Origin of the sequence: Kitasatospora sp. NPDC056273, from assembly GCF_042268845.1 — a bacterium.
GTDB lineage: Bacteria > Actinomycetota > Actinomycetes > Streptomycetales > Streptomycetaceae > Kitasatospora.
Genome location: NZ_JBHJSJ010000068.1, coordinates 1 through 43,736 on the forward strand (window position 1 = coordinate 1; position 43,736 = coordinate 43,736).

The 43,736-nt window shown below is 73.7% G+C and carries 34 protein-coding genes; 21 read left to right on the forward strand and 13 right to left on the reverse strand.

Translation table 11 applies throughout. The features are described 5' to 3' along the window. Positions 1-271: 271 nt before the first annotated feature. Both ACFCY1_RS36420 and ACFCY1_RS36425 read right to left on the reverse strand, forming a co-directional pair. Positions 272-3,031: a toxin glutamine deamidase domain-containing protein gene (locus tag ACFCY1_RS36420; RefSeq protein ID WP_375877313.1), complete on the reverse strand. Its 2,760-nt coding sequence runs from the start codon at positions 3,029-3,031 to the stop codon at positions 272-274. 38 nt (positions 3,032-3,069) lie between these two features. Further along, positions 3,070-3,552, reverse strand: coding sequence for a hypothetical protein (locus ACFCY1_RS36425; RefSeq protein WP_375877314.1), 483 nt, complete (start codon positions 3,550-3,552; stop codon positions 3,070-3,072). A gap of 242 nt (positions 3,553-3,794) precedes the next feature. On the opposite strand from ACFCY1_RS36425, the gene ACFCY1_RS36430 reads away from it, so the two are divergent. Then, positions 3,795-4,691 carry a hypothetical protein gene (locus ACFCY1_RS36430; protein ID WP_074001694.1) on the forward strand — a complete coding sequence of 299 codons (897 nt, stop codon included), beginning with the start codon at positions 3,795-3,797 and terminating at the stop codon, positions 4,689-4,691. A gap of 51 nt (positions 4,692-4,742) precedes the next feature. Here the strand turns inward: ACFCY1_RS36430 and ACFCY1_RS36435 are convergent, their stop codons facing one another. After that, positions 4,743-5,912, reverse strand: a complete 1,170-nt coding sequence (locus tag ACFCY1_RS36435; protein ID WP_375877315.1) for an NADH-quinone oxidoreductase subunit D — start codon at positions 5,910-5,912, stop codon at positions 4,743-4,745. Then, entirely contained in the window at positions 5,909-6,925 is a 1,017-nt protein-coding gene (locus tag ACFCY1_RS36440; protein ID WP_375877316.1) for an SAM-dependent methyltransferase, read from the reverse strand. The genes ACFCY1_RS36435 and ACFCY1_RS36440 overlap by 4 nt, the downstream gene beginning before the upstream one ends. A 129-nt stretch (positions 6,926-7,054) precedes the next feature. On the opposite strand from ACFCY1_RS36440, the gene ACFCY1_RS36445 reads away from it, so the two are divergent. The 8 genes from ACFCY1_RS36445 to ACFCY1_RS36480 all read left to right on the forward strand — a co-directional run bounded on the left by ACFCY1_RS36445 (position 7,055) and on the right by ACFCY1_RS36480 (position 14,953). Next, positions 7,055-8,287 carry a sensor histidine kinase gene (locus tag ACFCY1_RS36445; protein ID WP_375877317.1) on the forward strand — a complete coding sequence of 411 codons (1,233 nt, stop codon included), beginning with the start codon at positions 7,055-7,057 and terminating at the stop codon, positions 8,285-8,287. Between the two features lie 38 nt (positions 8,288-8,325). Beyond that, positions 8,326-9,015, forward strand: coding sequence for a response regulator transcription factor (locus ACFCY1_RS36450; RefSeq protein WP_049660140.1), 690 nt, complete (start codon positions 8,326-8,328; stop codon positions 9,013-9,015). Between the two features lie 103 nt (positions 9,016-9,118). Beyond that, positions 9,119-10,063 carry a Rossmann-like and DUF2520 domain-containing protein gene (locus ACFCY1_RS36455; RefSeq protein WP_375877318.1) on the forward strand — a complete coding sequence of 315 codons (945 nt, stop codon included), beginning with the start codon at positions 9,119-9,121 and terminating at the stop codon, positions 10,061-10,063. Beyond that, positions 10,050-10,955, forward strand: a complete 906-nt coding sequence (panC, locus tag ACFCY1_RS36460) for a pantoate--beta-alanine ligase (RefSeq protein WP_074001699.1) — start codon at positions 10,050-10,052, stop codon at positions 10,953-10,955. Before ACFCY1_RS36455 ends, panC begins: the two co-directional genes overlap by 14 nt. Before the next feature lie 53 nt (positions 10,956-11,008). After that, the gene (gene panD / locus ACFCY1_RS36465; RefSeq protein WP_074001700.1) at positions 11,009-11,458 is read left to right on the forward strand and encodes an aspartate 1-decarboxylase; all 450 of its coding nucleotides are present in this window, start codon (positions 11,009-11,011) and stop codon (positions 11,456-11,458) included. 15 nt (positions 11,459-11,473) lie between these two features. Continuing rightward, positions 11,474-13,144: an L-aspartate oxidase gene (locus ACFCY1_RS36470; protein ID WP_375877319.1), complete on the forward strand. Its 1,671-nt coding sequence runs from the start codon at positions 11,474-11,476 to the stop codon at positions 13,142-13,144. Between the two features lie 4 nt (positions 13,145-13,148). After that, positions 13,149-14,117 carry a carboxylating nicotinate-nucleotide diphosphorylase gene (nadC, locus tag ACFCY1_RS36475; protein ID WP_049660205.1) on the forward strand — a complete coding sequence of 323 codons (969 nt, stop codon included), beginning with the start codon at positions 13,149-13,151 and terminating at the stop codon, positions 14,115-14,117. A gap of 47 nt (positions 14,118-14,164) precedes the next feature. Then, positions 14,165-14,953, forward strand: coding sequence for a type III pantothenate kinase (locus tag ACFCY1_RS36480; protein WP_074001702.1), 789 nt, complete (start codon positions 14,165-14,167; stop codon positions 14,951-14,953). Positions 14,954-14,960: 7 nt separating this feature from the next. Here ACFCY1_RS36480 and ACFCY1_RS36485 read toward each other — a convergent pair whose 3' ends face one another. Together ACFCY1_RS36485 and ACFCY1_RS36490 are read right to left on the reverse strand one after the other, a co-directional pair. Next, the gene (locus ACFCY1_RS36485) at positions 14,961-15,824 is read right to left on the reverse strand and encodes a hypothetical protein (protein WP_375877320.1); all 864 of its coding nucleotides are present in this window, start codon (positions 15,822-15,824) and stop codon (positions 14,961-14,963) included. Between the two features lie 50 nt (positions 15,825-15,874). Continuing rightward, complete coding sequence (locus tag ACFCY1_RS36490; protein ID WP_049661170.1) at positions 15,875-16,429, reverse strand: SigE family RNA polymerase sigma factor; 555 nt, start codon at positions 16,427-16,429, stop codon at positions 15,875-15,877. A gap of 162 nt (positions 16,430-16,591) precedes the next feature. Between ACFCY1_RS36490 and ACFCY1_RS36495 the strand changes: the two genes are divergently transcribed. From ACFCY1_RS36495 to ACFCY1_RS36525, 7 genes are all read left to right on the forward strand, one after another. Next, on the forward strand, positions 16,592-17,332 hold the full coding sequence (locus ACFCY1_RS36495) for a hypothetical protein (RefSeq protein ID WP_074001704.1): 741 nt from the start codon (positions 16,592-16,594) through the stop codon (positions 17,330-17,332). Positions 17,333-17,427: 95 nt separating this feature from the next. Beyond that, complete coding sequence (lysX, locus tag ACFCY1_RS36500) at positions 17,428-18,984, forward strand: bifunctional lysylphosphatidylglycerol synthetase/lysine--tRNA ligase LysX (protein WP_074001705.1); 1,557 nt, start codon at positions 17,428-17,430, stop codon at positions 18,982-18,984. 243 nt (positions 18,985-19,227) lie between these two features. After that, on the forward strand, positions 19,228-19,665 hold the full coding sequence (locus tag ACFCY1_RS36505) for a BlaI/MecI/CopY family transcriptional regulator (protein WP_074001706.1): 438 nt from the start codon (positions 19,228-19,230) through the stop codon (positions 19,663-19,665). Positions 19,666-19,675: 10 nt separating this feature from the next. Further along, entirely contained in the window at positions 19,676-20,212 is a 537-nt protein-coding gene (locus ACFCY1_RS36510) for an amino-acid N-acetyltransferase (RefSeq protein WP_049652520.1), read from the forward strand. 91 nt (positions 20,213-20,303) lie between these two features. Beyond that, complete coding sequence (locus tag ACFCY1_RS36515) at positions 20,304-20,657, forward strand: Lsr2 family protein (protein WP_049652521.1); 354 nt, start codon at positions 20,304-20,306, stop codon at positions 20,655-20,657. 689 nt (positions 20,658-21,346) lie between these two features. Beyond that, on the forward strand, positions 21,347-23,866 hold the full coding sequence (locus ACFCY1_RS36520) for an ATP-dependent Clp protease ATP-binding subunit (RefSeq protein WP_049652522.1): 2,520 nt from the start codon (positions 21,347-21,349) through the stop codon (positions 23,864-23,866). A 344-nt stretch (positions 23,867-24,210) separates the two neighbouring features. After that, entirely contained in the window at positions 24,211-26,559 is a 2,349-nt protein-coding gene (locus tag ACFCY1_RS36525; RefSeq protein WP_049652524.1) for an immune inhibitor A domain-containing protein, read from the forward strand. Positions 26,560-26,659: 100 nt separating this feature from the next. On the opposite strand, the gene ACFCY1_RS36530 is transcribed toward ACFCY1_RS36525, so the two are convergent. Beyond that, the gene (locus ACFCY1_RS36530; RefSeq protein WP_375877321.1) at positions 26,660-27,886 is read right to left on the reverse strand and encodes a threonine aldolase family protein; all 1,227 of its coding nucleotides are present in this window, start codon (positions 27,884-27,886) and stop codon (positions 26,660-26,662) included. A gap of 354 nt (positions 27,887-28,240) precedes the next feature. Between ACFCY1_RS36530 and ACFCY1_RS36535 the strand changes: the two genes are divergently transcribed. Beyond that, positions 28,241-29,173 carry a M23 family metallopeptidase gene (locus tag ACFCY1_RS36535; RefSeq protein ID WP_375877322.1) on the forward strand — a complete coding sequence of 311 codons (933 nt, stop codon included), beginning with the start codon at positions 28,241-28,243 and terminating at the stop codon, positions 29,171-29,173. A 37-nt stretch (positions 29,174-29,210) separates the two neighbouring features. Here ACFCY1_RS36535 and ACFCY1_RS36540 read toward each other — a convergent pair whose 3' ends face one another. Next, the gene (locus ACFCY1_RS36540) at positions 29,211-29,843 is read right to left on the reverse strand and encodes a TetR/AcrR family transcriptional regulator (RefSeq protein ID WP_053112112.1); all 633 of its coding nucleotides are present in this window, start codon (positions 29,841-29,843) and stop codon (positions 29,211-29,213) included. A gap of 222 nt (positions 29,844-30,065) precedes the next feature. Here ACFCY1_RS36540 and ACFCY1_RS36545 point away from each other — a divergent pair, with 222 nt between their 5' ends. Then, complete coding sequence (locus ACFCY1_RS36545; RefSeq protein ID WP_375877323.1) at positions 30,066-31,661, forward strand: MDR family MFS transporter; 1,596 nt, start codon at positions 30,066-30,068, stop codon at positions 31,659-31,661. Between the two features lie 65 nt (positions 31,662-31,726). Here the strand turns inward: ACFCY1_RS36545 and ACFCY1_RS36550 are convergent, their stop codons facing one another. Further along, positions 31,727-32,653: an A/G-specific adenine glycosylase gene (locus ACFCY1_RS36550; protein ID WP_375877324.1), complete on the reverse strand. Its 927-nt coding sequence runs from the start codon at positions 32,651-32,653 to the stop codon at positions 31,727-31,729. A 193-nt stretch (positions 32,654-32,846) separates the two neighbouring features. Here ACFCY1_RS36550 and ACFCY1_RS36555 point away from each other — a divergent pair, with 193 nt between their 5' ends. Then, positions 32,847-33,710: a hypothetical protein gene (locus tag ACFCY1_RS36555; protein WP_074001711.1), complete on the forward strand. Its 864-nt coding sequence runs from the start codon at positions 32,847-32,849 to the stop codon at positions 33,708-33,710. Positions 33,711-33,929: 219 nt separating this feature from the next. Here the strand turns inward: ACFCY1_RS36555 and disA are convergent, their stop codons facing one another. Both disA and radA read right to left on the reverse strand, forming a co-directional pair. Continuing rightward, positions 33,930-34,988 (reverse strand): DNA integrity scanning diadenylate cyclase DisA, encoded by a 1,059-nt coding sequence (gene disA, locus ACFCY1_RS36560; protein ID WP_049659060.1) that lies wholly within the window; start codon positions 34,986-34,988, stop codon positions 33,930-33,932. A gap of 200 nt (positions 34,989-35,188) precedes the next feature. Then, positions 35,189-36,712 (reverse strand): DNA repair protein RadA, encoded by a 1,524-nt coding sequence (radA, locus tag ACFCY1_RS36565; RefSeq protein WP_375877325.1) that lies wholly within the window; start codon positions 36,710-36,712, stop codon positions 35,189-35,191. A gap of 315 nt (positions 36,713-37,027) precedes the next feature. Between radA and ACFCY1_RS36570 the strand changes: the two genes are divergently transcribed. Continuing rightward, on the forward strand, positions 37,028-38,851 hold the full coding sequence (locus tag ACFCY1_RS36570; RefSeq protein WP_375877326.1) for a sigma-70 family RNA polymerase sigma factor: 1,824 nt from the start codon (positions 37,028-37,030) through the stop codon (positions 38,849-38,851). An 847-nt stretch (positions 38,852-39,698) separates the two neighbouring features. Here ACFCY1_RS36570 and ACFCY1_RS36575 read toward each other — a convergent pair. Continuing rightward, positions 39,699-41,033 carry a DUF1254 domain-containing protein gene (locus ACFCY1_RS36575; RefSeq protein ID WP_049657142.1) on the reverse strand — a complete coding sequence of 445 codons (1,335 nt, stop codon included), beginning with the start codon at positions 41,031-41,033 and terminating at the stop codon, positions 39,699-39,701. A 293-nt stretch (positions 41,034-41,326) separates the two neighbouring features. Between ACFCY1_RS36575 and ACFCY1_RS36580 the strand changes: the two genes are divergently transcribed. Next, the gene (locus ACFCY1_RS36580) at positions 41,327-42,367 is read left to right on the forward strand and encodes an NAD-dependent epimerase/dehydratase family protein (RefSeq protein ID WP_375877327.1); all 1,041 of its coding nucleotides are present in this window, start codon (positions 41,327-41,329) and stop codon (positions 42,365-42,367) included. A 119-nt stretch (positions 42,368-42,486) separates the two neighbouring features. On the opposite strand, the gene ACFCY1_RS36585 is transcribed toward ACFCY1_RS36580, so the two are convergent. Beyond that, the gene (locus ACFCY1_RS36585) at positions 42,487-43,536 is read right to left on the reverse strand and encodes a family 2 encapsulin nanocompartment cargo protein polyprenyl transferase (protein WP_049657139.1); all 1,050 of its coding nucleotides are present in this window, start codon (positions 43,534-43,536) and stop codon (positions 42,487-42,489) included. Positions 43,537-43,736 lie beyond the last annotated feature (200 nt).

Consider the following 43,736-nt stretch of genomic DNA (forward strand, 5'->3'; position numbering starts at 1 on the left):
CGCAACACGACCCACCCCCACAGATAGCCAACCCGCCCCGACCGGCACACACTTACTGTCCCACGCCCAACCCAACCGACTTCGCCAGCAGAGTCGGCGGGCCGACTTCTCGCGCGGACTACCCCCGGTTCCCTTGTGGCGAATATGGCGACCGGTCTACAGGTTTCTCCGCAGAGGGGGTGTCGTGTGCGGCTGCGCAGGAAGTCGGGCGGGCCGACTTCCTGCGCGGGGTGCGGGGTCCGGGTCAGGAAACGAGGGGCAGGGGGGCGGGTCAGGCGGCGGGGGTGAGGGGGAGGGGGCGGCCTTCGGGGGTGAGGGCGATGGCCCAGAGGCCGTGGGTGGCGGGGTGGAGGGGGGTGGGGGCCTGGCGGGCGAGCTGGTGGTCGAGGTAGGTGACGGCGTCCTGGTGGTTGACGGCGTTCCAGGCGTGCGGGCGGCCGTAGGCGTCGAGGGTGAGGAGCACCGCCTGGGAGCCGTGGCCGGCGCGGCGGAGGTCGTCGGCGAGGCGGTCGAAGGCCGGGGCGCCGTCGCCCAGGTCCCGGAAGGGGGCGCCGAGTTCGCGTTCGGCGCGGTCGCGGCCCCCGCGTTCGCCGGCGTCGCCCTCGGTGGGGATGCGCGGGGCCGCGCAGGTGGGGCGGCCGGTGTAGCACTCGACCGCCGAGAGGGCGATCTCCAGGCTGTTGTTGGCCCGGCCCGGTTCGCGGTGGCCGCCGTCGTTGACGGCCTCCGCCCAGCCGCCGGCGGCCGGGTCGGGGTGGCGGACGGGCAGGCCGTCCGCGTCCCGGGGGGCGCGGCGTTCGAGTTCGGCCTGGTGCTCCGGGTCGACCGGTGCGAGCCCGCCCGGCAGGCCGTACGGACGGCTGTCGGCGATGCTGCGCGGCCGGAACGCCGGATCCTCCGGCGGGGCTCCGCGCCGGGCGCGCAGGGCGAGTTGGAGGGCCATCGCGTGGGCGGTCGCGACCGGGACCGCGCCCCAGGCGAGAGTCGGGTCGGCGGGGACCGCCGCGTTCTCCCGCCGTCGGGCCTCCACCGGGTGTGCCTCGGGGCGGCCGATCACCGGGGTGGTCCCGACGACCGGGGGCACGGCCGGGGAAGGCGGCGCGGTGTGGACCGGCGGCGGTCCGACGACCGGGTGCGGCGCCACGCCGACCGGGGTCCGGGCCACCGGCGCGCCGGTCGGCGGCCCTCCAGCGGCCGGACCGCCGACGGCCGGCCCACCGCCCACCACGCCGCCGGGGCCGCCTGGACTGCCGGTCGCCCCCGCCCCGACGCCGCTGCCGAACGGGGCCGCCACGTTCGCGGGTCCGCCGCCGGTGCCCGCCAGCGGCCCCGGCCCGACGGTGGCGACCGGACCGGCCGCCTGGTACGCGCCGTACGCCGGGGTCCCGAACTGCCCGGGCACCCCGACCGGCCGGACCGCCGAGGGGGTCTCCGGCGCCGGGCCGTACGCGGCTCCTCCGGCTGACGGTGCGGTGACGGGCGCGGTGGCAGGTGCGGCCGGAGCGCTCACCGAGTCCGTCCGTACGGCCACCGGCCCGCCCGTACTCCCGCCGCTGTGCGAGGCGGCCGCGGGCGCCTGGAGCGGGTAGTCCCCGTCCGACCAGCCCGCCGACCCGCCGCTCTGCCGGACCGGCGCGGCAACGGCCGGTACCGGCGGTGCCCAGTCACCGCCGCCCCCGCCCCCACCGCCCGTCGCCCGGTGCTGACCCGGCGAGCCCCCGGCCGCCACGGAACCACCCGCCGACGCGCCCACGGGAGCACTCGCCGCGCTCGCCACGTCCGGCCCGCCGACGACCGCCCCCGGGTCCGCCACCGCGACCGAGGCCACCGACACCGCGCCCGGCGCCGTCGGCACCGTCGGCCCGTCGGGCGCCGCACCCGCGAGCGGCTTGTCGCCACCCGGCCCGTCCGCCCCCGGTGTCAGCCCGGCGAGCGGCACCCCGCGGAGCGCCTTGCCGTCCTCGTCGGTGAGCACGGGCTGCCCGTGCTCGTCCAGCCGGACCGCCAGGTCCGCCACCCCGACCACCGGCTTGCCGTCCGGCCCCGGGACGACCAGCAGCCCGGTGGCGTCGGCCACCGGCGTGCCGTCGGCGCGGAGGATGACCGGTTGCCCGTCCGGGCCGAGGACGGGCTTGCCCTGCTCGTCCACCTTGACCGTCAGCCCGGGCACGCCGACCAGCGGCTTGCCGTCCTTTCCCGCGAGCAGCACCAGCCCGGAGCCGTCGGCGCCGAGCACGCCCGGTTCGCCGAGGGCGGCGGGCAGCCCGGCGGCGAGCGGGTCGAACGCGCCGTTGCGGTACGAGGCGGCGGTGACCTCCGTCCCCGGCGTGCTGCCGAGCTTCAGCAGGGCGACCGCGGCCGGCTCCTCGAGCACGCCGGACAGGGCGTCCTTCATGGCGCGGCCGAGTTCGGCGAGCAGTCCGCCGATCTTCAGCGCGGCGGTCTCGACGGCGACGGCCGCCACGCCCGCCGCGACCTGCTCGGTGGCGGCGTTCTCCACCGTGGCCGCGAGGCCGCCGACGGCCTTCCGCAGTCCGCCGACCACCCCGTTCCCGGCCACCTCGCTCCCGGCCACCCCGTTCCCGGCCGGGTCGCCGCCGGCCGCCGCCGCCGCGACCTTGCCGGCCGCCTCCTTGGCCTTGGCCGCCTGCTCCTCGGCCTGCCGGAGTTCGGCGGCGAGCTGCCGCAGGGTCGCGATGATCTCGGCCTTGCAGGTGTCCACGGCCCGCGCGGACGTGTCGAAGGCCCCGGCGACCAGCCCGACCGCGCTGTGCGCGTCGTCCAGGTGGCCCTTGCCGCCGCCGCTGAAGGCCTGCCAGTACGCGCCGAAGGCCTCGACCGCGTGGCCGGAGTTGTCGGCGGTGACCCGCCGGACGGACTCGCCGCAGCGGCGGGTGAGCCGGTCGGCCTCCTTGCCGAACTCGCGCCAGACTCCGGCGGCCTTGCGCAGGCCCTCCTCGTCGGCCTGCGGCCACAGCCGGCCGGTCCGGGCCAGCACCGGGACCAGTTCCTCGGGCAGTTTCCGGGACACGCGCTTCCCCCTTCGAGCCGGGCTTCGGGCCGGGTCCGTCAGACCGACATGTCCTTGGGGACGGCGGGCACCACCCCGGGGGTTGCCCCCGGCACCCCGGGAACTCCCGCGACCCCCGGCACCGCCGTCGCCCCCGAAACGCCCGACACCGCCGTCGCCCCCGAAATCCCCGGCACCGCCGTCGCCCCGAACCCACCCGCCGCCGCGCTGTCCGCGTCCGCCGTCCGCGCGGCCATCGTGTGCAGCCCGGCCCCGACCCCGGCCACCCGCCCGGCCAACCCCCGCAGCCCGCCGACGAGTTCACCGCGCGCCTGCCCGTACACGGTGGCGAACCCGCTGCCCGGCTGATCCGCGCCCCAGGGGGCGCCGAGCGCGGCGAGGCCCTGCTCCAGGGCGGCGACGGCCTTCGTCAGTTCGCCACCGAGCTTCTCGAACTCCCGGCCCTCGCCGTGCAGTGCCCACGGCTTGAGGACGAACTCCCCGCCCGCGCCGCCGGACGCCCCGGTGCTGCCGCCTGCCATCCCCGTACCTCCCCGTCGCGGACCCCGCCGCGGACCGGCCGCCATCCTAGGCGCGCCCCCGGGCCCGCCCGCAGCGCCCGACGGACCTCTTCACCCCGCCTTCACCCCGGCCGACCCCGCCACTACCGACCCCGCCCCGTGCTCCGCCGGGCCCCGCCGCAAAACCCGCCCCGACCCCACCCCCGACCCCGCCACCGGTCCCGCCACCGCGCTCCCGCCCCCGAAAGCTCTACCCTTGCCGGGTGGCACCAGCAGAAACGTCCAAGAAGAAGTCCAAGGCGAAGCCCAAGGCCTCCCCCGCCCCCGTCGACCTCGCGATGCCGAGCCTGCGCCGCGAGATCCCGCGCGACGAGGTCCCGCTGGACTTCGCCCGTGCCTGGGTCGAGTTCGCCGACCCCGCCGACGAGGAGCAGGTCTTCCGCTGCGACCTCACCTGGCTGACCTCCCGCTGGTCCTGCGTCTTCGGCCAGGGCTGCCACGGCATCCGCGAGGGCCGCGGCGAGTCGGACGGCTGCTGCACGCTGGGCGCGCACTACTCGGACGAGGACGACGAGAAGCGCGTCCTGGGGCACGCGACCCGGCTGACCCCCGAGCTGTGGGAGAACTTCGCCGAGGGCACCGACGCCAAGGGCCGGATCGTCTCCGACGGCGGCATCACCATGCTGGACGAGGACGGCGACCGCCAGACCCGCCGGGTCGGCGGCGCGTGCATCTTCGTGAACAGCCCGGACTTCGCGGGCGGCGCCGGCTGCGCCCTGCACGCGCTCGCCCTCAAGGAGGGCCGCGAGCCGCTGGAGACCAAGCCGGACGTCTGCTGGCAGCTGCCGATCCGCCGCACCTACGACTGGATCGACCGCCCCGACGACACCCGCTACCTCCAGGTCACGATCGGCGAGTACGACCGCCGCGGCTGGGGCCCGGGCGGCCACGACCTGCACTGGTGGTGCACCGGCGCCCCGGCGGCCCACCAGGGCGCGGACGCGGTGTACGTCAGCTACCGCCCGGAGCTCACCGAGCTGATGGGCCGGAAGGGGTACGAGGTGCTGGCCCGGCTGTGCGAGGAGCGGATCGCCACCAAGGGCGACCGCAAGGTGGCCCCGCACCCGGCGGACCCGGTCAGGAAGTCCAAGAAGGACTGACCCCCGCACCGGTGCCCGCCCTACGCGGCGGCACCGGCCCCCGGCACCGGCCTACTTGTCGATGTCCCCGACCACGAAGAACATCGACCCCAGGATCGCCACCATGTCCGCGACCAGCGTCCCCGGCAGCAGCTCGGTGAGCGCCTGGATGTTGTTGAAGGACGCCGAGCGCAGCTTGAGCCGCCACGGCGTCTTGTCGCCGCGCGAGACCAGGTAGTAGCCGTTGATCCCGAGCGGGTTCTCGGTCCACGCGTAGGTGCTGCCCTCGGGTGCCTTGAGCACCTTGGGCAGCCGCTGGTTGACCGGGCCGGGCGGCAGCGTGGCGAGCTTGTCGAGGCAGGCGTCGGCGAGGTCGAGCGCGTTGAGGGTCTGTTCCAGCAGGCACTCGAAGCGGGCCAGGCAGTCGCCCTCCTCGCGGGTGACCACGGTGAGCACCTGCCGCAGTTCCTCGGAGCCGTACGCCAGGTACGGCTCGTCGCGGCGCAGGTCGAGGTCGAGGCCGCTGGCCCGGGCGATGGGGCCGCTGACGCCGTACGCCTCGGCCTGCGCCCGGGTGAGGACGCCGACCCCGGCGGTGCGGGCGCGGAAGATCTCGTTGCCGAGGACGAGGTCCTCGAAGACGGGCAGCTGCGCGCGCACGGTGGCGACGGCGGTGCGGACCCGGCCGAGCCAGCCGGCCGGCAGGTCCTCCTTGAGGCCGCCGACCCGGTTGAACATGTAGTGCATCCGGCCGCCGGAGGCCTCCTCCAGCACGTGCTGGAGGTCCTCGCGGCCGTTGAAGGCGTGGAAGACCGGGGTGATCCCGCCGAGCTCCAGGGGGTACGAGCCGAGGAACATCAGGTGGTTGAGCACCCGGTTGAGTTCGGCGAGCAGGGTGCGGATCCAGACCGCCCGCTCCGGGACCTCCATGCCGAGCATCCGCTCGACGGCCATGACGACGCCGAGTTCGTTGGAGAAGGCGGAGAGCCAGTCGTGCCGGTTGGCCAGCATGATGATCTGCCGGTAGTCACGGGCCTCGAACAGCTTCTCCGCGCCCCGGTGCATGTAGCCGATCACCGGCTCGGCGCTGACGATGCGCTCGCCGTCCAGCACCAGCTTCAGGCGCAGCACGCCGTGGGTGGCCGGGTGCTGCGGGCCGATGTTGAGCACCATGTCGGTGGTGCCCGCCGCGCCGGTGAAGTTCTCGGCTCCCGCCCCGATGCCGACCGTGGTCTCCCTCATGCCCCCAGAGTCTGCCATCCCGGCAGGCCCGCCAAGCTCACTGGTTCCGTCATGCGGACGGCCTGCACCAGCCACCCGAAGGCGCCCAGCCCACCCGGGTCGGTCAGCTCGGCCCCCTCCCCCGCCCCGCTGAGCGCCCGCAGGTAGCCGACGGGGTCGCTGGAGGCCAGCGCGAGCGCCGGGCGCCCGCCGCTCACGCCGAGCGCCCGCAGCGCCTCCCGCTGCGTTGTCCACAGGCTGTGGAGACCGGGCACGGCGACGGAGTCCAGCGCGACGTGCGCGGTGACGTCGCAGGAGCCGTCCGGCACCGGCGCCACCTCCCGGCCGTCCCGGAATCCGGCGTACGTGCCGAACGGCGGCCGCCGCCCGGCGGTGTGCCCGTAGTCGACGGCGACGGCCAGGCCGCGCTCCAGCCCGGCCACCGCCCGCGCCCAGGCGGCGTCCCGGGGGCCGCCGAACTCCACCGCGTCGCCGGGCTCCGCGACCGGCCACCAGCGGCCGGCCCAGGCCGAGTCGGCCGCCGAGACCGGCTCGCCGAGGCGGGTCCCGCCGGTCGCGGTGTCCACCTCGACGTAGCGCAGCACCCCGTCCTCGTCGACCTCGCCGGCGTCCAGCGGGACGTTGTCCAGCCACTCGTTGGCGAACAGCAGCCCGGTCACCCCGCGCGGCGGCCGGTCCGTCCACAGGGCTGTGGACGGCAGGCCAGCCGGGCGGTCGGCGACCTCCACGCCGTACGGGCGCAGCCGCGCCAGCACCTCCGCGGGCAGTTCGGCCAGGACGCCGGTGAGCAGTTCGCCCCGCCCGGCCCCCATGTCGACCAGGGCCAGCTCCTCCGGACGACCGAGGGCCTCGTCAACCTCCAGCAGCAGCCGGGCCACCGCACGGGCGAACCTCGGCGAGGCGTGCACGGAGGTGCGGAAGTGGCCGGCGGGGCCCTCCGGCCTGCGGTAGAAGCCCTGCCCGGGGTCGTACAGGGCCCGTTCCATGGCGGGCGCCCACCGCATCCAAGTCATGGGGCTGGACGCTACCCGGCGCCCGGTCGACCCTCCCCATCGGATCGGGTGCTTCTCCGACCTACGGAGTAGGGCGGATCGCCCTACCGGCGGACCTGGGCACACGGAGCGACTGCCTACGCTGGACACGTGCATCGACTCAACGCCTGGCTCCGCCGTCACCCCATGGTGGTCGACGCCGCCTGGGCGGCGATGGTGCTCTTCGCCGGCCTGGTGCCGAACGACGCCTCGATCGACGAGGGCTGGCGCTTCGACCTCTCGCTCGCGATCGCGGTGGTGCTGCCGCTGCTGATGGTCGTCCGGCGGCGCTACCCGGACCTCACGGTGTCCGCCGCCGCCGCCATCGGCGTCGGCCAGGTACTCGTGGACATCTCGCCGGCCGGCTCCTCGATCGCCTATCTGGTCTTCGCCTACACCGGCGCCGCCTTCGGCCAGAAGTGGATCTCCCGGCTGGCCCTGACGGCCGGCCTGGCCTCCGGGCCGCTGGTGTTCTGGCAGATGATGCCGGTGAAGACGGTCTTCGACCGGGCCGGCGACGCCCACACCCGCCCGTACACCTTCGGCGAGGCGGCGCTGATCACGCTGCTGATGAGCACGCCGTTCATCCTCTGCTGGGCCTGGGGCCGGCTGACCAGGGTGCGCCGCGCCTACCTGACCGAGCTGGAGGACCGCGCCGCCCGGCTGGAGCGCGAGCGGGACGCCCAGTCCAAGGTGGCGGTCGCCGCCGAGCGCGCCCGGATCGCCCGCGAGCTGCACGACGTGGTCGCGCACAACGTCTCGGTGATGATCGTCCAGGCCGACGGCGCCGCGTACGTGCTGGACAACTCCCCGCAGCAGGCCAAGGAGGCGCTCGGCACGATCGCCTCCACCGGCCGCCAGGCGCTGGTCGAGATGCGCCGCCTGCTGGGCGTGCTGCGCACCGCCGACACCAAGGCCGAGGAGTACGTGCCGCAGCCGGGCGTCGAGGAGCTGCCGGAGCTGCTGGAGCAGGTCCGCACCGCCGGGCTCGACGTGGACTACGCCACCTCCGGGCACCCGCGCGAGCTGCCGCGCGGCGTCGAGCTGACCGTCTACCGGATCGTCCAGGAGGCGCTCACCAACGTCCGCAAGCACGGCGGCCCCGACGCGCACGCCCGGGTCGCGGTCGACTTCGGTGAGCGCGAGCTGGCCGTCCTGGTGGAGGACGACGGGCGCGGCAGCACCGACGAGCACCTGGCCGCCGGCGGCGCGGACGGCCTCGGCCACGGCCTGATCGGCATGCGCGAGCGGGTCGGCATGGTCAGCGGCAGCCTCGACGTGGGCCCCCGCCCCGGCGGCGGCTTCCGGATCCGCGCCGTCCTGCCGCTCAAGGCGGCCCACTAGCCCCGTCCGCCGTCCACCCCCCTCCAAGGAGTCCCACCTTGACCATCCGCGTGATGCTCGTCGACGACCAGGAACTGCTGCGCACCGGGTTCCGGATGATCCTCCAGTCGCAGGGCGACATCGAGATCGCCGCCGAGGCGGGCGACGGCGCGCAGGCCCTGGAGCAGCTGCGGCGCACCGAGGTGGACGTGATCCTGATGGACGTCCGGATGCCGCGGCTGGACGGCGTGCAGGCGACCCGCCGGATCTGCCTCGCCGAGGACGGCAGCCCGCTGCCGAACGCCCCCCACGTGCTCATCCTCACCACCTTCGACCTGGACGAGTACGCCTTCGCCGCGCTCAAGGCCGGCGCCAGCGGCTTCCTGCTCAAGGACGTCCCGCCGACCGAGCTGGTGGCCGCGATCCGCGCGGTGCACGGCGGGGACGCGGTGGTCGCCCCGACCACCACCCGCCGGATGATCGACCGCTTCGCCGAGGTGCTGCCCACCCCGCAGAGCGCGCCCGGCTCGGACGTCCTCGGCCCGCTGACCGAGCGCGAGCGGGAGGTGTTCCTGCTGGTCGCCCAGGGCCTGTCGAACGGCGAGATCGCGGCCCGGCTGGTGCTCTCCGAGGCCACCGTGAAGACCCACGTCGGCCGGATCCTGGCCAAGCTGGGGCTGCGCGACCGGGTCCAGGCCGTGGTGCTGGCGTACGAGGCCGGGCTGATCCGGGCCGGGGCCGGCGACTGAGCCGCTTCGGCGTCCGGGCGCCCCCGTAGACTGGGGCGGTACGTCCGGTACCCGTGGAGCGGACTGGAACGGTCATTCAGGACAAGGCAGGACAAGGGTGGACGTGAATCCGTCCGACTTCGCCGACCAGGCTTTCGGCGACCCAGGCGACCCCGGCAACCGCCCCGCCCGGCTGGCCGTCGGCGTGGTCGGCACCGGCCGGGTCGGCCCCGCGCTGGGCGCGGCGCTCCAGCTCGCCGGGCACACCGTGGTCGCCGCCTCCGGGGTCTCCGCCGTCTCCCGCCGCCGCGCCGAGGCGCTGCTGCCGGGCGTGCGGATCGTCACCCCGCCGCAGGTGCTGGCCGCCGCCGACCTGGTGCTGCTGACCGTCCCGGACGACGCGCTGGCCGACCTGGTGGCCGGGCTGGCCGCCACCGGCGCGATCCGCCCCGGCCAGCTGGTCGTGCACACCTCCGGCGCCCACGGCGTCGCCGTCCTGGAGCCCGCCACCCGGGCCGGGGCGCTGCCGCTGGCCCTGCACCCGGCGATGACCTTCACCGGCACCTCGGTGGACCTGGCCCGGCTGGCCGGCTGCCCGTTCGGCGTGACCGCCCCCGAGGAGCTGCGGCCGGTCGCCGAGGCGCTGGTGGTGGAGATGGGCGGCGAGCCGGAGTGGGTGCCCGAGGAGGTCCGCCCGCTCTACCACACCGCCCTCGCGCACGGCTCGAACCACCTGGTCACCCTGGTCGCGCAGGCGATGGAGCTGCTGCGCTCGGCCGGCGTCGCCGAGCCCGGGCGGCTGCTCGGCCCGCTGCTGGGCGCCGCCCTGGACAACAGCCTGCGCTCCGGTGACGCGGCCCTCACCGGCCCGGTCGCCCGGGGCGACGCGGGCACCGTGCGGCGCCACCTGGCGCAGCTCAGTACGGTGTCCCCGGACATCCCGGCGGCCTACCGGGCGATGGCCCGCGCCACCGCGCAGCGGGCGCTCGCCAACGGAACCATCGACGAAACGTCGGCGGCGGCACTGCTGGACGTACTGAACGAGGAGAGCACTGATGGCACGCGGTAAGCAGCCGAACAAGCCCCAGCGGACGCCGAAGGTCCACCGGGCCGTCGTCACCCGCACCGTGGACGACTTCGAGGCCGCGTTCTGGCCGGACGAGCAGCCGGTCGACAACGCCGTCGTGATGACCATGGGCGCGCTGCACGAGGGCCACGCCGCGCTGATCCGGGCCGCCCGCAAGCAGGTCGGCCGCGAGGGCCGGGTCGCGGTGACGGTCTTCGTCAACCCGCTCCAGTTCGGCCCGGGCGAGGACCTGGAGCGCTACCCGCGCACCCTCGACGACGACGTGCGGCTGGCCGAGGAGCACGGCGCCGACGTGGTCTTCGCGCCGTCCGCCGAGGAGGTCTACCCGAACGGCGAGCCGCAGGTGCGGATGGCGGCCGGCCCGATGGGCGAGCGCTTCGAGGGCGCCACCCGGCCCGGCCACTTCGACGGCGTGCTGACCGTGGTCGCCAAGCTGCTGCACATCACCGACCCGGACTTCGCCTTCTTCGGCGAGAAGGACGCCCAGCAGCTGGCGATCATCCAGCGGATGGTCGCCGACCTGGACTTCGACGTCGAGATCGTCGGCGTGCCGACCGTCCGCGAGGAGGACGGCCTGGCGCTGTCCTCGCGCAACCGCTACCTCTCGGCGGAGGACCGCGAGCACGCGCTCGCCCTGTCCAAGGCCCTGTTCGCCGGCCGGGACGCCGCCGCGCAGGGCCCGAAGGCCGTCCGCGAGGCCGCCTCGGCCGCCCTGGACGGCGCCGAGGGCGTCACCCTGGACTACCTCGCCCTGATCGACCCGCACGACTTCTCCGAGGCGGCGGACGACTTCCAGGGCGAGGCGGTGCTGGCCGTCGCCGCGAAGGTGGGCCCGACCCGCCTGATCGACAACGTCCGCATCATCGTTCGGTAGTACCGCAGTAAGAACCCCCTTCAGGCATGCACTCACAGGAGGCGTGACCCGCAATGCTCCGCACCATGCTCAAGTCCAAGATCCACCGGGCCACCGTGACCCAGGCCGACCTGCACTACGTGGGATCCGTCACGGTGGACGAGGACCTGCTCGACGCCGCCGACCTGCTCCCCGGCGAGCTGGTCCACATCGTCGACATCGACAACGGCGCCCGGCTGGAGACGTACACCATCGCCGGCCCGCGCGGCTCCGGCGTGATCGGCATCAACGGCGCCGCCGCCCGCCTCGTCCACCCGGGCGACCTCGTCATACTCATCGCCTACGGGCAGATGGACACGGCCGAGGCCAAGGGCTACGAGCCGAAGATCGTCTTCGTGGACAAGCAGAACCGGATCACCGGCCTGGGCGGGGACCCGGCGGAGGCCCCGGAGGGCAGCGGACTGCTCCGGGGTGACAGGGCGTACGGTGACGGCAACGGCGCGGCCGACGCCGTCTCGCGCTGAAGGAGCCAGCCACCCATGTCCACGCACCGCCTCACCGCACCGGCCCCCGGCTGGACCGCCGCCACCGACGTGGTCGTGGTCGGCTCCGGGGTCGCCGGCCTCACCGTCGCGCTCAACGTCCGCAAGGCCGGCCTGCGGGCCATGGTGGTCACCAAGGCCGTGCTGGACGAAGGCTCCACCCGCTGGGCCCAGGGCGGCGTCGCCGCCGCCCTGGGCGAGGGGGACACCCCCGAACAGCACCTGGACGACACCCTGGTGGCCGGCGCCGGCGTCTGTGACGAGGAGGCCGTCCGCACCCTGGTCACCGAGGGCCCGGACGCCGTCCGCCGGCTGATCGCCACCGGCGCCCTGTTCGACCGGGGCGAGGACGGCGAGGTCCTGCTGACCCGCGAGGGCGGCCACCACCGCCGCCGGATCGTCCACGCGGGCGGGGACGCGACCGGCGCCGAGATATCGCGCGCCCTGGTCGCCGCCGTCCGCACCGACCCGGGCATCGAGCTGATCGAGCACGCGCTCGTGCTCGACCTGCTGACCGACGCGGCGGGCCACGCCGCCGGGCTCACCCTGCACGTGATGGGCGAGGGCCAGCGCGACGGCGTCGGCGCCGTCCGGGCCCGCGCGGTGGTGCTCGCCACCGGCGGCATGGGCCAGGTCTTCTCCGCCACCACCAACCCGGCGGTCTCCACCGGCGACGGCGTGGCCCTGGCCCTGCGGGCCGGCGCCGCCGTCACCGACCTGGAGTTCGTCCAGTTCCACCCCACCGTGCTCTGGCTCGGTCCGGAGGCCGAGGGCCAGCAGCCGCTGGTCTCCGAGGCGGTCCGCGGCGAGGGCGCCCACCTGGTGGACGCGGACGGCGTCCGCTTCATGGTCGGACAGCACGAGCTGGCCGAACTCGCCCCGCGCGACATCGTCGCCAAGGCGATCACCCGGCGCATGCAGGAGCAGGGCGCCGAGCACATGTTCCTGGACGGGCGGCACTTCGGCGCCGGGATGTGGGAGCACCGCTTCCCGACCATCCTCGCCTTCTGCCGCGCCAACGGCATCGACCCGGTCACCGAGCCGATCCCGATCGCCCCGGCCGCGCACTTCGCCTCCGGCGGCGTCCGCACCGACCGGAACGGCCGCACCAGCGTCCCCGGCCTGTACGCCTGCGGCGAGGTCGCCTGCACCGGGGTGCACGGCGCCAACCGGCTGGCGTCCAACTCGCTGCTGGAGGGCCTGGTCTTCGCCGAGCGGATCGCCGCCGACCTGGCGGGGCTGGACGCGGCCGGCGACCTGCCCGAGCGCGCGGTGGACGTCGCCGCCGCCCGCGCCGCGCAGCCCGTCCCGCTGCCCCCGTCGGAGGCCCGCGCCGAGATCCAGCGGCTGATGTCGCGCGGCGCGGGCATCCTGCGCTCCGCCGCGTCGATGGCCGACACCGCGGCCGGACTGGCCCTGCTCGCCGAGCAGGCCCGCTCCCACGTGGCCGAGGAGAAGCCGGCCGACCCCCGGGTGGAGACCTGGGAGGCCGCCAACCTGCTGCTGGTCGCGACCGCCCTGGTCGCGGCCGCCGCGCAGCGCGAGGAGACCCGCGGCTGCCACTGGCGCGAGGACTTCCCCGAGCGCGACGACGCCCACTGGCGGCGCCACCTGATCACCACCCTCGCCGCCACCGGCGGTCCCGTCAGCACCCCTGAGGAGCAGTAGAACCATGACCCACTCCCACGAGGAACTCCCCCTGGCCGACCAGGGCGGCTGCGGCGACGGCTGCGCCTGCGGGGACGGCGAGGGCTACGAGACCGGTCTGGACCCGCAGCTCGCCGAGCTGCTGGAGCAGGCCGGGCTGGACCCGGTCGAGGTCGAGGACATCGCCACCCTGGCGCTCGCCGAGGACCTGGCCGGCGGCGAGGACGTCACCTCGGTGGCGACCGTGCCCGCCGAGGCCGTCGCCACCGCCGACTTCACCGCCCGCCAGGCCGGCGTGGTGGCCGGCCTGCGGGTCGCCGAGGCCGTCGTCTCGCTGGTCTGCGAGGAGGAGTTCGAGGTCGAGCGGCACGTCGAGGACGGCGACCGGGTCGAGGCCGGCCAGGTGCTGCTCTCGGTCCGCTCCCGCACCCGCGACCTGCTGACCGCCGAGCGCAGCGCGCTCAACCTGCTCTGCCACCTGTCCGGCATCGCCACCGCCACCCGCGCCTGGGCGGACGCCCTGGAGGGCACCGGCGCCGTCGTCCGGGACACCCGCAAGACCACCCCGGGCCTGCGCGCGCTGGAGAAGTTCGCGGTGCGCTGCGGCGGCGGCGCCAACCACCGGATGGCGCTCTCGGACGCCGCGCTGGTGAAGGACAACCACGTGGTCGCGGCCGGCGGCGTCGCCGAGGCCTTCCGGGCCGTCCGGGCCGCGTACCCGGAGCTGCCGGTCGAGGTCGAGGTGGACACCCTGGAGCAGATCACGCCGGTGCTGGAGGCCGGGGCGGACCTGATCCTGCTGGACAACTTCACCGTCGGCCAGCTGAAGGAGGCCGTCGCGCTGGTGGCCGGCCGGGCGAAGCTGGAGGCCTCCGGCGGTCTGACCCTGGCCAGCGCGCGCGAGGTCGCCCAGACTGGTGTCGACTACCTGGCCGTGGGCGCGCTCACCCACTCCTCGCCGATCCTGGACATCGGCCTGGACCTGCGCGCCTGACCGTCAGGTCGGCCGCAGTCCCGTCCCGACTCGCAGAAAGCGTCCCCGTGCTCCTCACCATCGACGTCGGCAACACCCAGACCACGCTCGGCCTGTTCGACGGCGAGGACGTGGTGGAACACTGGCGGATCTCCACCGATCCGCGCCGCACGGCCGATGAACTGGCGGTGCTGCTGCAAGGGCTGATGGGCAGCCACACCGCGGTGAAGGAGGCCGCGGTGGAGGGCCTGGCGATCTGCTCGTCCGTCCCCGCCGTGCTCCACGAGCTCCGCGAGGTGACCCGCCGCTACTACGGCGACGTCCCCGCGGTGATCGTGGAGCCCGGCGTGAAGACCGGGGTGCACGTCCTGATGGACAACCCCAAGGAGGTCGGCGCCGACCGGATCGTCAACGCGCTGGCCGCCAACCACCTGTACGGCGGCCCGTGCATCGTGGTCGACTTCGGCACCGCGACCACCTTCGACGCCGTCAACGCGCGCGGCGACTACGTCGGCGGCGCGATCGCCCCCGGCATCGAGATCTCGGTCGAGGCGCTCGGCGTCCGCGGCGCCCAGCTGCGCAAGATCGAACTGGCCCGCCCGCGCAACGTGATCGGCAAGAACACCGTCGAGGGCATGCAGTCCGGCATCCTCTACGGCTTCGCCGGCCAGGTCGACGGCCTGGTGGAGCGGATGGCCCGGGAACTCGCCAAGGACCCGGACGACGTCCAGGTGATCGCCACCGGCGGCCTGGCCCCGCTCGTCCTCGGCGAGGCCGGCACCATCGACGTGCACGAGCCCTGGCTGACCCTGATCGGCCTGCGCCTGGTGTACGAGCGCAACCGCCCCGCGAGCTGAGCGGCGCTCAGCTGCCGGGCTTCGGGAAGGCCGGCAGGGTGACCGGGCCGGTGACCACCGAGTCCGGCCCGTACGTCGAGGCGGCTCCGGGGGCGGGGGTGACGACCACCCCCATCACCGGGCCCTTCGGCAGCGCCGCCACGACCTTCTTCCAGCGCGGGTCCTTCACCACCGCGGTGAGCTGGTCCGGCGTCAGCGGTGGGTCGGTCCGGGTGATCGGCGTGCCCTGATCCAGCGGCTTGCGGTTCCACTCCTGGAGCAGGATCTCGTAGCCGGTCCCGGTCAACGTGGCGGACCAGGTCTTGGAGCCGGCCGGCTCGCCGGGACGCGTCCCGGCCTGATAGAGGGTCAGGTGCTCGCCGCCCGGGAGGTCGGTCTCGCTGCAGGCGTCGCCCGGAAGCGGGCCCAGGCAGCCGGGCTCGACGCCGTTGCGCATGATCCAGAACAGGTACTGGACCGGGCCGTTCCCGTCGTCCAGCACCAGCCGCAGCTGCGGGATGTCGCTCTCGGTCCCCCGGGCCTCGCCGACCTGCACCGTCCCCGGGGGCAGTAGCTCGGTGAGCATCCGCTGGAACTCAGCGCCGGAGACCGGCTGGCCCACGGCCGCACCGGAGGAGACCGAGCTGGCGGACGTCGGGCCGAGCCCGGGCAGCAAGCCGCCGATCCCGGCCGCGCCCACCCCGACCAGGGCCAGCGCGGCGGCGCCCGCCGCGGTGCCGATCCGCCGCCTGCGGCGCAGCCGACGGCCGTGCGACCAGCCGGTGTCGACCAGCGGGCCGGGTTCGGTGTCGTAGGCCTCGCCGGCCCGGCCGAGGGCCTCGGTGAAGGCCCGCTCGAACCGCTCCTCGGGCCCGTCGTGCTCTGCGGACATGCTGAACCAACCTCTCTACCAAGTGGGTTGACGTGACGTGACGCGCCGGCTCAGCGCTCGGCGAGGTCGTCGAGGCTGCTGCCGAGCACCGTGCGGATCCGGCCGAGCGCGCGGAAGGCCTGGGTCCGGACGGCGCCCGGGGTGCTGTGCAGGACCGCGGCGGTCTCCTCGACGCTGCGGTCCTCCCAGTAGCGGAGCACCAGCACCGCCCGGTCGCGCGGGGCGAGCCGGCCGAGCGCGTCCACCAGGGCGAGCCGCAGTTCCGGGTCGCCCTGCGGGGCCGCGCCGTCCGGCACCGCCTCGACCGGCCGCTCGCCGCTGGAGCGGCGGACGCGGTGCGAGAGGAAGGCCCGCACCAGCACGGTGTGCGCGTACCCGGCCGGGTTGTCGATCCGGCGCTTGGCCCCGAACCAGGAGGTGCGGTGCCACTGGGCGTAGATCCGCCCGAGGGCCTCCTGCACCAAGTCCTCGGCGAGGTGGGTATCCCCGCCGGTGAGCAGGCAGGCCGACCGGTAGAGCGGTCTGGCGCGGGCGGCCGCGAAGGCCTGGAAGTCCTCGTCCCGCCGCCCGCCCCGGGCCGCCTTCCCCTGACCGTCCGGTCGCATCCTGTCCGGCCCCCTCGCTCGTTCTCCCCTGACACCTGGATGACCAGGTGCGCCCCGGGTGGCGTTACAGGTGGCGGCGAAAGGCTTCTTCGCCGGGCCGACCGTGGGTGGTTCGGCGCGACGTTACCGACAAATCGGATATTCGTCACGTAGTGTCAGCCCATGCCTACGCCACACGGATCGCGCGGCGGCATGGCCTTCAGCGCCGACGAAGTCCGCGTGCTGCGCCGCGCCCTCGCCCAAGCCCTCCACCCCGCCGTGCCCGTCCACCTCCAGGGGCCCGTCCGGCCCGCCCTCGCCGGGCCGGGCGCCGAACTCTGGGCGGAGGACGTCCAGGACGCCCTGCGCCTCACCGAGGCGATCGACGAGGCCGTCCAGGAGGGCGGCCGGCTGCGCGCCTTCCTGCTCGCCGACCTCGGACGCTACCGCTCCGCCCTGCCCGGCAGCGCCCCCGGCTACCTGGAACGGCTGGAGGAGGCGGTGTCCGACGGGTACCTGCCCGGGCCGGAGGACCTCACCGCACTGCGCGGACTGAGCCGCCAGCCCTGCGGCCAGGGCGAGCGGGCCCGCCGGTCCCGGTTGGCCGGGCGCTGCCACGCGCTGGCCGAGGCCGCCGTCCGCGAGCGGCTCGCCCTCCACAGCGGACCGCCCCGCCACCTGGTGGCCGTACCGAGTCCCGCCGCACCGCCGCACAGTCACCCCACCCCTGTAGGAGGACGGACCCCCATGAGCAGCACCGACTCCCGCCCGGAGCAGCCCGCCGCCGCGAAGACCCCGCCCCGTCCGCACCGGATGCCCACCCCCGCCGAGCTGTTCGGCCGCCGCCCCAAGCCCCCCGCCCACCCCGCCCCGCCCGCCGACGACGCCCCCGAGGACGTCGAACTCGCCACCGGCACCGGCTGAGCCGTCCGCGTCCGATCCGGGGGAGGCCGCCGTCGCGGCCTCCCCCGCGGCAATCCCGGCGCGGAGCACCGTGTGTGGCTGGCTACCCTTGTGGGGTGAGCGATCAGAGCCTTGTTCCCGCGACCGACGACCTTCCCGAGCAGATGCGCGTCCGGCGCGAGAAGCTCGACCGGCTCCGGGCGGCCGGTGTCGACCCGTACCCGGTCGGTTTCCCCCGCACCACCACCATCGCGGACCTGCGTGCCAAGCACCCCGACCTGGAGCCGGACACCGCGACCGGCGAGCGGGCCGGCGTCACCGGCCGCGTGATCCTCTCCCGCACCGGCGGCAAGCTCTGCTTCGCCACCCTGCGCGACGGCACCGGCGACCTCCAGGTGATGTTCTCCCTCGACAAGCTGGGCCCGGAGCGACTGGCGGCCTGGAAGGCCGACATCGACCTCGGCGACCAGGTCGGCGTCGAGGGCGAGGTGATCACCTCCAAGCGCGGCGAGCTGTCCGTGATGGTGGACCGCTGGGAGCTCACCGCCAAGTGCCTGCGTCCGCTGCCGGACAAGCACAAGGGCCTGACCGACCCGGAGGCCCGGGTCCGCCAGCGCTACGTGGACCTCATCGTCAACCCCGAGGCCCGCGAGATCCTGCACCTGCGCAGCAAGGTCGTCCGCTCGATCCGCCGCACCTACGAGGACCGCGGCTACATCGAGGTCGAGACCCCGATGCTCCAGCCGGTGCACGGCGGCGCCAACGCGCGTCCGTTCAAGACCCACATCAACGCGTACGACATCGACCTCTACATGCGCATCGCCCCCGAGCTGTACCTCAAGCGGCTGGTGGTCGGCGGCGCCGAGAAGGTCTTCGAGATCAACCGCAACTTCCGCAACGAGGGCGCGGACTCCACCCACAACCCGGAGTTCACCTCGCTGGAGTCGTACGAGGCGTACGGCGACTACGACACCCAGGCCGAGCTGATCCGCGAGACGATCGTCAACGCGGCCCGGGACGCGCTGGGCACCACGGTGATCAGGGGCGTGGACGCGCACGGCGTCGAGCACGAGATCGACCTGGCCGAGCCGTGGGAGGAGATCGGCGTCTACCCGGGCATCTCGGCCCGCCTGGGCGTCGAGGTCACCCCGGAGACCGGCGTCGAGGAGCTGCGCAAGCTGGCCGCCGAGCACGGCATCCCGTTCGAGAAGGACTGGGGCCACGGTCAGATCGTGCTGGAGATGGTCGAGCGCCTGCTGGAGGAGAACGCCGTCCGGCCGACCTTCATCAAGGACTACCCGACCGAGGTCTCCCCGCTGACCCGCCAGCACCGCTCGCGGCCCGGCGTGGCCGAGAAGTGGGACCTGGTGATCTTCGGGACCGAGATCGGCACCGCCTACTCCGAGCTGGTCGACCCGGTCGAGCAGCGCGCCCGCCTCACCGCCCAGTCGCTGCTGGCGGCCGGCGGCGACGTCGAGGCGATGCAGGTGGACGAGGACTTCCTGCGCGCCCTGGAGTACGCGATGCCCCCGACCGGTGGCCTCGGCCTCGGCGTGGACCGCCTGATCATGCTGCTGACCGGCAAGAACATCCGGGAGACGGTGCTCTTCCCGCTGGTGAAGCCGGAGCCGAAGGCTTCCGCCGCGACGGCGGAGAAGACCGAGGAGGAGTGACCTGATGGACTACGTCAGCGCGATCGTGCCGCCGCTGGTCATGGCGATCGGCTTCGGATTCCTGGTGCGGGCCATCGTCCGCAGCCAGGGCGGGGCCCAGCGGGCCAAGGAAGACCTCGACTGACCCCGTCAGCCGCCCCGAACGACCGGCGCGCCGCCATTCCCGATTCCCGGGGGTGGCGGCGCGCCGGTTTGGCGCACTTCACAAGATTTGCCCCATTCACTCCCTATCCTGGCCGCACTATGGTCCGGCAACTCGGCGAACTTGAGAACGCCATCATGACCCGGGTGTGGCAGTGGAACCGACCGGTCACGGTTCGCGAGGTTCTCCTGGATCTGCGGTCGGAACGCGAAATCGCGTACACCACGGTGATGACCGTCCTGGACAAGCTCCACAGAAAGGGCTGGCTGCGCCGCGAGCGGGTCGGCCGGGCCTATCGTTATGAACCGGTCTCCTCGCGTGAGGCGTACACGGCGGCCCTGATGAACGACGCCTGGGCCACCGGTGACAATCCGGCGGCGGCCCTGGTGCACTTCTTCGGCCTGATGTCGCCCGAGCAACGCGAAGCGCTCCGGGACGCCTTGCGGGTGGCCGCTCTGTTCCCGCCCGATCCGGCCGGCGCGGATTCCGCGGACGGCGGACCGGATACCGGTGGGACGGAACCGGGAGCGGCGCGATAACGTCCCGACCATGGAGGTCACCATCCGCCGGGCGCGGACCACGGACGTGCGGGCAGTGCGCAGGCTCATCGACACCTACTCACGCGACGGCATTCTGCTGGACAAGCCCACAGTCACACTGTTCGAATCCGTCCAGGAGTTCTGGGTCGCGGAACGGGACGACAACGGCGTGGTGGTGGCCTGCGGCGCACTGCACGTGATGTGGGAGGACCTCGCCGAGGTCCGCACGCTCGCGGTGGATCCGGTCGCCCGGGGCACCGGGATCGGGCACCTGCTGCTGGAGAAGCTGGTGCAGACCGCGCGCTGGCTGGGCGTCCGTCGGATTTTCTGCTTGACGTTCGAGGTCGCGTTCTTCGCGAAACACGGTTTCGTCGAGATCGGCGAGGTCCAGGAAACCGATGATGGTACGACAGACCCGGCGGCGATCGCTACGGATGTCTATGAAGAACTCCTCCGCTCGTACGATGAAGGCGTCGCCGAGTTCCTCGACCTGGAGCGGGTGAAGCCCAACACACTGGGCAACTCGCGCATGCTGCTGCACCTCTGAGCCGCTCCAACCGGGTCAAGGGTTTGTGTTTTCCGGAGAAAGGCGCTTTCCTTTCCTTAGGCAATGGGTCGTTTAGCGGAAAGGGAAGCCCGTGGCACAGAGGGTGCAGGTCATTCTTGAAGACGATCTCGACGGCGGTTCGGCGGACGAGACGGTGACGTTCGCCCTCGACGGCGTTGCCTACGAGATCGACCTGAAGAGCGCCAACGCGGACAAGCTCCGCGGCCTGCTGGCGCCGTACGTGGAGAAGGGCCGCAAGCAGAGCGGCCGGCTCGCCGGTGCCCGTCGTCCGGGCCGCGGCACCGCGGCGCGTCCGGCCGGCGGCGGCGCCCCGGACACCGCCAAGATCCGCGCGTGGGCCAAGGAGCAGGGCCTGGAGGTCAACGACCGCGGCCGCGTTCCGAGCAACGTCCGCGAGGCCTACGAGAAGGCCAACGCGTCCTGATCCCGGCGCCGCGGGCCCGCCGGAGCGGGTGCGGGGCCCGGCGGCCGGGGACGGCCGCCACCATCACACGCACGGGGCGCGGAGGAGTCTCCTCCGCGCCCCGCGGCGCGTGCCCGGAGGAGCCCGCCGCGGCCGGCCCCGGAGGCCGTCCCGGGCAGCGGCTCGGGTAGCGCCTCGGGCACCGGCTCGGGTAGCGGCTCGGGCGGCGGAACAATCACGGGCCGTGCGACGCTGTAGGGGCGAAGCGGCAACGCGGACGGCACCGGGGCGACGTGCCCGGCACCCCGTCCGCCGTCGAACCGCCGTCACCGCGGCCCGACTTCTCGCCAGGCGAACACCGCCACCGCGGAAACTGCGCGAGAACCGCCCCGATACCGGGTATGAATGCAGGTGGACGGGTTCTTCGGCCCGTCCAGGGGCAGTATGTGTGACCGGCCGGAGGGGTTCCGGCGGCGGCGTCGGCGGCACGTGTTCGCCGATGGCGTAGCGGAATCCGGTGCATCCGGCCCACCTGTGGGAACACCGTTTCCCAACACCAGGTTGGGATTGGTGTCGGCTGGTCGCGCAGCATCTCGCTCCTCTACCGGGGAGTGAATCCGTGGGCCGCGCCGCTGAGCGGGACTAGCATGCGGAAGGACAGGGCGGGGACGGACCCCGAACTGCCCGACCGCTCTGAGGAGCGATAAACGATGTTCGAGAGGTTCACCGACCGCGCGCGGCGGGTTGTCGTCCTGGCTCAGGAAGAAGCCCGGATGCTCAACCACAACTACATCGGCACCGAGCACATCCTCCTGGGTCTGATCCACGAGGGCGAGGGCGTCGCCGCCAAGGCCCTGGAGAGCCTCGGGATTTCTCTTGAGGCCGTTCGCCAGCAGGTCGAGGAGATCATCGGCCAGGGCCAGCAGGCCCCATCCGGTCACATTCCCTTCACCCCCCGGGCGAAGAAGGTCCTGGAGCTCTCGCTCCGCGAGGCCCTTCAGCTCGGCCACAACTACATCGGCACCGAGCACATCCTGCTCGGCCTGATCCGCGAGGGCGAGGGCGTCGCCGCCCAGGTCCTGGTGAAGCTGGGCGCCGACCTCAACCGGGTGCGCCAGCAGGTCATCCAGCTGCTCTCCGGCTACCAGACCGGCGGCGGCAAGGAGTCGGCCACGGCCGGCGGGCCCGCCGAGGGCACCCCGTCGACCTCCCTGGTCCTGGACCAGTTCGGCCGCAACCTCACCCAGGCCGCCCGCGAGGCCAAGCTCGACCCGGTCATCGGGCGCGAGAAGGAGATCGAGCGGGTCATGCAGGTGCTGTCCCGCCGCACCAAGAACAACCCGGTGCTGATCGGTGAGCCCGGCGTCGGCAAGACCGCCGTGGTCGAGGGCCTGGCCCAGGCGATCGTCAAGGGCGAGGTCCCGGAGACGCTCAAGGACAAGCAGCTCTACACGCTGGACCTGGGCGCCCTGGTGGCCGGCTCGCGCTACCGCGGTGACTTCGAGGAGCGCCTGAAGAAGGTGCTCAAGGAGATCCGCACCCGCGGCGACATCATCCTGTTCATCGACGAGCTGCACACCCTGGTCGGCGCGGGCGCCGCCGAGGGCGCCATCGACGCCGCCAGCATCCTCAAGCCGATGCTGGCCCGTGGCGAGCTGCAGACCATCGGTGCCACCACCCTGGACGAGTACCGCAAGCACCTGGAGAAGGACGCCGCGCTGGAGCGCCGCTTCCAGCCGATCCAGGTCGCCGAGCCCTCGCTGCCCCACACCATCGAGATCCTCAAGGGTCTGCGCGACCGCTACGAGGCCCACCACCGGGTCTCCATCACGGACTCCGCCCTGGTCGCCGCCGCCACCCTGGCCGACCGGTACATCTCGGACCGCTTCCTGCCGGACAAGGCGATCGACCTGATCGACGAGGCCGGCTCCCGAATGCGCATCCGCCGGATGACCGCGCCGCCGGACCTGCGCGAGTTCGACGAGAAGATCGCCGACGTGCGCCGCGAGAAGGAGAGCGCGATCGACGCGCAGGACTTCGAGAAGGCCGCGTCCCTGCGCGACGACGAGAAGCAGCTCCTGCAGGCCAAGGCCAAGCGCGAGAAGGAGTGGAAGGCCGGCGACATGGACGTCGTCGCGGAGGTCAACGAGGAGCTCATCGCCGAGGTCCTGGCCACCGCCACCGGCATCCCGGTCTTCAAGCTGACCGAGGAGGAGACGTCCCGCCTGCTGCGCATGGAGGACGAGCTGCACAAGCGCGTCATCGGCCAGAAGGACGCCATCAAGGCGCTCTCCCAGGCCATCCGGCGCACCCGTGCGGGCCTCAAGGACCCGAAGCGCCCCGGCGGTTCGTTCATCTTCGCCGGCCCGTCCGGTGTCGGTAAGACCGAGCTGTCCAAGACGCTGGCGGAGTTCCTGTTCGGCGACGAGGACGCGCTGATCGCGCTCGACATGTCCGAGTTCTCCGAGAAGCACACCGTCTCCCGGCTGTTCGGCTCCCCGCCCGGCTACGTGGGCTACGAGGAGGGCGGCCAGCTCACCGAGAAGGTCCGCCGCAAGCCGTTCTCGGTCGTCCTCTTCGACGAGGTCGAGAAGGCCCACCCGGACATCTTCAACTCGCTGCTGCAGATCCTGGAGGACGGTCGCCTGACCGACTCCCAGGGCCGCGTGGTCGACTTCAAGAACACCGTCATCATCATGACGACCAACCTCGGCACCCGGGACATCTCGAAGGGCTTCAACCTCGGCTTCGCGGCCGCGGGTGACACCCAGACCGGGTACGAGCGGATGAAGGCGAAGGTCGGCGAGGAGCTCAAGCAGCACTTCCGCCCCGAGTTCCTGAACCGTGTCGACGACATCGTGGTGTTCCACCAGCTGTCCGAGGAAGACATCATCCAGATCGTCGACCTCATGATCGACAAGGTGGACGAGCGGCTCAAGGACAAGGACATGGGCCTGGAGCTCAGCGTCGAGGCCAAGAAGCTGCTGGCCAAGCGCGGCTACGACCCGATCCTGGGTGCCCGTCCGCTGCGCCGCACCATCCAGCGCGAGATCGAGGACCACCTCTCCGAGAAGATCCTCTTCGGCGAGCTGCGGGCCGGCCACATCGTCGTCGTCGACGTCGAGGGCGAGGGCAAGGAAGCCAAGTTCACCTTCCGCGGCGAGGAGAAGTCGGCCGTCGCGGACACCCCGGCCGCGGTCGCCTCGTCCGGTCCGGACCTGACGAAGTAACCCAACTTTTAACAGACAACTTCACAGCCACCGAGCCCCCGGCGTTGACGCCGGGGGCTCGGTGCGTTCGCTCCCGCCGCCAGCCGAACCGGTGCGGGCCGGGTCGGCTGGCCCCCGCGCTGGCTGGTGCGGGTGCGCTCGGTTTCTCACCGACCTTTCACGAACATACGGTTGACAGGCGGTCAGATGATGGGAAGTCGCGGAGGATAGCGCCGTGACCATGTCATGGTCAAGGTCTATCTTTTCCGTGCACGCTTGGATCAAATGACGTCCACCTGTCTTTCATTTTGGTTTGCCGGGCTTTGGCCAAGAGCTGGGCCCTGGTCGGGGAGGACGTCACAACGTTGAAGAACACCAGGAGAACCGCTGCGGCTGCCACGGCCGCAGCGGTCATAGTCGCGCTCGGCACGGGCCTGTTCCCGGCCTCCGCCGTCGCCGCCGGCTCGGCCCCGGTCCCGCGGGACCCGGCCGACGCCGTCCAGAACACCGAGCACAACCTTCCGGGTCCGCTGACCGCGAAGGTGGAGGCGGAGCAGAAGGCCGCCACCGAGAAGCTCCTCAACGGCACCGCCGAGGTCGAGCAGCACAACGGCAGCACCAGCGTGAAGCTCGGCAAGGACAAGTACGTCGAGCTCGCTCGCGAGCGCACGGACAAGATCTTCACCATCCTGGTCGACTTCGGTGACCAGGTGGACAACACCACCAAGACGCCGGACGGCAAGGTCAAGTACGGCGGCGAGGCCGGCCCCAAGCACAACGAGATCGAGAAGCCGGACCCGGCCACCAACAACTCGACCGAGTGGCAGGCCGACTACAACCAGCAGCACTACCAGGACCTGTACTTCGCCAAGGACAAGCCCTCGCTGAAGACCTACTACGAGAAGCAGTCCTCGGGCCGCTACTCGGTCGACGGCGTGGTCTCGGACTGGGTCCGGGTGCCGTGGAACGAGGCCCGGTACGGCTCCGACTACTGCGGCTCCAACGTCTGCGCCAGCGCCCAGGACCTGATCCGCGACGCCGTGGACATCTGGTACAAGGACCAGCAGGCCAAGGGCCAGACCGAGGCCCAGATCAAGGCCACGCTGGCCCAGTACGACCAGTGGGACCGCTACGGTTCGCACCACGACGGGAACTTCAACCAGCCCGACGGGTACATCGACCACTTCCAGATCGTGCACGCCGGCGAGGACAAGTCGGCCGGTGGCGGCAAGCAGGGCAGCAAGGCCCTGTGGGCGCACCGCTCGTACGTCTACGGCAACCTGCAGGGCACGGCCGGTCCCGAGGGCAACAAGCTCGGCGGCGTCCAGGTCGGCAACAGCGGCCTGTGGATCGGCGACTACACGATGCAGCCGGAGAACGGCGGCCTCGGCGTCTTCGCCCACGAGTACGGCCACGACCTCGGTCTGCCGGACCTCTACGACACCGCCGGCAAGGGCATCGACAACTCGGTCGGCTTCTGGTCGCTGATGTCCTCCGGTTCCTGGCTCGGCGAGGGCAAGGACAGCATCGGCGACATGCCGAACGACCTCGACGCCTGGAGCAAGTACAAGCTGGGCTGGCTGAAGGCCGACCACGCCAAGGCGGGCACCGAGTCGACCCACCACATCGGCCCGGCGGAGTACAACAGCAACCTGCCGCAGGGTCTGATCGTCGACCTGCCGAAGAAGAGCATCACCACCGAGATCAACAAGCCGTTCGGCGGCACCGGTGAGTGGTGGAGCGGCAGCGCCGACAACCTGAACGTCACGCTCACCCGTGACATCGACCTGACCGGCAAGACCAAGGCCAGCATCAACGCCAAGGCCTGGTACGAGCTGGAGCAGGACTTCGACTACGCGTTCGGCGAGGTCTCCACCGACGGCGGCAAGACCTGGACCGTCGTCGACGGCACCTGGAACGGGACCGCGCTGCCGCGCGAGAACGGCCGTCCGGCCATCAGCGGCCAGGTGGCCGCCTGGGGCGACCTGTCCTTCAACCTGGACGCCTACGCGGGCCAGAAGGTCAAGTTCCGCTACCACAACACCACCGACGGCGGCCTGCACTTCCGCGGCCTGACGCTGGACAACATCGCGGTCGTCGCCGACGGCGCCACCGTGTTCAGCGACGACGTCGAGAACGGTGACAACGGCTGGGTGGCCGACGGGTTCTCCCGCTTCGGCGGCTCGTACACCAAGGACTACGCGCAGTACTACATCGCGGAGAACCGGCAGTACGTGTCCTTCGACCAGACCCTGAAGACCGGCCCGTACAACTTCGGCTTCGCCGACAAGCCGAACTGGGTCGAGCACTACTCGTACCAGCCCGGCCTGCTGATCTGGTACTGGGACGAGTCGCAGACCGACAACAACGTCAGCGCCCACCCGGGCCAGGGCCTGATCCTGCCGGTCGACTCGCACCCGGCTCCGCTGAAGTGGACCGACGGCACCCTGATGCGTCCGCGCATGCAGGGCTACGACTCCACCTTCGGCTCGCGCCGCACCTCCGGTCTGACCCTGCACAAGGCCGGCGTCGAGACCGTCATCCCGAAGGCCAAGGGCGTCGACGAGTTCAACGACCTGAAGTCGTGGTGGAACAAGGACAACCCGTACAGCGGTGTCAACGTCCCGAAGACCGGGACCAGCATCGAGGTCGAGAACGAGTCCTCGAACTACCTGGAGACCTGGATCCGGGTCCGCCCGGTCGACAACTTCTGATCGTCACCCCCCGGGTAGCGATCGGCCTGTGACCAGGCAGCTCTGACAACTCCACGTCCGGCCCGTCCCCGCAGCGCGCGGGGGCGGGCCGGACGCTTTGTCAGGCCCGGACGGCCGGCAGCCGGTCCAGGAAGGCGGCGGCCGCCACCGCGACGTCGGCGGCGGTCCAGTCGAGGGCGGACGCGGCGACCGTGACCTCGGTCACCGACAGCCCCGGCGGCCCGCCCGCGCGCCAGGCCCCGAACAGCCCGATTCCGGTGTCCTCGGCCAGCCCCAGCCCGGCCTCCTCCAACTCCCCGACCGGGTACGGCAGCCAGAGCTGGAACTGGTGGGTGTGCGGCGGGGCCGGGTGCACCCGGGCGCCGGGGACGGCCGCGAACGCCCGGGCCAGCGCCCCGGCGACCGTCCGGGCGTGCGCCACGTACCCGGCCAGCCGCGGCAGTTCGCGCTCCAGCCCGGCCAGCGCGGCGAGCGCGAACGGCCACTGCTGGTAGAGCTGGCCGCCGTAGCGGTGCCGCCAGGCCCGGGCGGTGCGGACGAAGCCGCCCGGGCCGGCCAGCGCGGCGCCGCTGATCCCGCCGAGCGTCTTGTAGAAGGAGACGTAGACCGAGTCGGCCAGGCCGGCGAGCTCCGGCAGCGGCCGGCCGAGGGCGACCGCGGACTCCCAGATCCGGGCGCCGTCCAGGTGCAGCGCCGCGCCGTGCTCCTCCCGCACCACCGCGGCCAGCTCCACCAGCTCCGGCCAGCCGGGCAGCACGAACCCGGCGTCGCGCAGCGGCAGCTCCAGGCTCAGCGCGGCGTAGGGCTCGTCCAGGGCGCGCAGCTCCTCGGCGGTGGGCTGGCGCGGCTCGGCGGTCGGCCAGAGGCTGCGCAGCCCGGTCAGCACGCCGAGCGCGTGCCGCTCGTGCCGGTCGGTGTGGGCCAGCGGGTGGGTGACCACGGTGCGGCACCCGGCGGCCTCGGCGTGGATCCGCAGGGCGATCTGCTGGGCCATCGTGCCGGTCGGGAAGAAGGCCGCGTCCTCGGTGCCGAGCAGCTCGGCGACCCGGTGCTCCAGGGTGCGGACCACGCCGTCGCCGTACTGGTCCGGGCGGCCGTCCAGGTCGGGGGCGCCGTGCGGCTCGGGGGCGGCGTCCGGGTCGGGTGCTCCGTCCGGGTCGGGGGCGGCGCCCGGCGGCGGGCCGGCCAGGTCGGCGAGGCGTTCGCGGATGCTCTGCGGCCGGGCCCCGGACAGCAGTCGCTCGCAGCCGCGCAGGGCGGCGAAGCGGCGGTCCGGCAGGCTCGGGCGGTCACCGGCGTCGGTGTCTTCGCTCCTGTTGCCATACATGGCTCGATGGTCCCGCAGCGGGCCGGACCGGTCAGCGGTGCGGACGGAAAGCGGTTCGAGCCCGCGAAACCCCGGCCGCGCGTGGTGCTGGTCACAGGCCTCCGGCACGGTACGACCGGCGGTAGTAGCGGGGCCGGGGAAGCGGTGGACGGCCCGGAGCGGTCATGGGCGATCCGATCTCATGATCATTGCTCCGTCGGTTTGAATCTCCGGCGCCACGATGACTACACGCCGTAGTACATCACCGCGTTTGGGACTCCGCCCGGTGACCGTTACACCTGAGTGGTCCCCCGCTCAGCACGCGCCCGAACGGGCGCTTCGTGCTGCCCTCGTACGATCCGTGAGGTACGGCAGATGTCCACCGTCCCACCCGTGGGGCCGGCCCTGCGCCGGCTCGCCGCCCAGGCGGCGGCCCGGGCCGCCGTCTGGCAGCCCCGGATCGGCCACGCCGTCCGCACCCAGGCCGCGCCGCTGCGCGCCCTCGGGGCGCCCCGGCACACCACCCTGCCCGGCAGCCGTCAGCGGGCCGAGCACGACCACGCGCTGGCCTCGGCAGGAGCGGTCGCCACGCTGCTCGCCGGCGTGCTGCTGGTGGCCACCCCGGGCACGGCCTCGGCGCAGACCGTACGGCCCACCACGCCGGGCAGCTCGGCCTTCACCGTGCCGCGGGCGGAGGTGCCGAGCGCGGGGCTGGTCCAGGTGGCCGGCCCCAGCCCGTACAAGCTGCCCGACGACGGCGACTCGGCACAGGAGTTCGTGACGGTGGCGCCCAACCTGCTGCCGTTCGAACCGCCGGCACCGGAGCCGGAGCCGGATCCCGCCGACGAGCCGGCCCCGGAGGCCGGACCCGCGCCGGAGCCCGGGCCCGCGCCGACTCCCGGGTGGTCGGCCCCGGTGCCGAACGCGCCGACCAGCAACCCGTACGGGAAGGCCAACCGCAGCTACGCCGCCGGGTACCACACCGGGGTGGACTTCGCGGTCTCCCCGGGCACGCCGCTGCTGGCGGTCGGCGACGCGAGCGTGGTGTCGGCCGGCTGGGACGGCGCGTACGGCAAGGAGGTCGTGCTGCGGCTGGCGGACGGGCACTTCGCGCAGTACGCCCACATGTCCTCGGTCACCGTCTCGGCGGGCCAGCGGGTGTCCGCGGGCGAGCGGATCGGGCTGTCCGGGAGCACCGGCAACTCGACCGGCCCGCACCTGCACTTCGAGATCCGCACCAGCAACCGCTACGGCGCGGTGGTCAACCCGATCGCGTACCTCGCGGGGCACGGCGTCACGGACTTCTGAGCCGCCCCGGGCGCCGGGCCCTGCGGGACCGGCGCCCTCAGCCGGTGGTGCGGGCGGGGTGGCTGATCCCGGCGCCGATCTCCAGCGCGATGTCCCGGGCCGCCCCGATCGCCTCGTCCAGGCCGGCGGGGGGCGGCTGCTCGCCCCACACGTTCGGGGTGTGGCCGCAGTCCGCCTTGTCCTGCTTGAGCAGGAACAGCGACGAGTGGACGGTGAACAGCGCCATCGCGGCCCGCAGCCGGTCGTGGAAGTCCGCCCCCGGCCCGTGCACCAGCTGCATCATGGTGATCATGCGGTCCCGGAAGGCCAGCCCGGCCGGGGACTCGCGCAGCGCGGGCTGGTTCTCGTGGAAGAAGCGCAGCAGCGGGGCCCGCTCGGCCATCCCGTCCGCGAAGCGGCGGATCAGCTCGTCGCGCATCTCCGGGCTCCAGGCCTGCTTGCGGCCCCACGCGATGGACTCGTCGATCGGCGCGGCCATCCGCTCGACGATGCCCAGGACGATGTCGTCCTTGGTCTTGAAGTGGTAGTAGAGCGCGGCCTTGGTGACGCCCAGGCGGTCGGCGATCTCGCGCAGTGAGGTCTGCTCGTAGCCCTGCTCGGCGAAGAGCTCCAGTGACACCTCGATGATGCGAGCCCGGGTGTCGCTGCGGGGGCTGTGCGGAGTGCCCATGGCCTGCCTCATGACTGCGTCGGTGACTACTGCGGACCCCGGAGCGGTGTTCGCCCCGGGCCCATTCTCCCTGCCCAGAAGGCCGGTCGGGAAACTGGCTTGACGACCGGCTAGGAAACAACCTACCGTGCCGACGGTCGATAAACTAGCCGGGCGACAAGTAAGTGAGCCGCCGCACGGCACGACGCTCCGTCCGAACCACCCTCCGGGAGACCCCACCTCATGTCACAGTCCAAGACCGCCAGCCCGGTGCCGGAGGACAAGACGACCGAGGAGGAGCAGCCGCGGTCGCCCCGCGAGATCCGCCTCGTGATGGTCGGCCTGGTCGTCACCATGCTGCTGGCCATGCTCGACAACCTGATCGTCGGCACCGCGATGCCGACCATCGTCCACGACCTCGGCGGCGGCGAGCACCTGTCCTGGGTGGTCACGGCGTACACCCTGGCGACCGCCGCCTCCACCCCGGTCTGGGGCAAGCTCGGCGACATGTACGGCCGCAAGGGCACCTTCCTCACCTCGATCGTGATCTTCCTGGTGGGTTCGGCGCTGTCCGGCCTGTCGCAGAACATGAACGAGCTGATCGGCTTCCGCGCCGTGCAGGGCCTGGGCGCCGGCGGTCTGATGGTCGGCGTCATGTCGATCATGGGCGCGCTCGTCCCGCCGCGCGACCGCGGCAAGTACCAGGGCATGTTCGCCGCGGTGATGGCCCTCGCCACCATCGGCGGCCCGCTGGCCGGCGGCTTCATCACCGACCACCTGAGCTGGCACTGGACCTTCTACATCAACCTGCCGCTCGGCCTGATCGCGCTCGCCGTGGTCGTCGTGACCCTGAAGCTGCCGAAGGTTCGCAACACCGCCAAGATCGACTACGCGGGCGTCGTGCTGCTCACCACCGGCATCACCTCGCTGGTGCTGATCACCACCTGGGGCGGCCAGCAGTACGCCTGGGGTTCCAAGGAGATCCTGGGCCTGACCGCGCTCGCCGCCGCCTCGCTGATCGCCTTCTGCTACGTGGAGCAGCGGGCCGAGGAGCCGATGCTCCCGCTGAGCCTGTTCCGGAACCTGAACTTCACCCTGGTCTCGATCATCGGCTTCATCGTCGGCTTCGTGATGTTCGGCTCGACCGTCTTCCTGCCGCTCTACCAGCAGACGGTCCAGGGCGCCTCGGCGACCAACTCCGGCCTGCTGCTGATGCCGATGATGTTCGGCATGCTGATCGTCTCGCTGGTGGTCGGCCAGGCCGTCACCAAGACCGGCAAGTACCGGATCTACCCGATCATCGGCACCATCGTGATGACCGTCGGCCTGATCCTGCTCTCCACCATGGGCATCGGGACCACCAGGTTCACCTCGGCCTGCTGGATGGTCGTGCTCGGCGCCGGCATGGGCTTCCTGATGCAGATCACCATGCTGGTCGCGCAGAACAGCGTCGAGCTCAAGGACATGGGCGTGGCCAGCTCCACCGCCACGCTGTTCCGCACCATCGGCGGCTCCTTCGGCGTCGCGCTGTTCGGCGCGCTGTTCAACAACCGGGTGACCGACACCATGTCGGAGATGCTGGCCGGGAAGCCGATGCCCCCGGGCGGCATGAAGGACCCGCAGCAGAGCAGCCTGGAGGAGCTCCACAAGCTGCCGGACTACGTCCAGGACGCCTACAACCACGCGGTGTCCAACGGCATGCACACCGTCTTCCTGTGGGGCGCCGGGGTGGCCGTGATCGCGATCGCCGCGGCGGTGTTCCTCCGCGAGGTGCCGCTGCGTGGCACCGGCAAGGGCGAGGCTCCGGCCGAGTCCTCGCTGGAGGCGGCGGCCGTCTGACGGTCCCCGCGCGCGAAGGCGCCCCCGGGAGGTCCTCTCCCGGGGGCGCCTTCGTGTTCCGCCGCTTACTGGGGCAGCCGGTAGACGCCCTGCTCGACCGGCTCGACCAGGCCGTCCGCCACCAGGCCGTCCAGCGCCCGGGCCCGCTGCACCGAGTCCGGCCAGACCGCGTCCAGCCGGGCCTGCGGCACCGTCCCGTGCGCCTCGCGCAGCACCGCGAGCAGCTTGCCGCGCACCTGGCGGTCCGTCCCCTCGTAGGACTGGCCGCGCCGGGCCGGGCCCTCGTACGGCGGGCGGCCGGCCCGCTGCCAGGCGCAGGTGGTGAACAGCGGGCAGTCCCCGCACTCCGGGCCGCGGGCGGTGCAGACCAGCGCGCCCAGCTCCATCACGCCGACCGCCCAGGTGGCGGCCGTCTCGGCGTCGTCCGGCAGCAGCGCGGTGGCGGTGCGGCGCTCGGCGGCGGTGGTGGCCTGGGCCGGGTACTCGACGCCGGTCACCGCGCGGGCGAAGACCCGGCGGACGTTGGTGTCCAGCACCACGTGCCGCTGGCGGAAGGCGAAGGAGGCGACGGCGGCGGCGGTGTACTCCCCCACCCCGGGCAGCGAGAGCAGGGTGGCGTGGTCGTCCGGGACCTCGCCGTCGTGCTGCTCGGTGATCGCCACCGCGGCCGCGTGCAAGCGCAGCGCCCGGCGCGGGTAGCCCAGCCGGCCCCACATCCGGACCGCCTCGCCGGGCGCGTCGGCGGCGAGGTCGGCCGGGGTCGGCCAGCGGGTGAGCCAGGCCTCCCAGGCGGGCAGCACGCGCTTGACCGGGGTCTGCTGGAGCATGAACTCGCTCACCATGACCGCCCAGGGCGTGGCGTCGGGGGTCCGCCAGGGCAGGTCCCGCTTGCTCGCCTCGTACCAGTCCAGGACGGTCGAGTGGAACAGCGGCAGGGGCATCGGCGGCCGGGCGGCGTCGGCGGCGGTGGCAGGGGTGGTGATGGCAGTCATGGCCCTTCGATCCTCCCATGCCCGCCGACCGGGCCGAAGTGGATCAGTCTGCTCCGGACCGACCGGGGGACCGACCGGAAATCGTCCGATTGGGGCTCGCTCGAACGGATCAAATGGCGGATCATGTGAAGGAAGGGGCGACTGTGCGGTGTTGGTGAGTCAATCGCCACACACAGTCTCGTAGAGTTTGGTCGTGCCTTCTCTGCGTCAACCCGTCGGACCACTGCCGGCCTCGATCTACTGGCGTCGGCGCGTCATCGTGCTCGTCGCCGTCGCGGCGGTCGTCGCCCTGATCGCCTGGCTGATGATCGATCAGGGCGGGGGCGGTGACGGCGGCTCACCGGGCAACGCCGCACAGGCCGTTCCCTCCCAGTCCCAGAACCAGACACCGGCTCAGGCGATCACGCCCGGCGCCTCACCGAGCGGCCCCGCGGCGCGCCCGGGCGGCGGCTCCGGGGGCGGACCGGTGGCGGGCGGTGGCGGCACCGAGGTCAACCTCAGCGGCGGCACCGGCGCCGGCGGCGCCAACCCGGCCCCCGGGGGCGGCGCCGCGCCGGCGACCGGCGGCGGCACCGGTGGCGGCACGGGCGGCTCCGGCGGTACGGGCGGCGGCGCTCCGCCGGTGAACACCCCCGAGGTCATGGCGCTGCCGGTCTGCGCCTCCTCTCAGGTGGCGCTGGAGCTGGCCGGCACCCAGAACTCGTACCAGCCCAAGGACAAGCCCCGGCTGGCCCTGACCGTCAAGAACTCCTCCGGCACCAACTGCCGGGTGGACCTGGGCCGCACCGCCTCCGTGATCACGGTGAGCGGCAGCAACAACGACCGGGTCTGGTCCTCCGGCGACTGCCCGACCGACAAGGGCAGCATCTGGGTGCAGCTCGGCGCGAACGGCAACCAGACCGAGACCTTCACCTGGGACCGCAGCCGCAGCAAGCCGCAGTGCGCGACCGCCGACCAGACGCCGCCGCCGAGCGGCACCTACGTGGTGCTCGCGGAGCTCACCGGGCTCTCCGGGGACAAGGTCTCGGCGCGGGCCTCGATCCGGCTGGACGGCTGAGAACCGGTCACCTTCCCTCGGAGCCCCTGGCCGTCGCTCGGCCGGGGGCTCCGCCGTGTCCGGGGTGCCGGGCGGGGGCGGACGGCGGACGCGGGCGGGGGCGGACGCGGGCGGGGTGCGCGGGGCGGCCGGGGTGCGGTGCGGACGCGCGACGGCCCCCGGGGAGGTTCCCCCGGGGGCCGTCGCGGTGTTCGGGTGTCCGTACGGTGGCGCGTCCGGTCAGACGTAGCGCTCCAGGATGGACGATTCGGCAAGGCGGGACAGGCCCTCGCGGACCGAGCGGGCACGGGTCTCGCCGACGCCCTCGACGGTCTGCAGGTCGTCGATGCTCGCGGCGAGCAGCTTCTGGAGGCCGCCGAAGTGCTCGACCAGGCGCTCTATGACCGTGTTGGGCAGGCGCGGGATCTTCGCCAGCAGGCGGTAGCCGCGCGGCGAGACGGCCGAGTCCAGCGACTCCGGCGAGCCCGAGTAGCCGAGCGCCTTGGCGACGGTCTGGAGGTCCAGCAGCTCGGCGTGGGTGAGCGCCTCCAGGTCGGCCAGCACCTCGGTGACCGTCCGGCCCTTCTTGGCGGCCCGCTCCGGGAAGTAGTCCCGGGCGACCAGCTCGCGCTCCGGCTCCACGCCCGCGATCAGCTCGTCCAGCTGCAGCGAGAGCAGTCGGCCGTCGATGCCGAGCTCCAGCACGTAGCCGGCGATCTCGGTGGCGATCAGCCGGACCATCTCCAGGCGCTGGGCCACGGCGGTGACGTCCCGGACCGTCACCAGGTCCTCGATCTCCAGCGCGGAGAGCGTTCCGGCCACCTCGTCCAGGCGCAGCTTGTAGCGCTCCAGGGTGGCCAGCGCCTGGTTGGCGCGGGACAGGACGGTGGTGGAGTCCTCCAGCACCCGGCGGGTGCCGTTGACGTACATCGCGATCAGCCGCATCGAGTGCGAGACCGCGACCACCGGGTAGCCCGTCTGCCGGTTGACCCGCTCGGCGGTGCGGTGGCGGGTGCCGGTCTCGTCGGTCGGGATGGTCGAGTCCGGCATCAGGTGCACGCCGGCCCGGACGATCTTGGTGATGTCCTTGTCGAGCACCACCGCGCCGTCCAGCTTGCACAGCTCGCGCAGCCGGGTGGCGCTGAACTCGACGTCCAGGACGAAGCCGCCGGTGCACAGGGACTCGACGGTCCGGTCGAAGCCCAGCACGATCAGACCGCCGGTGTTGGCCCGCAGGACCCGCTCCAGGCCGTCACGAAGCGCGGTACCGGGCGCGATGGCGGTGAGGGAGGCCCGCAGCAGGGCCTCCTCGCGGGAGGCCTTGTCCGCCCCCCGGTCGCTGGCTGCCACGTGACTCCTCCGGTCGACCCGTGCCGCGCGCCTCACGCCGTGCGCCGGTCCGCGGTCTGTTGCTCTGTCGCTCAGTACCGCTCGGTACTGCCTTCTGGCCAATGAGACTGGGGAAAGTCTAACTGTGTGTGGCCTCGGCAGGGCTTGGGTCAGCGCAGTTCGTCGGAGTCGAGCGGCTCCCAGCCGTCCATCAGCTCCTCGGGGTACGCCGCCGGGCGGTCCGCGGCCCGGGCGGAGCGCGGGGACGGCGGCGCCGACGGTGCCTCACCGCGCGGCTCGGTGCGCGGCTTGGCGGCCGAACGGCGGCGGCCCGGGATGGCCCGCAGCGCCTCGCCGATGTCGGCCACCTCGACCACCTTCATGCCCGGCGGCACCTTGCCCGGGTCCGGCGGGACCAGGGCGTGGGTGAAGCCCAGCCGGTGCGCCTCGGCGAGCCGCCGCTGCACACCCGTCACCCGCCGTACCTCGCCCGCCAGGCCGACCTCGCCGATCGCCACCAGGTTGCTGGGCAGCGGGGTGTCGGTGGAGGAGCTGGCCACCGCGAGCGCCACCGCGAGGTCCGCGGAGGGCTCGGTCAGCTTCACCCCGCCGACCGTCGCGGTGTAGATGTCCTGCTTGCCGAGCTTCACCCCGCCGTGCCGCTCGACCACGGCCAGGATCATCGCGATCCGGGGGGACTCCAGACCCGAGGTGGTGCGCCGCGGGGAGGGGATCTGCGAATCCACCATCAGTGCCTGCACCTCGGCCACCAGCGGGCGCTTGCCCTCCAGGGTGACGGTGAGGCAGGTGCCCGGGACGGGCTTGTCACGCCTGGTCAGGAAGAGGCCGGACGGGTCGGCCAGGCCGACGATGCCCTCGTCGTGCAGCTCGAAGCAGCCGACCTCGTCGGTGGCGCCGTAACGGTTCTTGACCCCGCGGATCAGCCGCAGCCGGGCGTGCCGGTCGCCCTCGAAGCTCAGCACCACGTCCACCAGGTGCTCCAGCAGGCGCGGACCGGCGATCTGGCCGTCCTTGGTGACGTGGCCGACCAGCAGGGTGGCCATGCCGCGCTCCTTCGACGCCCGGATCAGCGCGCCCGCCACCTCGCGGACCTGCGCCGGGCCGCCGGGGGCGCCGTCCAGCTCGGCGGAGGCGATGGTCTGCACCGAGTCCAGGATCAGCAGGCCGGGGTTGACCGCCTCGATGTGCCCGAGCACCGCGCCGAGATCCTGCTCGGCGGCGAGGTAGAGGTGCTCGGAGAGGGCGTTGATCCGGTCCGCGCGCAGCCGGACCTGGCCGGCCGACTCCTCGCCGGTGACGTAGAGCGTGCGGTGCTGCGCGGTGGCCGCCTTGGCGGCGACGTCCAGCAGCAGGGTGGACTTGCCGACGCCGGGCTCGCCGGCCAGCAGCACCACCGCACCGGGCACCAGGCCGCCGCCGAGCACCCGGTCCAGCTCCGGCACGCCCGTCGAACGGGCCGTCGCGACCTGGCCGTCCACCTGGGCGATCGGGCGGGCGGGCGCGCTGACCGGGCCGGCGGCCGTGGTGCGGATCGGCACCGCGCCGTACTCCTCGACCGTGCCCCAGGCGTTGCACTCCGGGCAGCGGCCGACCCACTTGGGCAGCTGGTTACCGCACTCGGTGCAGCGGTACGCCGGGCGGGGCTTGGCGGTGGTCTTGGAACGCGGAGGCATGCCGCCCACCGTAGCGTCCGGGTCCGACAACGGCGGCAGCGTCCGGGTCCGGGTCGGGGCCGACGACCAGGGTCCGCGGGCGGGCCGGCCGCGCGTCCACACAGATGGGCGATGTTGTTACCCGAAAGAAGTACATACGCGGCGAATGGTCGGGGTCAGCCGTCCGCGTTCTCTACCGTCGGACGGGTGACGACGAGAACTGTGGGGCCGGACGGGCCTACCCGGTCGACCCGATCGGTCAGGCCGGGCAGGTCGGGTAGACCTGCCGGGTCTGGCGGGTCCGGCGGGTCGGCCGGGTCGGCCGGGTCGGCCGGGTTGCGGGCCGCCGCCGTGCTCGCGGCGTACGACCGGCAGGTGGACGGCCTGTTCACCTACTGCCTCTCGGTGCTCTGCGAGCACGACGCGGCCGCCGACGCCCTGCGCGAGGTCCGCGAGCTGGCACGACGGCACGGCGCCCGGCTGGCCGAACCCGGGCTGCTGCGCGCCTGGCTGTTCTCCCTCGCCCGGTACTGCTGTCTGCGCCGGCTCGCCGGCGACGCCCCGGGTCCGACCGGTGCCGAGGCCGGGCGGACCGCCCCGGCCGAGCCCGGCGAGGCCGAGGCGGCCCGACGGCGGCGCGAGCTCTCCTCGCTCGCCTGGCCCGAGGCGGCCGGCACCGACCCGGAACAGCGCGAGGCGCTGGAACTCTCCGTCCGGCACCGGCTGACCCCGCTCGAAGTGGCGGCCGTACTGGGCCAGCCGTTCGAACGGACCCGCGCGCTGCTGGCCGCGGCCGAGGCCGAGGTCGCCCGGACCAGGGCGGCGCTGCTGGTGCTCGGCGTGGGCAGCTGCCCGGAACTGGACCGGCTCGGCGGGGCCGGGGCGGAGTCCTGGCGCGACTGGGTGCTCGGCCCGGCGCTGCGCCGGGAGCTGGTGCAGCACGTGGTGGACTGCCCGACCTGCCGGGGGACGGCGGAACGGGTGGCCGCGGGCGAGGCGGCGGAGGGTACGGCGGGGGCGGCGGGGCTGTCCGGGTTGGCGCTGCTGCGGGCTCCGGCGGACCTCCTCGGGGCCGTCGCGGTCACCGGCGGGGCGGCCGCTCCGGCGGCGGCCGCTCGGGCTGTGGGTCCTCGGGTAGCGGGTGCTCGGGGCGCGGAGCCGGGGCTGCGGTTCGACCAGAGCGGCTTCCCCCGGCACCGGGCGCCGGACGCGGGGCGCGGGTTGGCGGTGCGTCGGCGGGTGGTGACCACCGGCGTGCTGGCGGCCGTACTGGCGGCGCCGGTGATCGCTCTCTGGGCCGGGCACCGGGGCGGTGTCGGGTCGGGGTCGGCGGCCTCGGTGTCGGCGGTACGGGTGGACGCGGCCGGGCAGCCGACCGGGCAGCGGCCCCGGCCCGCGGTGGACGGCCCGGCTGGGGCGGGTGCGCCCGGCATGCCCGGGATGGAGCTGGCGGGGGCCGGGCCCGGGATGGTCGCGGGCGGTGTCGGCACAAGCGATGCAGAAACGTTGCCTCCCGGTTTTCCGCGGCTCACCTTCCAGGGCGCGGCCATCCCGGTCCCGGCCCACGGCGCGACCCCGCTCAGCAGCCCGACCCTGGTCGCCGCACCGGCCCCGGCTGCCGACCAGGCCTCCGCGACGGGCACCGGCGAGCCGGCCCCGGCCGGGCTGCTCACCGTCGAGGCCGGCGAGTACGGCAGCCGGACCATCCTCACCCTCACCAACTCCGGCGCCACGGAGATCCGTTGGCACGCGGTGACGGACGCCGGCTGGCTCCGGCTCAGCCGCGACGCCGGCACCCTGGCGCCCGGCCAGCGGATCACCGTGATCGTCACCGTGGACGAGGACCAGGCGCCGACGACCCACTGGACCGCCCGGATCGCGCTGCCGCCCTCCCAGGCGGTGGTCACCCTGGAGGGCGGGCCGCACAACCGTGGCGGCTCCGCCTCCTCCCCGGCCGATCCGTCGCCGTCGTCGACACCGTCCTCGACGCCGGCGACACCGGCGCCCAGCGGTTCCACCACCACCTCGCCCACGGCGGCACCCACCGCGTCCCCGTCGCCCTCCGACCCACCGACGAGCACCCCGTCCCCCTCGGGCACGGCCACGAACTCCTCGCCACATCCGACGGGCACGGCAACGGCCTCCCCGTCGCAGCACTAACGGCCCGCGCAAACGCGGCAGCCCTCCCTCCCGGCCGGCACCCGGAGGGCACGGGCGCGCGAGAAGTCGACCCGGCCGACTTCTCGTGCACGGCGGGGCGGGCCAGGGGCCGAATACGTAGACCGACCGCCGTAATCCCGCCCGCAGTAGCCGGCAAGGCCGCACAGGAAGTCGGCCCACCCGACTTCCCACGCAACACCAGCGGGCAAATACACCGACCTGCGTGCTTCTCCAGAGCCCCAGGCCGAGGATGCACGAAAAGTCGACCCGGCCGACTTCTCATGCGCAACAGGGCCCAGCCTGGCTGGATTTGTAGACCGACCTGCATATTTCACCGGCCAGCCCGAAGCCGGGAGCGCGCCAGAAGTCGATCAGGCCGACTTCTCGCGCGCGCCGAGGGCGGGCCAGGAGCCGAATATGTAGACCGACCGCCATAATCCCGCCCGCAAAACCGGGAACGCACGAGAAGCCGGCCCACCCGACTTCTCGTGCGCGGCGGGATCCGAGGTGCTGGCGGGGCGTGCGGGGTGGGCCCGAGGTGGGTGGCGGCGGGGCGGGCGCGGCAGGGGCCCGGGGTGGGAGCCGGGATCGCGGCGGAGCGTGCGTGGTAGGTCCGGGGTGACGGTGGGGCGTGCGCGGTAGGGGCCGGGGTGCTGGCGGGTTGAGGTCTGGGGGCGGCGGGAAATCAAGGGGCGGCGGGGCGTGCGGGGGTGGGAGCTGGGGTGCTGGCGGGGCGAGCGCGGCGGGGTCCCGGGGGCAGCGCGGCTTGCGGGGTGTGCGCGGTAGGGGCCGGGGTGCCGGGCGGGCTGGGGTCCGGGGCGGCGGGGCGGGGTGGGCCCGGGGGGAGTCAGAGGCGGTGGATCGGGGGGACTTGGTAGGTGCCGTCCAGGACGGCGGGTTCGGGTTGGTAGATGCGGAGGATGGGGCGGAACTCGCCGGGTGGGGTGGGGAGCCAGTTGGCGGCGGCGGTCGGGTCCTCGGGCTGGTCGTGCCGGAGGGTCAGGGTGAGGGAGCCGTCCTCGCCGTGGACCAGTCCTGGGGTGCGGTCGCCGATCGAGTAGCGGTCGATCGGGTTCTCCACCAGGTAGTAGTCCGGGACGGAGTACATCGTGACGGACCAGAACGCCCCGGCCGGGGGCGGCTGGTCGAAGCGCAGGGTGTAGTCGTGGAGGCCGGTGAGGGGCCGGCCGTCGGAGTCGTCGTAGGTCATCGCGTACGAGGCCTCGTAGGCGTGGTTGCCCCAGAGGCCGGCCCGGGCGGCGGCGGCCCGGCTGAGGTAGGCGGCGCGGCGGTCGGGGATGCGCCACTCGGGGTCGTCGAGGGTGCCGGGGCCCAGGTGGTCGGTGTTGTAGTCGAAGAGGTGGAGGGCGCTGCGCCACTCGCCGGGCGGGTGGTCCTCGGGCGGGCGGGTGGCGTCCTCGACCCGTTCGCGGCCGGCGGCCAGGCCCTTGGCCAGCGCCAGTGTCCATTCGGCGGCGGCCGCGCGGTACGGCGAGGCGCCGTCGTCGAGCAGGCCGAGCGGGGCGAAGCGGCGCTGGTACTCGATGTCGGCGGTGGCGGGCGGGAAGGCCTGCATCCAGACCCGCAGCCGCTCGAAGAAGGCCAGCCGCTCGGGGACGTCCGCGTCCGGTTCGGGGAGTCCGGCGACCAGGCCTCCGGGTTCCAGCGGTTCCAGTTCGAGGGCGGCCTGGAGGGCCCGGACCCGGGGGAAGTCGTCCGGGCCGGCGCAGGCGAAGCGGCCGACGAGGGTGCCGACGGTGGTCGGCAGTTCGATCACCCGGTCGGGGTCCGAGGGGGTGCCGTGCCAGCCGGGCGGGACGATCAGCCAGGTCTGCGCGCCGGTGCCGGTGGCCCGGCGGCCGAGGTAGGCGACGTTGTCCGTCCAGGCGTCGATGACCTGCAGCACGTAGTAGGCGCCGGCGGTGTCCGGGACGCGCAGCACCTGCGGGCCCTCGGAGAGGTCGAGCTGGGCGATCGAGTAGACCGTGTCGTTGTTGACCGAGACGAAGCGGTCGGCCGGACCGGCCAGCCGGGTGGCGTGGCTGAGGTGGTTGAACGGCGCCGCCGGCAGGGTGCCCAGGCCGCCGCGGTCGAAGCGCTCGACCATGGTGAGGCCGGCGACCAGCGGGTAGCCGTAGACGTACGCGTCGGCGGCCAGGGCCTCCAGCTCGGGCTGGTTCATCACGGGTCCTTCGTCCGGGGCGGGCAGCCGGTCGGCGGGGGCGGCGCCGCCGGCGCGGCACCGGAGGGACGCTCGACGCCGGCGGGCCGTCGGTGCCGGCGCGGCGGGCGGGTCCGCCGTCCGGGTCGCGCACCGGGCCGGAGTGCGGTCGCCGACCGCGGTACACCTCGGATGCTAAGCGGGGCCGGGTGGGGCGGCACGTCGGACCGGACGCCGCGCGGCTTCCGCCCGCCGGGATCTGCTGAGCGCTGATCCGGGCGTACCGGCGGGGCGGCCGGGAGAGGGTCGTCGGTATGAAGATCCTCCTGCTTGGGGGCTCGTCCTTCCTCGGACGGGCCTACGCTGCCGATGCCCTCGCCAGGGGCCACCGGGTGACCACCTTCAACCGCGGCCGCAGCGCCGCCGACCTGCCCGGTGTCGAGGCCGTCCGGGGCGACCGCGACAGCGCCGGGGACCTCGCTCGGCTGGTCGACGGCCGCGGCTGGGACGCCGTCGTCGACACCTCCGCCCAGCAGCCCGCCCAGGCCGCGCTCAGCGCCCGGCTGCTGCGCGGGCGGGCCGGGCACTACACCCTCGTCTCCTCCGTGCACGCCTTCGCCGACTGGCCCGCCCACGTGGTCGACGAGGGCTCCGCGCCGCACCCCTGCCCCGCCGACACCCCGCCCGACCAGCCGCCCGGCAACGCCCTGAAGGCCGGCTGCGAGCGCGCCGTGCTGGCGGGGTTCGGCGCCGGGCGCACGCTGGTGCTGAACAGCGGGCTGCTCGTCGGGCCGTACGAGTTCGGCGGCCGGCTGCCCTGGTGGCTGGAGCGGATGGCGCGCGGCGGGCGGGTGCTCGCCCCGGGGGATCCGCGGCGGACCATGCAGGTGATCGACGTCCGGGACTTCGCCGGCTTCGGGCTGGACCTGCTGACGGCCGGGACGGCGGGGCGGTTCGTCACGACGGCGCCGCCGGGGCGGCTCCGCTTCGGCGAGTGGCTGGAGACCTGCCGGGAGGTGGCGGGCGCCGCGGACACCGAGCTGGTCCGGGTCCCGGACGGGCCGCTGCTCGCCGAGGGGCCGGACCGGGTCGACTGGTGGACCGAACTCCCGCTCTGGGCACCGGACCTGCCCGAGCTGGCGGGCGTCTGGCTGGCCGACACCGGCCGGGCGGAGGCGGCCGGGCTGCGCTGCCGGCCGTTCGCCGAGACGGCGCGGGACACCTGGGAGTGGCTGCGGACGCGCGGGCCGGTCGAGGACACCGACGCCGAGGGGCGCAAGGGGCGGCCGGGGGCGGCGGTGCGGCACGGCATCGAACCCGCCAAGGAGCGGCGGCTGTTGGCCGCCTTCGGCTGACGGCGAGGTCGGCCGGGCCGTGGAGGCGGCCGGGGGTGGGAAGCCGGCCGGGCCAGCCTCCCACCCCCGGGGAGGCACCGGGGAAAGGCCCGGGGACGCATCCGGCCCGGGCGGCCCGCTCAGTGCGTACGGCGGGTGACCAGCTCGGCGAGCGCCAGCAGCTCGTCGGCCGCGGCCGGCTCCGGGACCGCGGCGGCCAGCTGCGCCATCGCCGTGGCCATCCGCTCGCAGGACTCGCCCTGCGCCCAACCACGCCCTCCGGCCGCCTCGACGGCCGCCGCGCACTGCGCCAACTCCTCGGGGCTCAGCGGGCGTTCGATCGCGTACAGCTCGGCCAGCCGCTTGCCGTCCACGGTGCCGGACCCCAGCGCCGCGACCACCGGCAGCGACTTCTTCCGGGCGACCAGGTCCGCGCCGACCGGCTTGCCCGTGACCGCCGGATCCCCCCAGATGCCGATCAGGTCGTCGATCAGCTGGAAGGCCAGGCCGATCTCCCGGCCGAAGCCGTCCAGCGCCTGCGCCGCCTCCTCGGAGGCACCCCCGTACAGGGCGCCCATCGAGCAGGCCGCGCCGAGCAGCGCGCCGGTCTTGGCCTCCGCCATCGCCAGGCACTCGGGCAGCGAGACGTCGTCGCGCCGCTCGAAGGCGCAGTCGATCTGCTGGCCCTCGCAGAGCTCGACCACGCAGTCGGCGAGCCGGCGGATCGAGCCCTGGGCGGCCGGGTGGGTGTCCTCGGCGAGCAGGCGCAGCGCGAGGGAGTGCATGGCGTCCCCGGCCAGGATGGCCTCGGTGGTGCCGAACACCCGCCAGGCGGTGGGCCGGTGGCGCCGGGTGTCGTCCCGGTCGATGACGTCGTCGTGGAGCAGGGTGAAGTTGTGCACCAGCTCCACCGCGGCGGCCGCGGCGACGGCCTCGTTGGGCCTGCCGCCCAGGGCCTGGGTGGCGGCGAGGACCATGGCCGGCCGGATCGCCTTGCCGGCGGGGGCCTCGGCGGGGGTGCCGTCCGCCTCCCACCAGCCGAAGTGGTAGCCGGACACCTTGCGCATGGTGCCGGGCAGCGAGTCGACGGCGGCCCGCAGGACCGGGTCGACCAGGGCGCGGGTCCGGGCGAGGATGTCCGCCGCCTCGTGCCCCTCTTTGTGGTCCCGCTCCAGCGTGGGACTCGTCATGGGTCTCTCCCCCTGTCGGGCGCCTGTCGTGGGACGGCCCGCCGACGGCGGACCGGAGTTGCGCTGCGGTGCCGGGCGCGGTCGCGCCTCGCCCCGGCCGGGCCCGTGCCGGCAGGGTCGGTACGCGCCGGGGTCGTACCGGCCGGGTCCGTACGCGCGGGGTCATAAGTACGCCGGGGCCGGATGGTGTGATGCGGCTT

Coding starts and splice junctions, on each gene's coding strand:
- radA (WP_375877325.1), bottom strand. CDS start 36,712: ATGCCTCCGCGTTCCAAGACCACCGCCAAGCCCCGCCCGGCGTACCGC.
- ACFCY1_RS36535 (WP_375877322.1), top strand. CDS start 28,241: ATGTCCACCGTCCCACCCGTGGGGCCGGCCCTGCGCCGGCTCGCCGCC.
- ACFCY1_RS36545 (WP_375877323.1), top strand. CDS start 30,066: ATGTCACAGTCCAAGACCGCCAGCCCGGTGCCGGAGGACAAGACGACC.
- ACFCY1_RS36540 (WP_053112112.1), bottom strand. CDS start 29,843: ATGGGCACTCCGCACAGCCCCCGCAGCGACACCCGGGCTCGCATCATC.
- nadC (WP_049660205.1), top strand. CDS start 13,149: ATGACCCACTCCCACGAGGAACTCCCCCTGGCCGACCAGGGCGGCTGC.
- ACFCY1_RS36575 (WP_049657142.1), bottom strand. CDS start 41,033: ATGAACCAGCCCGAGCTGGAGGCCCTGGCCGCCGACGCGTACGTCTAC.
- panC (WP_074001699.1), top strand. CDS start 10,050: ATGGCACGCGGTAAGCAGCCGAACAAGCCCCAGCGGACGCCGAAGGTC.
- ACFCY1_RS36490 (WP_049661170.1), bottom strand. CDS start 16,429: ATGCGACCGGACGGTCAGGGGAAGGCGGCCCGGGGCGGGCGGCGGGAC.
- ACFCY1_RS36530 (WP_375877321.1), bottom strand. CDS start 27,886: ATGTATGGCAACAGGAGCGAAGACACCGACGCCGGTGACCGCCCGAGC.
- ACFCY1_RS36580 (WP_375877327.1), top strand. CDS start 41,327: ATGAAGATCCTCCTGCTTGGGGGCTCGTCCTTCCTCGGACGGGCCTAC.
- ACFCY1_RS36550 (WP_375877324.1), bottom strand. CDS start 32,653: ATGACTGCCATCACCACCCCTGCCACCGCCGCCGACGCCGCCCGGCCG.
- ACFCY1_RS36435 (WP_375877315.1), bottom strand. CDS start 5,912: ATGAGGGAGACCACGGTCGGCATCGGGGCGGGAGCCGAGAACTTCACC.
- ACFCY1_RS36495 (WP_074001704.1), top strand. CDS start 16,592: ATGCCTACGCCACACGGATCGCGCGGCGGCATGGCCTTCAGCGCCGAC.
- ACFCY1_RS36485 (WP_375877320.1), bottom strand. CDS start 15,824: ATGTCCGCAGAGCACGACGGGCCCGAGGAGCGGTTCGAGCGGGCCTTC.
- ACFCY1_RS36440 (WP_375877316.1), bottom strand. CDS start 6,925: ATGACTTGGATGCGGTGGGCGCCCGCCATGGAACGGGCCCTGTACGAC.
- ACFCY1_RS36505 (WP_074001706.1), top strand. CDS start 19,228: ATGGTCCGGCAACTCGGCGAACTTGAGAACGCCATCATGACCCGGGTG.
- ACFCY1_RS36585 (WP_049657139.1), bottom strand. CDS start 43,536: ATGACGAGTCCCACGCTGGAGCGGGACCACAAAGAGGGGCACGAGGCG.
- ACFCY1_RS36510 (WP_049652520.1), top strand. CDS start 19,676: ATGGAGGTCACCATCCGCCGGGCGCGGACCACGGACGTGCGGGCAGTG.
- ACFCY1_RS36470 (WP_375877319.1), top strand. CDS start 11,474: ATGTCCACGCACCGCCTCACCGCACCGGCCCCCGGCTGGACCGCCGCC.
- ACFCY1_RS36520 (WP_049652522.1), top strand. CDS start 21,347: ATGTTCGAGAGGTTCACCGACCGCGCGCGGCGGGTTGTCGTCCTGGCT.
- ACFCY1_RS36425 (WP_375877314.1), bottom strand. CDS start 3,552: ATGGCAGGCGGCAGCACCGGGGCGTCCGGCGGCGCGGGCGGGGAGTTC.
- panD (WP_074001700.1), top strand. CDS start 11,009: ATGCTCCGCACCATGCTCAAGTCCAAGATCCACCGGGCCACCGTGACC.